The organism is Streptomyces sp. NPDC057474, from assembly GCF_042802555.1.
GTDB lineage: Bacteria > Actinomycetota > Actinomycetes > Streptomycetales > Streptomycetaceae > Streptomyces.
This window is the reverse complement of record NZ_JBHVDX010000027.1, coordinates 1-57,671: the sequence shown is the minus strand read 5'-3', so window position 1 is coordinate 57,671 and position 57,671 is coordinate 1. Positions and strand designations below refer to the sequence as shown.

The window sequence follows — 57,671 nt, the reverse complement described above, 5'->3', positions numbered from 1 at the left end:
GGAACGCCCCCGCCCACAGCCGGGCGCGCTGTTCGGCGTCCGGGAAGGGGAACGTCACGACGAACCTCATCCGGCGGACGAAGGCGGGGTCGATGGCCTCGCGGGTGTTCGTGGTCAGGATCGCGATGCCGCGGTACGTCTCCAGGCGTTGCAGCAGGTACGACACCTCCAGGTTGGCGTACCGGTCCCGGCTGTCCCGCACCTGGGTGCGCTTGGCGAACAGCGCGTCACCCTCGTCGAACAGGAGCACCGACCCGTTCTCGGCGGCGTCGAACAGTCGGGCCAGATGCTTCTCGGTCTCGCCGATGTACTTGCTGACCACCTGGCTGAGGTCCGCGGCGACCACGTCGAACCCCAGCTCGTGGGCGACGGCCTCGGCGGCCGTGGTCTTGCCGGTGCCGCTCGGTCCGGCGAACAGCGCGGTGACCGCGAGACCGCGGTCGCGCTCGCCGTACCCCCACTCGCCGTGCACCCGTCGGCGCCGGCGGACGTGTGCAAGGAGCGCGCGCAGGGATCGCGTCGCTTGATCGGGCAGCACCAGCTCACCGAGCCCACCCACCGGCCGACGCACGGTCGCGAGCCCGTGCAGGGGCCGCTCGGCGATCGCCCGGCAGGCGTCGGAGACATCGGAGCGCCCGGAACCGGGACGCGGAACAGCGGCCACCGGGCGGGCGGCTCCCGGGCCTCCCGGCCCGTCCGTTCCCGGCCCCGCCTCCGCCTGCCCCTTCCCCGCGGCCAGTCGGCCGGACCGTTGGACCGCCAGGGCGATGCCCGCCGGAGTCAGCGGATGACGGTCGGCGAGTTCGGCCGCGTCCTCCTCAAGACGGGCCTCGCGCAGGGCCCCGGAGAACAGGACCCGCCGTTCCGACGCCGTCGCGGCCGGCAGCCGCAGCACCGGAAGGTCGCTCCCGGCAGGAGCCTCATCGGCCGACAGCACGGCGGGTACGCCGAGCGGCGCACTGACCGTCAACAGCCGCAGACAGCGCGGCAGGGACGCGGCGGTGCCCTCGACGAGCAGCAGCCGCAGTCCGAGCCCCGCCTCGCGGGCAAGCAGCCGCGCCAGCGTGTCCGTCGCGGGCGCGGTGTCCGGCAGGTCGTCGCCGTCGACGGCGAGCACGGTCAGCCCGATCCGCTCGGCGGAGTCGACGACGGCCTGGCGCCGGGTGAGCCGGTCCTCGCCCGTGAGCAGGCAGCCCTCCGTGCCGGAGGCGGGCCGGACCAGCGCGGCCAGGGACGCCACGACTGCGTCCTGCCCGGGGGCCAGACGGCACACGGAGGACACCAGTCGGCCGCGTCCGGCGAGACGGTCGTCCATGGTGTCGGCTCCCAGCAGGGCGTGCAGGATGCGTTCGTCGACGGCGAGGGGCAGTTGCGAAAGGCCCCCGAACTCGGCGGGCGGCAGCTGGGCCGGTACATCGAGGAGGCGCCAGCCGCGCAGCGGGGCGTCGGGCAGCAGGGCGCTCCAGTGCGGGTCGGGCAGGCCGGCCAGGGCACGGGCGAAGGTGACGGGCCCCTTCGCCGCCGGCAGCCCGAGCTCCGGGGCGGCCACCGCGATGAGCACGTCCCGTTCGAACACGGTCAGGGCGAACAGCCCGCAGAGCCGGTCGAGGCCCGTCTGCCGCCCCGTCGTCTCCCGTACCTCGGCGGCGAGCAGTTCGGCGGCGCGGGCGGGTTCGTCGGTGTCCTCAGGGCGGCCGTCGAGGCGGGCCGCCGCGGCAGCGGCCGTGAGGGCGAGGTGGCGCTGGTTGTCGCGGGCCCAGACGCGGTCGCTGTCGGCCGCGTCGAGCGGGGGCTTGGTGTCGGAGAGGGTCACAGGGTCACCACCGGGAGCACGTACAGGCCGTTGGAGTCCAGGGGCGGGAGGCTGCGCGCGCCGTCCACCTCGAGCGTGACGCGGTACGGGCCCGCCGGGGCGTCCTTCACCTCGAAGTCGACCTGGGCGGCGGGCGGATCGCCGGCGTCGAGGTCGGCCGGGACGGCGAGCGACACCGCCGAGCCCGGTGTCGTGGCGTCGAGGAGCAGCCGTACGCGGTCGCCGGGCGCGACCGGCGGGATCACTGCGGCGGTGACGGTTCCCGTACGCAGCCCCGGCCGGCTGCCGGCGCTCGTGGTGGCGGAGACCGTGCCGAGGGTGGGGACCACCATCACCACGACGGGCGCGCTGACCTGCGCCAGGCGGGTCGTCGACAGGGCGGGGTCCGTCGGCGGGCCGCTTCTGCGGACGGCGAGGCGCCGCAGGCCCGGGCTGAGTGCCGGTGCCGTCAGCACCAGATGGGTGTCGTCGACGATCGTGACGCCGGAGGCGGGGACGCCGTCGACCAGGACCTCGCTGGTCTCGCCCTCGCGGGCGGCCAGGGCGTGACCGTGCAGATGGACGTCGGGCATCGGGGAGGCGGCCCGGACGGGAGCCCCTCGGCCCTCGGGTCCGGCGGCACCGTCCAGCCGGGGCCGGGCGAAGGGCGCGGCACCGGCGAGGAGGGTGCGGACCGGGAGTACGGCTCCGGGGTCCCCGTCGGCGTCGACGAGCACGGGGCCGGCGACCACGGCGAGTGTCACCGTGAAGGACCCGGGCGGGTAGAGGGCCCAGAGACGGGTCAGTTCGTCGGTCGACAGAGCCTCGGATGTGACGCGGACCGGCTCGTCGGCCTCCGCCAGGTCGTTGCCGTCGATCTCGGGGTGGTCCGTCAGTGCTTCGGCGAGGAGGACGGCGGTCAGCACCGGTACGCCGTGCAGGGCGGCCGCCGTCCTGGCCAGGAGCTGCTGGACCTCCCACTCGCTGTTCCCACGGAAGGTGAACAGATAGTGCAGGTCGAGCGCCGCCCTCGGCTTCTGCCGCAGATGCCCGGCGGAGGAGCGGGTGGGCAGATCGGCCAGCGACACGGTCGGGTTGCGGCTGACCCGGTACAGATGGACGCCGACGCGGGCGTTGTCCCCGGAGCCGTCGAGGGGGCCGGGGGCGACGACCGGCCCCGGGGTGATGTCGAGCCTCTCCACGGCCGTCTGAACGAGGGTCGTCAGGGCGGCGGTGACGGTCGGCACTGCCAGCGCGTTGCTCATCGGGGCCTCACACCAGCTTGCCGAGGTCGTCGAGGTCGCTGCGCCACTGATCGATGCCCTGCAGCAGCATCTCGGTGTACCGGGCGGCGTTCTCCTCGTCGTCGGAGAGCGAGCTCCGCAGGGATTCGAGCGTGTCCCTGAGCACGGTGTCGTGCTCGGCCGCGTTCTGGACGGCTTCCGCGTGGAATACGCCTTCGGTCAGCTCGCGCTCGGCACGGTCCGCGTTCAGGGCGGTGACGGCGTCCTCGGCGAGCCGGTCGAGGGAGTCCCTGAGCCCATCGACGACGTCGGCCAGCGCGTCCTCGATCACGTCCCCGACATCGGTGCGGATCTCCTCGAGCCGCGGCACGACCACCACCGTCCCGCGGCGCAGGTGGTCGAGGTCGAGGCCGGGATTGGCCGCGCGGATGGCGCGTACGGCCCGCTCGGTCGCCGCCTCGGACGTTCTGGCCTTCAGCAGCCGGGCCGCCAGGGCGGCGACGGTCTTGTCCTTGTCGACGACGATGATCGGCATCGGTGCGGGTCCTTCCAACGGTGGAGCGGTACGGGGGCGGAGCGGCTGATCCTTCGGAGGCGCACCCGGTAGGTGCGCACGCTCGCCGCGCACGCCCCGGGCTGACCGTCAGGGCACATTCGTCACGTTGAGCGGCACCCACTTCGGATCGAGGCCGCCGGGAGCGTCGATGACCCCGCTCGTCACGTTCCCCAGCACGGCGAGACGCGCGGGGTCGACGTCCAGGGTCATCGAGAGCCTGCCGCCCCTGACGCGGTTGGCGTTGACGGTCGCGGAGGAGGCGGTCACGCTGACGGCGGGTCCGTGCGATTCGGTGTGCTGACGGCACTGGTTGGCGGACAGCACCACGTCCCCGGCCACGGTGATCCTGGCCGCGGGCTCCCAGGAACCACCGGTCACCGTGTTCGTGGAGACGATCGCGCTGACGTCCGTCGCGGCGTTGACGAAAGCGGTGCCCGGGCCGATGAGGTACGAGACGCCCTGGCCGTCGACCGCGACGTACCGGCCGATGTGCGCCGCGCGGAACTGCCGGTCGTCCCCGTCTCGAGGCAGCTCGGGGTCGTCACCCACCAGCAGACCGGTCCAGCGGGAGAAGGAGCCGTCGTCGAGGTCCGCGGCGTCCCGGCGGCAGAAGCTGCCCTCGACGGTGGTGCGGGCGAAGACGGAGACATGGACACCGACGCACCGCTCGCTGCCGGTGAGATCCGCCAAACCCACCTGTTCCACGGTGTTGCCGAGGACCCGGGACTCCCGGCAGGCCAGCACCGCCACGCCCGTCTTGTAGCCGTCCACGTCGCCGTTGCCGTCGCCGTCGTCGTCGGGCGAGAGGTCCACGGTGCCGACGCCGACGACCGTGTTGGACCCGACCAGGGCGTGGGCGGCCCCGACGACACGGATGCCGTCCATGTACGTCGGGTCCGAGTGGAACTCCTCGGTGGCGAGGCCCCTGACGGTGTTGCCGACGACGACAGCGCCCGCGGCTCGGCCGCGTCCCGTGACCACGATGCCGTCGGCGGCCCGGTCGACGACGTTGTGCGACACGTCGAGGTCACCGACCGGCGCCCTGACGGCGATGCCCGCGCCGCCGACGCCACGCACCTGGTTCCCCGTCACACGGGTGGGTCCGCGCAGCACACCGGACTCCGCCGCCCGTACGACGATCCCGCCGGAGCCGCGGTCCATGGACAGCATGGTGCCCGTGACGGTGTTGTCCCGGACGGTGTATCCGCCCGGGGCGACGACGATGCCGTCCCCGTCGATGCGGAGGTGGTTGCCCGTGAGGTCCACGGACGCGCCCTTGGCCACGGCACCGAGCAGCCCCAGACCGATCTGCCGACCCCTCAGCACGGTGTTGTCCCGGACCGTGTTGCCGAGCAGATGGGCGGTGCCGTCGCCGAACCGGACGCCGGCCCTGCGGCACACCAGCAGGTTGCCGCTGATCTCCAGATCCGCCGTCAGCAGGCGGACGCCGTCGCCGTCGCGGTCGCGGTCGTCGTCCTCGTGCGCCGACGAGACACCGAGGTTGCCGACCACGTCGCAGTCCTGGACCCGTGTGCGCAGACTGACGCCGGACAGTTCGAAGGCGGGATACGGATTGCCGCTTCCGTTGTGGTGACCGCCGCCGGCCATCAGCACGGTCAGGCGGCGCGCGGTGACCTCGGCGGTGGTCCTGAGCCGGATCCCCGGGCGGGAGCCCGCGGAAACGAGCGCGAAGTCCTCCAGGGTGAGAAACGCCGAACGGCGCACGTCGAAGCCGCCGTTCGCGCCGATGACCACCGTGCCGGGGCCCTGCCCCCTGACCCGTACCGAGCGCGCGCCGTCGACACGTACGACGTCCTCCTGGCCGAGGTGGTAGACACCCGCCGCGAGACAGACCGTGCCGCCGGAGGAGGACACCGTGTCCACCGCCGCCTGGATCGTCATGGCGCCGTTGGCGTGCGACTCGGGTGTGACGCAGATCGTGCAGTCCCCGCAGTCCCCGTCGCACGACGGCCACAGCTCGCGACAGTCGTACCGGACGTCGGAGGGGAAGTCGACGACGGCGAGCCGCGCGTAGTGGTGGTGGATGCCCAAGGGCGGCGCGTCCACCAGCCGCTCCACCGTCGCGGAGCCCGTGCGGGCGGTGAAGATCCAGTGGTCGCCCGTACGAAACTCGCCATCGGGAGCGTCGAGGGTGACGGTGACGCCGTGCTCCAGGACGACGGCCACCTTCCCGGGAGGCACGGTGATGACTCCGGGGGAGTTCGCGTCGTCGAGGTTCTGCAGCTCGGTGCCGGCGGCGTTCTTGATCCGGCTCGCCTGGTCCCAGCGGCGGATGCGCAGGTTCCGCCGGACCGCCTCCTCGGTCGTGGTGGGCAGGCCGGGCGGCAGGGCGGGGCTGAAGGAGACCGTCCCGTCGCCGTGCACGGTGTCGATCCTGCGCATCTCGCCCGGCAGGCCGTCGAGTTCGAGATGGTCGTCGAGGATCTCCACCCAGTCGTTCTCGCGCAGTCCGAGTACCGTGTCGCGGCCCAGGTGCTCGGGGCGGAGCCGGTCCGGCGCCACGATCTCGACGACCCGCATGGCGACCGAGCCGTTGTCCCGGGACCACTTGAACGTGGCGGTGCCGCTGCTTCCCTCGCCGTGGATCTCGACCCGGTACGTCTGGTTCTCCAGACCCCGGTAGTCGCCGCTGGGCGGCAGCTCGCACGGGTTGTCGGCAGCGGCCACGGTCACCGTGCCGGTGGTGAGCCGTCCGGTGGACGGGGCGATCACCTGGGACCAGCCGGGGATGTCCTCGTCCCTGGTGGCGCAGCTGATGCCCGGCGTGTCCGGCTCGTGCACCCGGACCTGCCACACGGTCTGGGTGCGGGCCGTGGTGTCGACACCCACGGCCTCCTCGATCAGATCGGGCGCCTGAAGCGGTGTGACCTCGCGCTGCCACACGTCCAGATAGACCAGGTGGGTGCCGTCGCTCGGCAGCTGTCTCTGCGTCGGCAGATACGGCTGACGGTCGTACGGCGTGTCCTGCGGGCGTACGGGCCCGGCGAGCAGCGGGTCGAGTACCGTCCCGTCCCCCGTGCCGTGGTTCTCGGCGAGCAGCCCGTCGACGTACATCCGGCCGCGGCCGATGTTCAGTCCGTCCGCCTCGACCGGGGCCGTGATCTTGAAGGCGTCGGGTGTCGTCCGGGGTACCACGGCCACGCCGGAGAACCCCTCCACGACCCCGGGGGTGCCGAGGTCGGCGGCGGCTGCGCGCAGCCGACGGTCGACGATCGACACGAACTCGTTCCAGTCGGAGTCGAGCAGCAGCCGGCCCTGCTGCATGACGACGCCGGAGTGGTCGCGCAGCGCGTCGAACCGCACGCGGCTCAGATCGGCACCCATTGGGAGTCCTCCTTGCTCAGGTGGCGTAGAAGAAGCCCGCTTCGAGACCGAAGCGGAGGTACTCGTCGAGCCGCAGCAGGAGGTCGCTCTCCCGTCGCGGGGTGAACAGCAGATGCGTCGCGCCCATCTCGTTCTCGTCGTCGGCGCCGCGCCGGATCGTGTCCGGAGTGGCGGTGGTGAGCTGGGCGTAGGCGGGGTCGCCGAAGCGGAGGGAGGTGAAGCGCGGCCGGGTGGCGCGGCGGGTGCCGGGCGGGTCGGCGGGATCCGGGCGGCAGCGGTAGCGGCGGCCGGTGCGCGAGTCCTCCGGGACGTACGAGAAGCGCAGGCAGCCCTTCTGCCGGCGCCGTGCCCACACGGCCGCCTCGCGGGCGTCGCCCGGGGTGAGTTCGGCGACGAGCAGCGAGTTGGACGCGTCGAGCTCGACCGTGTGGATGCCGCCGATGACGGTGCACTCGCCCAGATGGAGGGCCCCGCCCGGCTCGGCGCCGTCACCCGTCTCCTGCGCGGCCGTGTCGGGGACCGTGCGCGGTCCGCCTCCGGGGGGCGCGGGCCGTCCGCAGTAGGCGACGGCCGTGGGGTCGGAGGCGTCGACCACGCAGTCGGTGAGGGTGATGTCGGCGCCCTCCACAGCGACGATCGGCCCGAGGACACAGCGGGTCAGCCGCACCGTGGCGAAGGGGTCGAGGATGAGCAGGGACGCGCGCTCGGGGTGGGCCGGCAGGCCGTCGGCGGTCCGGCTCTGGCCCGGTACGAGCGTGCAGTCGCGCAGCTCGATCGTGCGGGCGCCGCCGTCGCCGCTCTCCTCCAGGACGACGGGGCCCCCGGTGACCAGCAGCCCGTCGAGGATGACCGTGGTGCGCGCGCCCATCGCGAGGCGCAGTCCGTCCGGGGCGACGAGCGTGGGGCGGGTGCCGTCGTCCGCGTGGACCCACACCTCGGTGTCCGGCAGGCCGGGCCCGGCCGTGGTGGTGCGTACGGTGCGGAGGTCGCCGTAGCGGTCGGAGTCGGTGATGCGCAGCGTCCCTCCGCCGGCGAGCCCGTCCAGCAGCGCCTGCGGGGCCTCGCCGTCGGCGACCGCCTGGCGAGGAAGGGGGGTCACCGCCTCGTCGCGGGCCGATCCCCGGGCGCCCACCGGCACGGCGAGGCCGTAGTGGTGCGTGGCGACCGCCCTGGTGGACGCCGGGACGGCCGTGCCGAAGAACACCCGGCCCAGGACCGGGTCGACCGCCACCTTGCCCGTGGCGGGTTCGTGCGCCCAGCCGCCCCCGCCACCGGGCCGGTCGGACAGGTCGCACACGGTGATCTCGGAGGAGGGCACGGGCGTGAACCGCCACTCTCCCGTCGCTTCGCGCACACCCCGCTCGAGCAGCAGACTGCGACCGCTGCCGTAGCACGCGTCGAGGTGGTCGCCCAGCCTCCGCCGGTCCAGCGGCAGGGGAACGTCCTCGGGCTCGGCGAGGTGGGTGATCTCCTCCTCGGTGCGCGGCATGCCGAAGAGCGGGGAGTCGCTGCCCAGGGTGTCGAACCGGTAGCGGCGCCGGTCGCCCGATGCGTGGGGGGTGAGGGGCGTGCGGTGGAGGCGTACGGCCTCGGTGCGCCACAGGAAGATACCGACGTTCGGGATGTTGTACCGCCCGGCGCGGCGCGGCGGAGGTGTGCCGATGGCGCGTACGTCGGCGGTGTGGGCGAGGTCGTCGAAGGCGCCGTTCATGCGGGTGCTCCAGGACAGCGCCTCCCGGTCCCGCATGCTCGGCGTGGCGCGGGCGTGCGGCCGGGTGTGGTTCATGTACTGGGTGGTGACCAGGCGCTCGAAGAACTCGACGGTACGGGCCGGCCAGCCGGTGACGTCACGGGCGAGCTGCTCAAGGACGGCGGCCGTGCCCTTGCGGCGCCGGTAGGCGATCGTGTGGGCCACCTCGGCGCGCGGCGAGCGGACCTTGTCCGCCACCCCGTGCAGCATGCGGTAGCCGATGAGATCGCCGATGTACGGCGCCACCCAGGGGGCGCAGGTCTCGATGAACTGGTCGTCGTACAGCTGCTCCAGGTCCTCCTCCAGGACCTCGAGCCGGCCGGCGAGCACCTCGACGAACTCGCGCAGGACGCCGTCCCGCTCGGCGTCGCGCAGCCGGTACACCGCCGGCAGCAGGGCGTACAGCCGGTCCGCCGCGGAGGGTTGGGGCCGAGGTGTGGTCATGGCATCTCCTGCAGCCGGTCGAAGGGGCCCTCGGCGAGGGCGAGCAGCTCGGCGGCGAGCGGTCTGCCGTCGGGGCCCACGGCCGCCCCGGCCGCGGGCAGGTGGTCCTCGAGCCGCGCCTTGTCGCCGCGGTACAGCAGGTCCAGGTCCACGGCGACGACGCCCGGCACGCTCGCCGCGACGGACACCACCCGCGAACGGTGCACCGGCGCCGCCAGTCCGCGGGCGGCCGGCGCGTACGCCGTGCGCAGGGCGGTCTCGACGGCGGCGAGCACGGACTTCGCCTCGTGTGCGGGATCCACCCGCACCCGGAGCCCGAGACGGAATCGCGCCTGACGGGCCGCCAGGACCTCGACCCGGGCCCGCGGGTCGCCGTACCGGCGCAGGGCCGCCGTCAGGTGGGCGACGGTCGTCGCGGGGGCCGGCCCGCCGTCGGGGCCGCAGACGCTGACGACGATCGTCGGCCCGGTGCGCAGCCGCAGTACGTAGGCCTCGGCGAGGGAGACACCGGCGAAGGCGAGCGCGAAGTCGGCGTAGTCGCGCAGCGACACGGCCCGGCCCAGGGTACGGGTGGTGAGCGGCATCGAGGCCCGGGCGTGCCGTTCGTCCTCGGGGTCGACGCCGCCGGCTGCCGGGACCGGGTTGGTGGCCGCCTTGACGCCCAGGGGCCGGTCCATGAGCTGGGAGAGCCGGTCGTGGGGCAGGTTTCCGGCCAGGCCGGCGCCCTTGCGGTACGTGGCGCGGACGTTGTGCGAGCCCGAGAGGAGCCGGGCGCCGCGCACACCGTCCCCGAAGGCCACCACGACGGGCCCGTCGGGTTCCGTGCGCGTGGTGAAGACCCGGTCCCCGGCCCCCGCCCCGTACAGGGTGGGGAGTTCGCGCCAGGCGACCTCGTCGACCCGGACGGTGAGGGTGGAGGTGAAGCCCTGAGGGGTGTCCGCGCGGACGTGGGTGAGCGGGGCGTGCAGCAGCGGCATGGTCTGGAACGCGCGGCGGGCGTCACCACCGCCGAGGACCTGCTGCACCGTCTCGCCGTGGGTGGCCTTCACGACGTTCCCGAACAGCACTGCGGTGGCGCGTTCGTAGCGGTACCGGGGCGGCTCGGCCAGGGTGATCCGGGTCCTCCGGGCGCCCGAGGCGTCGGCGGCGCCGAGAACGACGAGCTCGGCCTGATCGCCGGTGCCGTCGGCGAGCCGCCCGGACATCACGAGTCGGCGTCCGGGGACCATGGCGGTGGCGTCACCGTCGACATGGAAGACCTGGCCGCTCAAAGGATCGGTGTCGGGTGCCTCGACGACCGTGAGCGGCTCGGACACGGCGAACACGGTCACGTTCCGCGGTGTCCCGAAGGAATGCCCGTCGTCCCGGTCCTTCCGGGTGGCCTGCTGCTCGCCGCGTAGCGTCAGCCGGGTGACGGTTCCCGACACGGCGTACTCCGAGCGGGACAGCTCCGAGTGATCCACCACCTTGTACAGCTCGCGGTAGAAGTCCTCGTTCTCCTGCGACAGCACGACCCACGAACCGGACACGACGTCCGGATGCGAACCGTCGAGGTCCACGACCACCAGATCGTCGTCGCTCGCCGCCACCGCGTGAAAGTTCGGCCACTCCAGATCCCCGACGCCGCCTCCGTGGACCAACACGTACCCGGCGCGGAACGCGCTGTTCATCGCCCGCCACACCGGCGCGTTGTGACCGAACACCGGAAGGCGCCTGCGCAGCACGAAGGCGTCGGGGTCGACCGCCGGGTCGTTGGGCGGGTCGTCCGAGCCCAGTTCTCGGTCCCAATGGACATGGGTGCGGTTCTCGGACGGCTCCGGTTCGACCCCCGTCACCAGGCGTACGTCCCACTTGTCGCGCTCCAGGTCCTCGCCCGCGAAGAGGATCGCCTCGCCTCGCCGGATGTTGAGCGCGCCCCCCGCGAACCACGCGTCGGTCCTGCGCCGGACCGGGGGACAGGGCTTGGTACGGGTGACGGGCAGCGCGTTCCACTCGGGGCGCGCGCCGATCTCCTCCACCGTCTCGAACATCTGCGGCAGTTCGCCCGGTCCCGGCACGCTCTGCACCCTCAGCCCCCGGGGCAGCTCGACGGCCGCCGGGGGCGTCGGGGGGATCAGACCGGGGTCGGGGGCAAGTCCCGTCGGCAGCGCGATCGCCGGCGGCTTCTCCAGGGAGAAGGCGAGATGGGTCTCCGCCGCGACACCGGGTGCCAGCCGGTACGCGACGAGCCGGCCGAGCTCCTGAAGCGAGACCCGCTCCGTCGCCGTACGCAGATACGACTCGTTGGCCAGGCGCTCGTTGTAGAAGGTCAGGACGTCGCAGGCCACCGCCCATGAGTCGATCAGGGCGATCGTCGGGTCACCGGAGTCCCGGGTGAGCAGCCGTGACAGTTCCTGCCGGTGCTTGTCCGAGAGGGCGGTCAGCATGCTCGACCGGAAGTCGCCGTGGACACCGCTGCGGTAGGCGATCTCGGGCAGTCCGGGCCGGTTGCCGACGGTGCCGGAGGTGCGCGCGGAGGTGCCCGAGCAGCAGCCGCACGTTCCGCCGTCCGCCGCGAGGGTCGTCTCGGTCACCGGCCGCCTCCCAGGGTGAGGTCGAGCATGCCGCGCTCGGGGAAGTTCGGGTCGTTGTCCAGGCGGGCGATCTCCAGCCGTCCCATCTCCAGGGCGCCGGTTTCCAGACCGCTGGTCTCCGGTCTGCGCTGCCGCTGGAAGGTGTGGACGTCCACCGACTCCACCCCGGGCACGGCGTGGACCTCGGCGAGGACCGTGGACAGGTGCAACGGCTGGCCGAAGGTGAGGCGGTCCGGGTGGAACAGTCCACGTCCGCCACCCGGCAGCGTGGAGTCGCCGAGTCGGGCGAGCACCGCAGCGCCGACGTCGGACCGCAGATGGGTGCGCTCCACACACACCCGCAGCCCGATCTCCAGCGGTACGAACACCGGACCGTCCACCTCCAGGTCGTACCCGGCCAGCCGATACCGCTCCAGGCGGACGCGCAGGTCGCGCTCGAACGCGGCGTCGACGGGCCTGCCGCCCGGCCGGTCCGCGGTGACGAAGACGGTGTGCCAGGAGCCGGTCCACCGGAAGGTGGACGCCGCGCGATGTACGGTGCCGACCCGCTCGGTGACCTCGGTCCAGTCGGCCTCGGTGACCGCCCGCTCCTGCACGGCGAACGCCTGGGGCGCGTCGCGGCGGATCTCCTCGGCGGACTCGGGGTCGGTGCCGCCGGCGGCGGGCAGCGGATTGGACACGGTCTTCACGAGGTCGACGTCCGTCACGGCGTGGGCGATCGACTCGGCGCCCACATTGCCCGCGCGTCCGTTGCCCACGCGGTACCGGGCGAAGAACTCCGTCTCCTGCTGGGGGCGCTTGCCGTGCTCGTCGTCCCCGAAGCGCAGCCGTACCGTGCCGTCGTGCTCGGCCTCGACGGTGAAGTCGGCGGCGGACGCGGGGCTGTTGAGCAGATCGGGGCGGACCTGCCAGTCCCTCTCGTCCGCGCCCAGCTTGCTGGAGACGGTGATCGCCGGGCGTGCCTCCCGGGGTCGCGCCGCGGAGACGGCCGACGCGGGCGGCGACTTTTCCGACACCAGCAGTTCGCCGTCGGCGAGGACGATACGCAGCACGGTCGTGCCGTCGCTGACCGACCACACGGGGTCGGCGCCCCGGACGGTGACGGTCGCGCCGACCAGCTGCCGTCCGTGGGCCCCGAGCATGGCCCGCAGCTCCTCGTCGTAGGTGAGCGAGGTGAGTTCGGCGAGCAGGGCCGGGGTCGCGGCCTGCCGGAAGACGACGGCCGCGGGGTGCGCGACGGCGTGCGTCAGCGGCCCTTGGGCGAGCGTGGGGCGGTAGCGCGCCGGTACGGGGCCGGCCGGGGTGCCGGTGCCCGGCCGGCCGACGCTGTCCAGGTGGGGCGGGGAAACTTTACCGAGCGGCTCGGGGTCCTTCCGCTTGTCGGGGACGGCCTGCCCGTGGTCCGCGAGGACGATGTTGCCCCAGGCCCGCGCGGTCTCCAAGGCGCCCTCGGTGACGCCGAGACACAGCGGGAACGGCAGGGCGTCCTCCTCGTGCCAGGCGATCTCGGTCACCGGAAGCGGGTTCGCCGTCGGGTGAGGCTCGAAGAGGCCCCCGGCCGGGTCCTCGGAGCTGCGGACATCGACGAGACGGACGGCCCAGCGCCGCGTCGGGTCGGCGTCGACGGGATCGCCCGTGGTGGGGGAGACGGTCTCGGCCAGCACGAGGACGTCACCGGCCCGCAGCTGCGGGTGGTCGCCGCGCAGGGTCGCCGATGTCGCCCCCTTGGGCAGGCAACAGCCGAGGTCTCCCCAGGTGTGGAAGCGCATCTCGGTCAGGTCGCGGTGCAGGATCGCGGACTGCACGGTCTCGAAGACGACGGGTTTCGCCGCCATCGCCGCACGGTGGCCCTGGGAGTCCGGCGCCAGCCGGGCTGCCACGCCCGGCACGGTGGTCAGCAGAGGGGTGCCCGCCGGCAGCGTCAGGGCGTTCTCCCCGTCGACGTCGATCTGCACCCAGACACGGGCGTTGCACCCCTCGTGCACCCGGTAGTCGACGAGCCTGGCGTGCCGGCGCAGGGAGATCCGGCTGCGGGCGGTGCCCAGGTACGCCTCGGTGGCCACGGCGTCCTGCCGGTACGACAGTTCGTCGGCCGCGTACGCCATGAGTTCCACGAGTGCCGTTCCGACATCGGCCGGGTTGCGTTCGGTCCAGGTGGGCGCGAGCAGCGACATCCGGTCCAGCATCAGTCGGCGGAAGCCCTGGTAGTCCTTGGCGAGGTAGTCGATCGCGGGGATGCTCGGCGGCTCCGGAGGGCACTCGTCGTCGCGGGCGCAGTCGAAGTCGCTCGGGCACTCCACCTTGAACGCAAACTCGGCCTCGGAGAGCAGCGGGTCGAAGCCGGCCGGCGGGAGGTCCGACTCCGGGCCGATGACGAAACGCAGCCGGTACGTGGAGAAGTCCCCGCGGTCCGCGGTGCGGACGACGAGCACATGGTCGGGTTCGTCGACCCCGTCGATCAGTTCGGGCGGCACCTGCGGGCTGTCGCCCCGCGCGGCCCACTCCACATCCACGGCGGGGATGCGTTCGCCGCCGTCGACGACGACGTTGTCCCCGTCGAGCCCGGCGGGAACGGGCCGTACCAGCCGGACGTGCAGCACGCGCTGGCGCAGTTCCTGGGAGGGCGCGGCGGTGTCGAGGACCTCGACGTACTCGATGCCGTTGAGGGAGCTGAGTGGACCGGCCTGCTGGAGGGCGAGCAGGCGTCGCGGCTTGGCGCAGGGGAAGCGGGTCATGGGCGGCCGCCGGGCGTGCGGAAGGAGGCGACATGTCGGGTGCGGGTGCGCAGTACCACGTACGCGACGGTGATCAGGAGGGCCGAGTCGACCGCCTCCACCTCGACCAGGTCGGCGGTCAGGACGTGGCCGAGGTGCCGCTCGAGCGCGCTCTGGACGAGGTACTGGGTGGTGGCCGCCGCCTCGGGGCCGCCCGGTTCGAACACCAACTGGAGGAGTCCGGCGCCGAAGTCGGGGCGCATCACGCGCTCCCCGGGCGCGGTGAGCAGCAGCTGCTCGATCATGTCGCGTACGTGCTCGTCCGGGTCGGTCGTCGCCGTGCGGCCACTGCCGTCGATGTCGTAGGGGTGATCGATGGTCATGCCGGCTCCCTCATGAGGCGATCGCCCGGGTCTGGGCGGTCAGGGGGGTGAGCGGGGTACCGGTCGGCGTGCACACCGACGTGCCGGACTGCAGCGCGACGGGCTGTCCGCCGGCGAGCACCCGCACGGCGCCGACGACCCACTGGGCGGTGACGCACGGCGGGGTGGGGGTGCCGGTGAGCCCGCAGGCGGCGACGACGTAGGGCGTGGAGAGGGTGACGACGGGCTGCCCGAGCACCGTCACACGAGGGAAGGGCGCGGTGGGCGTGGCCTGCCCGGCGTGGGCGCACAGCACGGTGGCGCCCAGGTGGAGGATCGGTCCGGGCATCGTCACATCACCGTCAGCGCGCCGAGGTTGATGTCCGTGGTCGGTCCGGTCATCGAGATCGTCGCGCCCTTGCCGTTGCTGATGACGATGCCGACGTCGCTGACCGAGATCATCGCGCCGGTCGCGGTGGTGATCAGGATGCCTCCCGTGGGTCCCGGCGCGTCGCTGATCACGAGGCCGTTCTTCAGCGTGGTCTGCAGGGTGATGCCGCCGACCCCGGGCGGCACCGTGTGGGACAGCAGGGGGACTTCGGCCGGGCTGCCCCAGTAGCCCCCGACCCACACGGGGTTGTCGGCGTCGCCCTGCTCGTACTCGATCCACACGCCGGAGCCGACCGGGGGCACGGTGAAGACGCCCGTGTTGATGCCGGCGAGCGGCAGACAAGGCAGGGCCCACGAGGACACGCTGGGCGACACGTCGGGCACCATGGCCTGGATCCGGCCCAGCCGCAGCGGGTCGACGTTGTTGACGACCGTGCCGCGGTACTTGCCGAGGTAGCCGGTGACGGTCGTGGTCTGCGTCTTGGTCATACCGGCACCGCCGGGACGGTCGAGACGACACCGTTGCGGGCGAGGGAGAACGCCTGCGTGTACGCGCCGCGCTTGATGTCGTGCGTGACGCGGGTGACGTAGTAGAGGCCGTCGAAGGCCATGCCTGCGCCCCGTACGCCCACCAGCCTGCGGGAGCGCAGCACATGGCCGTACTTCGCGACGTCGAGCGTGCCGGTGGCGAACACGGCGTCCGAGTGCTGGGCTGCGTACGCGATGCCCTTCATGACGGCGGCGAGCGGGCTGAGTTTGGCGGTGTCGTTCATGTGGTGCAGCTTCGGCGGGAGGGGCGGCACAAGGCCCAGCGGCGGCCTGATCGGGGCGATGTCGGGGATGGGCAGGTTCACCGGTGCCTTGCTCACACGTTCCTGGATCGCGACGATGGGTAGTTCCCTCTTCTCCTTGTCGAAGGTGAAGTTGAGGGTCGCGACGTTGTCGTGGGCGCCGTCGAGACCGATGTTCAGCGCGGGCTGAGGCGCTCCGAGGCGGACCTCCGGCCCCCAGTACGCCTTGCTCACCCCTGGCACCGGACCGGGATCGATGTAGAACACATGGCCGACCTCCTTGGCGAGGGCCGTGAGATAGGCGTAGTCGGTGCCCTGCTGGGTGGGGATCTGGTCGACGGGGATCGGAACGTCCTCCAGCAGGCTCGGGATCACGACGGGCGCGCAGCCCAGCGCCACGTACTTCGACAGCAGCGTGAGAGCGCGCACCGCCGGCGACATCGCCGGAAAGGGCAGTCCGTCGAAGGGCACCAGGTCCATGACGTACGTGAGGTCCTTGCCCTTCACGTGCAGCACGGACGTCGGACCGGCGGCGGTCATGTCCTGGTGGGTGATCACCCCGTCGACGAGGACTTCGGTGACGCCCCGGACCGTGACCGCGACGACACAGCGGAACACCGGTACGGAGATGGGGAAGAACGCCTGGACAGGGGAGTCCTTCGGGATCGAGAAGGTCAGCTCGAACCCGCTCTGCGCGTCACCCGAGCCGGACTCCACCTTGAGGCCGGTCAGGGAGTCGAGGACGAACTTCGGCGCGGCCACGGGCACGGCGGGGCCGAGGAAGAGCTGGAGCCGGACCGGGCCGGGAGGCAGGTCACGCATCGTCGGCTCCGGGCACGGCCTCGGGCAGCGTGATCCGCAGTCGGCGTCCCGGCGGCAGCGTCATCCGCGCCGGGTCGATCACCCCGTTGGCGTCGGCCAGCCGCCACCAGAGCTCCGCGTCGCCCAGCAGGCTCGAGGCGACCAGGTCCCGGCGGTCGCCCTCCACGGTCGCGTACTCGTGCAGCAGCGCGAAGCGTTCCACGGGCGGGCAGAGCCTGCGCCGGAAGTACGGGACGGGGGGCGCGGGTTCCTCGCCGGGGCTGGGTGGGCGGACGTGGGCCGTGACGCCGACGGCGGCGTAACGGCTGGTCGGCGGCAGGGAGACCGTGGGCACGGCCCCGGCCGCGAGGAGTGCCTGCAGCGGGTCGGGCACTCAGATCACCTCCAGTCCGAGCGCGGACAGGGCCGCCGAACCAGCCCGTGCGGCCAGGGCCTCCTTGTTGCGGAGATGGCCCATGAACAGCGCGCCGCCACGGTGGCCGAAGCCGACGTCGTCGACGGACAGCACACGCATGCCGAGGGTGACCTTGGCCCGGATCGGGTTGAGCGAGGTGTCGAAGGCCTCCTCGGCGATCGACAGCTCGGTGAGGCGGACGGGGACGACACGCTGTCTGCTCCACACGAACAGCGTCAGCGGGGTTTCCATCGGCAGGACCTCCAGCACGCCCCTGGCGGCCAGCGCGTCGTTGTCCACCAGCGCCCTCGCCCTGGGGTTGACGAGCAGCTCCAGGGCGGCGAGCTGCGGATGGATGCCGAACTCCACCGTGGCGGCGTTCTCGGCGGGGAACTCCAGCCGGTCCGTCGCGTCGATCTCGGCCTCGAGCCGCAGCGTCTCGACGGCGACACCCTTCAGCCGCAGCGCCTGCCCGATGTCACCGCCCGCTGCCTGCACGGCGACCGTACGGGTGAGGGCGTCCGGGTTGTACTGGAGCGCGATCGTCCGCAGGGCGCGGCCCGAGATGACATCGATCTCGACGATGCCGCCCTTGACGACACGGGGTGAGATCACCGGACACCTCCCACGGCCGACCAGACGGCCCGGGCGGCCTGCGCTCCCAGTGCGGTGGCACTCGGCGCCGGTGTACGGGAGGTACGGGGGCGCACCACGGGAACGGCGCCGCCGGTGAAACCGGCAGGATCGGCACCGGCGGCCAGGACGCCCAGGGTCCGCTCCAGCCCGGCCACCACGGACGCGGCCTGTCCCGGCGTCAGGCCCCGCAGGACGAGCTCGTCCACGACGATCCGCACCCGCAGCCGGCCGCCGGTCATCGCGCACCCCCCGTACCACGGAGGAACTCCCCGAGGGAGAGCGTCCGAGCCTCGGCCGCCCCCGCCCCGGAGGAACCGGCGGGCTCGCGCGCACCGGACGCCGGTCCGGCCGGGGGTACCGCGCGAATCTCGACCCTGCCGATGCTGATGGTGACGACCGGACCGGCGTCCTCCGCGACGGCGACGACCGAGGACTCGACGGCCCGGGAGACAAGGTTGAGGGGCACCGGCGCGGGGCCCGGCAGGGGGACCACGACGGGCACCTGAAGCGGCTCCCGGCGCCGGGTCGTCGGCTGCGCGGTCTCGCGCCGGGGCGGCACCCGCCGGCGGTCCGGGCGGGGGCGGGGCTCCACGGGCGCCGACGGCGTGCCTCCGACCGGCCCTGCGGAGGGCCGCGCGTCCGGCCCGCCCATGAGCGGGGCGGGGGCGGCCACGAGGGGAACGGCGGCGGGAGTGCCGGGGTGTCGTGTGGTGCTCCGCTCGAACGACGGGTCGATGTCGGGCCGTACCTCCCGCACGACGGCCCGGTCGGCGGTCGGTGGCGGGGCGGGCGCGGCAGTCGGGGCCGGCGCGGGCCGCAGGACAGGCGCCGACGCCGGGGTTACGGGCGCCACGGTCACGGCCCTCTCCTCCCGTCCGCTCTTTCCGGTCTCGCGGTCGTGGGCCCGGCCCTCCTCAGGCAAGGCCGCACCGTCGACCCGTACCGCCTCGTGCGCGTCCTCGTCGGCGGACGGACCGGGGCGATCCACGGGGAGCCGCTCCATCGCGAGACGGGGCGGAAGCAGCGGCCTCGTGGACGGGTGGCGGGTGTGTCCGGTCGCGCGGGCGGCGAGCCTGCGCAGCAGATCGGTCATGGCAGTTCCCCCGTGACGATGCGGAGATAGGCGGCTCGCCGTGGCTCGCTCAACGCCAGGACGTCGCGTTCGGACCAGCCGTACGAACGGGCCAGCGCGTCGACGTCGAGCAGCAGGTGCCGCGCCCGGGACTCGACCTCGGCCCATACGAACGCGGCAGCGTCGAAGCAGGCCGTGAACTGCACCCCGCAGTCGGGACAGCGGAGGTCGACGAGCACATCGGCCAGCGGGTCCGCGGCGGACATCGCATCGGACAGCGCCTCGCACACCGCTACAGGCAGATCGGCGGCCGCCACCGGAGCCGTGCCCTCCTCATGGCGTACGCGCTGCACGCACCGGTCGAGCAACAGAGCGGCGCCCCGGTCCGGGTCCTCCGCGCCGGACTGCTCGGCGACCGCAAGCAGATCCCCGTACGAAGGACAGCGCCAGGTCACCTCGTACCCGCCGTGCAGCAGGGGCTGCGGGGAGTCGACGACCTTGTCCTCCAGGGCCAGCAGCGGTCCGGTCGCCGTTTGGAACTCCACCGCCTGGCCGCAATCGGGGCAGGTGACCGTGGCGGACATCTCCGGGCCGGACAGCGCGGTCCGCAGCCGCAGCAGCAGCGCCGTGACCCGGCCGACGGGCCGGTCGGCGAGCCCGGCGAATCCGGTGCCCCCGTCCACTGCGGCCGCCAGGGCGAGGGCACGCCCGTCCGGGGACGCGTCCCGGCACTCGTCCCACAGCCGCAGCACCTCTCCCGCCGACAGTACGCGCACGTCCACTCCTACGGTTCGACGAAGGACGGCTCTTGCGGTTCGACCACGTCGAGGTCGCGCTCCCAGCCCTCGTTCTCGAGCTTCAGGGTCTGGATGGCCACGGCGTTGGCGTTGGCGTCGAGTTCGGGCAGGGACTGGAACTCGGAGACCCAGGCACGGAACACCTTGTAGGCGAGCACCAGCTGCCCCGCCTCGTTGTACAGCTCGATGATCAGGTCCTTGCGGAAGTCCTTGAGGGAGACCTCCGCGCCGAGCCCCGAGCCGAAGTTCCATACCTTGTTGGCCCACTGCTCGAACTCGACGTCGTGGGTGACACCGCGGGTGAGAGTGATCGCCTCGTACTTCGTGCGGCCCGGCGACTTGCGCGCGGTGGACGGGTCGGCGCCGTCGCGGTGCTCGACGACCTCGGTGGTGCGCTTGAGGGCGCTCACCTTGCTCACCCCGGCGACATAGCGGCCGTCCCACCTCAGCCGGAACTTGAAGTTCTTGTACGGGTCGAAGCGTTGGGCGTTGACGCTGAACTGTGCCATGGGGGTCGGCTCCTAGGCGGGGATCTGGCCGGCGATCTGCTGCAGCCGGAGGACGACGAACTCAGCGGGCTTGAGGGGCGCGAAACCGACGTGGATGTTGACGACGCCGAGGTTGATGTCGGTCTGCGTGGTCGTCGTCGCGTCGCACTTCACGAAGTACGCGTCCCGCTGGGTCTTGCCCTGGAACGCTCCCTGCCGGAAGAGGTTGTTGAGGAACGCTCCGATGTTCAAGCGGAGTTGGGCCCACAGCGGCTCGTCGTTCGGTTCGAACACCGCCCACTGGATGCCCCGGAAGAGGCTCTCCTCGATGAACAGGGCGGTGCGGCGCACCGGGAGGTACTTCCACTCCGAGGCGATCCGGTCCGCGCCGTTGCGCGTGCGGGCGCCCCAGACCACGTGCCCCGCGCCGGGTGCCACCCGGAGGCAGTTCACCGCGACCGGGTTGAGCTGCCCGATCTCGCCGTCGGTCAGCGGCAGCGCCAGCTCGGTGACACCCGCCAGGGTGGCGTCGAGACCCGCCGGGGCCTTCCACACCCCCCGGTTCGCGTCGGTCCGGGAGATGACCCCGGCGACCGCTCCGGACGGGGCGAAGCGCATGACCTGGTTGTCGCGGAGCGGATCCGGCTGCCGCACGCGGGGGAAATAGACGGCGGCGTTCTTGCTGCTGGTGAACGTGGAGCCCGCGTCGTCCTCCGCCTCTTCCACCGTCGTCCACGACTGGGGCGGGTCGAGGATCACGACGGCACGCCGATCCGTGGCGTACCGGATGGCCTCCGTGACGACCGCGGGCTCGACATCGCGCTCGCCCACGTCGCCGGTGCCCGTGTAGGGCGGGATGACGAGCAGGTTGAACAGGTCGGCGTGGTCCAGGGCGTAGAGGCCCTTCTTGTCCTTCTGGAAGTTGGCGCCGGTGGTGATGTCCGCCGCGGTGGTCGTCGGCGCGCCGTCGTTGCCCCCGGCGGGAGTGTTGTCCTCCATCGGGAAGGAGGACTGCGGCTGGGTGGGGAGCGTCCCATCGACCCGGACCAGCGTGGATTCCGCCGCGAGGACGATGTCGACGCGGCGGGCGGCGCCCGTGGCGAAGGAGACGTTGCGGAAGATCTCCACCGTCCCGGTCGCCGTGTCGGTGACCGTCAGGTTGAACAGCGTCGGGTCCTTCGTCCCGTCGGCGTTGAGTCGGACGTCGTTGTCGACCAGCGCCTTCAGCTTCGAGCCCCACGCGCCGGGCGAGGCCGCTTCGAGCCCCAGCCGGCGGTCGTCCGCGCCGAGCGCGAGGGTGGCGGTGTCGTTGGCGGCGTCGGCGTGGACCCGTACGACGAGGGCGGTGCCGCCGCCCTGCTGGAAGAAGTCGCGCACGGAGTAGCCGAGATGGCTCTCCTGCCAGAGACCGCCGAAGGCACGCTCGAAATCGGCGTACGAGTTCAGGGTCACGGGCTTGTGGAGCGGGCCGCGCAGGGCACGGCCGACGAAGGCGGTGACCGAGGTGGGGACACCGGTGATCGTGCGCACGCCGCTCGACAGCTCTTCCACGTACACGCCGGGGTAGGACAATTGCACCGGCATCTGCTTTCCCTCCGCCAGGTCATCTGTTGCCCAAGGCTTACCCGTCGCTGTCACCACGGCGTCACTGGTTCATCACGGGTGGTGCCGCGGGGCCGGGATGCCACCGCGGGCGAGCGCGGTCAGCTGGGCGGAGGGCGGCAGTCCCAGCTCGTCGGCGAGCAGTCTGCGGAACCATTCGTAGTGCCGGACGGCGTCGACGGCGTTTCCCTCGGAAAGGTGCACGGCGATGACCGCTCTGGTGGCGCTCTCCCGGAGAGGTTCGAGGCGTACGGCTTCGAAGGCCAGTTCCAGGGCCCCCGCGTGGCGGCCCTGCGCGGCCATCTGGTGGGCCCCCGCCTCCAAGGCGTGCAGCCGGAGCTGGCGTGTGCGCTCCTGTTCGAGCAGTACCCAGTCGTCGTACCACCCCGGCAGCAGGTCCCCGCTGAGCAGCCAGGCGTATCCGTCGTCGTCCGCGGGTGGCGGCTGGGGGGTGGCGGGCGGTCGCAGCATGCGCCTGATGCGATCGGTGAACTCCCGGTTGTCGACGACCGTGTCCTGTGCCAGGCCGACCCGCATTCCCTGGGCGACCACCAGGCCGGGAACGGCCCGGTTCACCCGCCACACGGCGGTCCGCAGACTGGCCTGCGACTTCCCTTCTGGGGCCTCCGGCCACAGAGCGGCCGCGGCCGCCGACCGATTGGCGCCGGTCCTCAGGGCGAGATAGGCGACGAGCCGCTGCCCGCTCGGCGGCAGCGCGACGGCACGGTCGCCGCGCTGCACAGCGAACCCGTCCAGCAGCCGGACTGCGACTTCGGACGTGGCGGCCCCGCTTGGTACGGACATGGACTTCCTTGCGCAGAGTGACGAGCGAGTGGTCCGATCGCAGAAGGTAGCCCAGAGGTGATGGCGACGATCGGGTATGGCGGCCTGGCAGAAGTCGCCGGGCACGGACACATGCGGGCATGGCGCGCCCTCGGGCGTTCAGGACCCCTTGTCTGCATGTCGACGTACCGAGTGAAGAACTTCGGTGGGCCTGGTTGACGTCCCCCGAACTGACCCGGGGCGACCCGTCAGACAAGGGCCTCCCCTCCCTTGCCGCCGGGTGGGACTGGCTTACCGCGGGGGCTCAGTTTCGTCCGGGGCACGGCGGGTCGTAGTCCCGTTGTGGGATGTACGTGTGCCAGAGCTTGGGCGTCAGTGAATTCCCGGTTGCCCGGCACACGTGGTCAACGGCGCTCTGGGTCGACAACGGCAGGATCCGTACCGTCGCCTCACCGACGCCGATGAAGAGGAAGCGCCCGTCGAAGCCACCGACATCGAACTGCCCGAGGGCAGCCTGCTGGCCCTCTACACCGTCGGACTGATCGAATCCAGCGAGCAGAACATCGACACCAGCCTGTCCCTGCTCTGCCAGACCCTCGCCCAATCCTCCGCCCCCTGGACGACCTGTGCGACGCCGTTCTTGCCGCCCTGCTGCCCGGCTGGCCCTCCGACAACATCGCCCTGCTCCTCGCCCGCACCAGGGCACTGGACACCGACCAGGTCGCCACCTGGCACGTACCCGCCGACCCGATCGCCGTCGCCCGGGCCCGCAAGCAGGCCACCGCCCAACTGCAGACCTGGGGACTGGACGACGCCGGCTTCGTCACCGAACTGGTCGTCAGTGAACTCGTCACCAACGCCATCCGCTACGCAGAGCCACCCATACGCCTGCGTCTGATTCACGACCAGAACTTCATCTGCGAGGTCTCCGACGCCAGTGGCACGCCCCCCACATGCGCCGCGCCCGCACTTAAGACGAAGGCGGCCGCGGCCTCTTCTGGTTGCCCAGATCACAACCGCCCGGGGCACCCGCCAAGCCACCCAGGGCAAAACCATCTGGGCGCAACAGACCCTCCCCGTAAGCCCATCGGCCAACCTCGACGCGTATCTACAGCAATCGATGGGACTGGATCTCGGGTGAGCGACTCTGCCGGGGATTTCCTCGTGCCGCTCGATCCTCGACGCCGGCCAGGGGTTGGCGGCCTGCGTGCCGATAGAGGATCTTGAGGTGAGTGGTAGCGGGAGACCGCTGAGAGTGCGTCCTGGCGATGGCCTGGGGGTCAAGGAAACGGCCCGAAGAGGAAACGGCCCTACGGGGCACACCGTCCTCTCGTCCTCACGGTTCGGTTGGCATGATCGGCCGGGAGTCGTCGTGGTCTGCCCGGCCGTTCACGAGCGGAGCCTGATGATGAGGCACTCTCTGGCGCGACGACATGGAGTGACCACCTTCGCGGCTCACCTACTGCCGGCGCGTCGGGCCCTTGCGGCCCCTTGTTGTCCCTCCTCCAGGCTGAGGAGGACGACAACGCCACCCATCGCAAGGTCCGTGCCCGGGCGGAACGCGTCATCGGCCGAATGAAGAACCACGAGATCCTCCGTGAGTGCCGCCAGCGCGGCGACGATCTTCTCACGCGGTCCAGGCCGTCGGCCCCATGCACAACGTTGCCCTCGCCGCATGAACAGACAACCCTACTCACCTGCTCTGGCCTGCCCTTACTCAGCCTTGTGAACACGCTTTAGGGAATGTCCCCCAGATCTTCCAGGAACCGCTCCAACTGCGCTCGGAGTTCTTCGAAAGGAATGCTTGAGGGCGGTCCGCCCGTGCCGTCGAGCCGGGGCAGGCTGAGGATGATCGTGCCGTCAGGTCGGCGTTCGAGTGCGTAGCCCTGGCTCGGTGGGGCTGTCTGCTGCTCTGGGCTCTGTCGTGTCTGGCGCGCTTGGAGCCATGCGGTGAGGGATTGGAGCACGGCACTTGTGAGGGTGACTACCGCGACGACGGTGCCCAGGTCTCCGTGCGTGCGACCGTCGTCCGCGTGGTGCGGCTGCTTCCGGATGGTGTCGGGCGGCAGCGCGTCGGACAGTTCGAGAAACTCGACGAGCCAGAGTCCCTCGATCTCCACGGCCGGGCCCTCGGCTGGGGGTCGGCCGTCATGCGAGGAATCGGTAGGCGTCATTCGCGGCCTTTCTGTAAATTCCCTGGCGGGCGCTGTCAGAGGGGGCAGAGCAACCGAGCAGCAGTTCGGGGCACCGGAGGCGGATAACCGTGTGTGTCCCAGACGGCGTCCAGTTGCTCGAGTGTCCATTTCAGGTCGAGTCCCCTGGCGGTGAACTCCTCGGTGACCCGCGCACGGTCGGTGTAGAGGCCGGTCGAGAGGCCGAGGAGGGCCAGCGAGGTGAGTAGTCTGGGCGAGCCGAGCAGGGGGAACAGGCCTTCCTCCGCCATCAGCCGCGCGCAGCCCTCCCGCACTGCCGAGTCACGGGCCGGCCATAGGGCCGTTTCGCGGTACAGGGAGTCTGTGACCGCGACGGTGTGTCGCATGATGTGGCTCAACAGCGCACTCAATCCTGCGGTGTGGTCGACCACGGCGTCTGTGAAGGCCGAAAGCCGCTTCCCGGCGTCCACGAGTGCCTCACGTTCCTGATGGAGATCGAGCATCTTCTGGCGTAGCTCGTCGGACGCATGCCGGTTCATGGTGCAGGAGAGCAGACGGCCCTGGGCGGTGACGAACGCGCCCCGGCACATCAGATCCTGACCCGCCATGGCTGTGGTGAGGATGACCTCCAAGCGCGCCTCGTACGTGCCGGGTGCGGCGTGCGGCGTCAGGTCAGAGGCATCCGCGTGGAACAGGAGTTCCTCCCGCCACACGACCTCTGCGCCCACGCCCCACCCGAGGACGCGCAGGGTCACTGGAACGGAGGAGACGGTGAGGTGGGACCTTCGGTCCCAGACACGCAGCAGCAGACGCTGCGTGGCGCGCGTGATGCTCTCCCCCAGCAGCTCTCGCCGTGGGCCCTCGTCCAAGGCGCGCACGGTCGCGATGAAGAGTGGGATCGCACGGTCGCGGCCGGCGTCGGCGAGGATGCCCTTGGTCGGCAGCCGTGTCCCGCTCTGCACATACTGCAGGACCGAGTCCTCGAACGCCGTCACGTCGTCAGCGGTCACCCGCTCGATGTCGGCGAGCCTGCGCGCCAGGTGGTCCGCGATACGGTTGGCGCTCACGACCGGATCGGGTTCGGGCGGTGCGAGTAGCAGGGCCACGAGGCCGGGGTCCTCATAGAAGTAGCTGCGCAGATAGGTGAGCACGAGATCGGTCTCGGTGGCGAGCCGGGCGTCCTGTCTGCTCAGCTGCCACCAGATGCTCTTGATCGTGAGATAGCCGGGTAGATATCCCTGAGCACCCGAACTCAGCGGTTGTGCCAGGAGACTGGCCTTGGACGCCAGCCCGTCCGCACTGAGCCTGCTGTCACGAAGGACACCGCCAGCTGCCGCGAGCGTGGCGAACGGCTCGATGACTACGTTCCCGGAGATCAGTCCGGTCACGCCCTCGAAGTAGAAGGCCAGATCCTTGGCGAGGTGGCTGCCGACCCGACTGTTCACCCGGGGAACAGCGTCGTGCTCCGCGAAGAGGGCCAGCCCCTCGGCGAGCGGCCTCAGTAGCCGGACGGTGACTTGGAGCCGTACGACGTCGTCGAGGACCAGCCAGGGGTCGACATCCCTCTCCTCGTCTGTCAGCGGGGCACCGTTGCATCCCAGCCCTCCCTGTTCCTCGACCACCGCGCCCAACGCCTCTCCTACTGCGTCGAGTTCCGGGGATTGATCCCGCTCCGGTGTGGCGGCGCGGCGCAGCAGGTACGCCTGAGCATTGCTTTCCGCCCGGGCCGCAAGGGCGAAAAGGGCGTTGCCCACGATGGAGTTGAAGCACCAGTGGTGAGTCGACTCGTGGACGTAGGCCGCCACATGGCGGGCCCCGCCGGGCAGTTCGCCCAGCCAGGGCCGAGGGTCGTCCCGCTCCTCTGTGGTGAGCATTGTTGCGTTGCTGATGAGATCCGTCCACGCACCGCTGTCCATCGAGCAATGGCGACTGGTGTGCATCGACCGAGCGTCCCATCGCGGCAGGGCGCGTGGGGAGGGCGCACGGGCGCATTCACGCGACGAGGTGGCGAACACGCGTGGTGCGCAATGCTTCTCGATGCCACGATGACGGGGGCCGCCGCGCCGGTCCGGGATTTCGGGGGTGTCCGTGGAATTGCTGGTCTTCGGCTTCGTCGTCTTCTGTATCTGGGCGATCGTCAGCGATGCCCAGAAGAAGAAGCGGGACAGGGAGGCAGCCGAGTCGGAAGCCGCTCGGGTGGCACAGCTCAGCGATCCCGCTCAGGTCGGTACCGAACTTGCGCGGACGACGCGGCAGGGCGACCCACAGAGGGTGCACGAAGTCGTCGGGCATCTGCCCGCCTGGCCGGTGCGCACTCCGTTGCTTCACACCGCCCAATGGCTGGCCGCACTGACCGACGGCGCCGGTGTGGCGGAGGCGGCGGGTGTGCACAAGGACATCACGGACCGAGTGCGGGCCACGGTAGAGGCCGCAATCGTGGAGCTCAGCGCGATAGCGGTCAAACAAGTCTCGCTCGTACGGCTCTTCGGACACGAGTGGAAGAAGGTGGACCCGGTGATCCGGGGGCGAATCGAAGCACAGACCAGACAACTGGACCTGATCTGTTCAGCGGCAGCCTCTTTGCATCACAGTCTGGGTGTCGCCGTAGTGGAGCACCGTGCGAACGGCCGCGGTGTGATGGTGGTGGAACAGGATCTGCACGCGTTGGCCGATGCGATACGCCAGATTTCCCAGGACGACAACCAGCAGTTCTGAGGGGCGAGGTGGATGACGGAGGAGCAGCGAGATCTCCCGGCGCGTGTGAGTGAGGTGTTGGGGGTTGTCGAGCGTCTGGTGCATTTCGTCCAGGCAGTGAGCCATGGGGATCCAGACAGCGCGTCGCAGGCGCAGGGGGTGATCGCTCAACTGGACGAAATGGACCGTGAGCTGAAGGGGAGTCTCGTAGAGGCCACCTTCGAGCGTAACCGCCTCAGCAGGCGCATCGCCGGCGCGTCGGCGTCCGAGCGGGAACTGTTGCACCTCGTGGCGCCCTTTGCCAGAACGAGCGGGGACGTGGCCGACCTGCCGCAGGGGGTTCGTGACGCCTTGCGTAAAGCCCGGCGTCTGCGCATGGACATGGCGGCGTGGAAGGTCGGGGTGGAGGAAGCGGAAGATGTCATTCGGGTGTGTCGGTCCTTTGAGGCTCTCCTGCAGGAATCACGCGCAGATCTGCAACGAACCCTGGACTCCCTCGAACGGCATTTCCGCGCCGCCGAGACCAAGCATGCGCTGGCCGGCCTTGCCGACCGGCTCCATATCATGGGCAGCACGGTATGGGGGCCCCTGACCGAGCATGTGCAAGACGCTGAGGCCCGGGCCGACGCCGAGTACGAGGTAGCCCTGGACCACGAGGAGCTGAGGATCCGGGATCTGTCCCGGCGCAGTGAGGATGACGCGATAGCGGAGGACTTTCGGCGGCTCCGGGAGGAACTGTCGTGACCCCGCAGGTCCCGGCGTCTCTCTGACAAAGGGCGTCTCTTCCAGGCGTGGCTGCCACTTTTCCTTCGGGGACGGACCGGATTCGGCGTCGCACGCATGACCACCACCAGCCATGCCCTCGGCTTCTGCGTGTAGGACCAATCGGCGTCCGGCCCGCGGGCTTTGAAGAGTAATTGCCGAACGCTCTTTCGGTTCACTGGCCGCACCGGGATGGATCATGGATAAACCGTAGCTCTCGCTTCTTGAGCAGTGATTTTCGCAAGAATCGGAGTTTTCCTGCGAATCCCCGGGGAGGGGTGGCAGGATGGCCGAAACCGCACAGGGGGGGCATGAGTGGCGAGCATTGCGCACGACTTCATACGGCAACTGAAGCAAGCCGTCGAACGATCCAGCGATTTGTCCAGGGAGGACCGCGAAAGGATCGCCCGGGGCGTATCGGAGGCGCACGAGAACGAACCGCCTCCCACCCTCGTACTGATCGGTGAGACCGGCGTCGGGAAGTCGACCACCATCAACGCTCTATTCAACGCCGGACAGAAGATCGGCCACACGCGGGCCACCACCGACCACGCCTATGCAATCCCCGTGCCGCTCCAGGCGAGCCAAGGGGAACTGATCGTCGTCGACATGCCGGGTCTAGGTGACGACCTGAGCAATTACAAGGCGTATCGGGATCTGTACCTTCGAGTGCTGCCACTGGCCGACGCGATCGTCTGGGTTCACGCGGTAGACGATCGCATGGTCCAGCTCATCCAGTACGCACTGGCCGACCTTTTCGGCAACCACGCCGGTTTGATCAACCGGCTGGTCTTCGGTCTGAACAAAGCCGATGAGATGCATCCCCGAGACTGGAATCCCCGGGCCAATCTGCCGTCTGCAGCCCAGTACGAGGCATTGCGCGAGCGGGAAGCCGACTTCTCCGACAAGATCCGGGCAGCGATACCCGGTTGGAAAGGCAAGGCGGTCTCGTACTCCGCCCTGATGCGCTTCAACCTCACGGGGCTGTTCAGGGAGATGATGCACGCGGTACCCGAGGAGCGCCGGTGGGTACTGGAGCAGCGGATGCACCTGGCGGACTTCACGCAGCTCGTGGACCGCAAGCTGCTCAAGGCGGCAAAGGCCAGCATCCTGGCCGAAGTCAGGCAACCGCCTCCGGAACAACCGCCGACCAGCGCCCTCTCGGACCTGCACGCCGTGCCCGCCGGGTCCGCGCCGGGCCGACAGGACAGCGGCGACCTCACACGACTGGAAAAGGTGATCGAGGGACTGTCCGAGGCCGAACTGCGGGGCGTGACCGCCAGCCGTACACGACTGCTCGATTTCATCAAGCGCACGGGCGGGGGCGGTGTCTCGTGACCGCGGAGCCGGGTGACGTCGGGAGCTTCGATGACATCATGGAACGCCTGAGAGCGACTCTGAAGGAGAATGACGAAAACCTCACCGACATTGTCCGCCTTTCCGACGTCTCCTTCCGACAGTGGCTGGACTCGGCGGCACGCCGAGTGGCCGAGTCCCTAGGAATATCGCTGGCCAAGGTCGAGGCCTTTCTCGAAGACGTCAGAACCATCGCACTCAACGCGAAGGAAAGCTTTCGCAACGCGTATAAAAGAGAGAAGGAAAGAGCCCGCAAGGTCAAGCGTCTCGGGCCGGAGTAGGGGCTGTGATGGCCTGGGTGGAATTTCCTTTTCCCGAGTGTCCTGACTGCAACCGGTCCTGGTCCACCAGTCGCCACCGGAAGTGTTCCGTCGGCGGGGACCTGGACGTCGCCCCGGACACGTCCATGGTGCGCTGCACGGGATGCCAGGTGATCTGGAGCGTATGGAAAACCAACTTTTACTGCGCCTGCGGGCGCCAATTTGAGTCCTCCGAGGTGAAATCGGCACTCGAGGAGATCATTCGCGTCGCTGCGATGCTCCTTGAAGCACTCCGGCGTCAGGCGGAGGATCTGCTGGAAATACGCCGATCCGGCGATGCGTCGTTTCGGTCCTGGCTGAGCAATTTCACGCAGAACCTGGCAGCCTCCCTGGGGGGTGCTGCGGGGCGATTCGTGGGCAGCCTGCTGCGGAGCCTGGGTTTCGACCAGTAGCTCGATAAACCCAGCAGTGAGCTTTCCGCGCGCGGTGCGTCGAACCGGCGGACCAGGCGCATGGCCGCCACGGTCGGGACCAGCAGCCCACTGTCGGCCAGGGCAATGACCATGGGCGGTCACATTCCCACGGCGCGCCACTGATCGCGGCCGTGCGACGAAAGAGCACTGCCGCTCCCGTCCTTTCCGGCCTTCGGGCTTCCGGTGCGGGCCCGTTCCGCCGTCATGAGCGCGGTCGCGGTCATCGGCGGGCCGGTGTCCGCACTCGCGGCGTCCATCAGCCGGGCGGCCGAGGGGGCGCCGGTCTCCGGGGGAATCACGAGGAGGCCCCAGGGCCCCGCGGTGTAGGACAGCAGCAGGATCACGTGCGGATCCAGCTCCGAGGTGAACCAACCGGCCTTCACCACATGGCCGTTGACGAAGATCCTGCGCGGGAGGATCGGCCAGTGGCGGGGGTTGACCGCGATACGGGTGATCCGTCCCCACAGCGGATCCAGCATGTCCGCCAGGGCGGAGAGCTCGCTCGGCAGGTCACGTGAACGGGGCCACCAGGCGCCGTCCAACTCGGCGGGCCCTGCGAAAGGTCCCTCGGATTTCAGCGAGAGGCGCGCGGACGGGGCTCTGAGGGGAACAGGCCGTAGAGGGAGATGAGAGGTGGTCGCGGACATCGCGCAAACCCGTCTCTGGACGCCCGCGCAAAGGCAGCCGTCCAGTGCCGTCGCTCACCCGGAACGACACCGGCATCGAAGTCGGTGTGCGAAGTGCTCCCGGTGGGTTCACGCTACTCCCCGAAGGGGCCGGGCGGACCGTTCCCGGACGCCGTCTCACTTCCGCCGTCGGCCGTTCTCCGCGGACCGGCCGTTCTCCGCGGATCGGCTGTCCTCCGCGGATCGGCTGGTCTCCAGCCACGACCGGGCGGGTTCTGCCGCGTGGGTGGTGTCCACGGTGAGGTCGAGGCGAGTTCCACCGTCGGGGCCCGCGGGATAGCTGCGCTGCTCGGTGGCGTCGAAGCAACGGCGGAGAACCTCCGCGATCCGACGGGCGACCTCGGGCGAGGCGGCGACGACGCGGACCTCGGCGTGCCCGTCCGAGGGTGTTTCCATGGACTGCATCGCGACCTCGGAGTTCGATGTCCCCGTATGAGACGGGCCGGATCTCTCACTCTACTGCGGCAGCCCCGAGCCCCCGCGGGTGACCGGCGGGCTTCCCTGCCGCTGTCGGCCGGGGAGTACCGTGAGAACGAGGAACCCACTCGGTCTCCTCATTTCCGGCAGGCAGGCGAGTGCGATGGTCGACTCCGACTCCCCGCGTGTGACCAGGATCTTGCCGGACGCCGTCCACCCATACGTGCGGCCCGGGACGGCTGTCGTACGACTGGAGACGACACATGACCGGCAGAGCGTGCTCGACGGGGTGTGGTGGCCTCGTTCCCGCGACATCGCCGCCGAACTCCCCAGCCTGATCACCGCACTGACCGAGTACCTCGGCCCCATCACACGTGTCGGCCTGGACACCGGCGCCTGGAAAGAGCTGCCGACGCGGATGACCATCGACGACCGCGTCGTCCGCATCGATTCCTTCCCGGTCGGCGACGACACCGTCCTCATCACCCGGGGCGAGCAGGATCTCTTCTCCCTCCTCGTGATCCCGCCGCACGCGACACCCGACGCCGCGCGAGCCGCCATGGCCGAGGCAGTCCGCGCCGGCAGCGGGAGGCGGGCCGAACAGATCCTCATCGACACCGGCACCGAGCGAACGGACCCCAGCGAACGGACCCGAGCGAGCGCCACGGAAGACCCGCGGGCCCGCAGTGAGTAGCGCGGGAAGCGTCGCCGGTCACCCGTGGCGGTCCTCGGGCCGGATCATCGCCGGCGCCGGGTCGGCCGTGGTGTCGAAACTACCGGGGAAGGAGGGAGGCGAGAGCCCTTTGGGGCTCGTGTGCCTGGCTCAAATGCCTTGATTGTTGCCCCAGGGACGACGGTTCCAGGAGGGGCATGACACCGTTCCTCTGTTGGCGGGACGGTCCATCGGGCCTGTCCGAGGAGTACGCTCGAGTTACCGAGGACACTTCGCGCACCGGCTTCCAGGCTTGTGTCGTTTTCGGCGATTGAATATGCCGGGCCGGTCGTGGCCGGCCCGGGGCAGGGTTCGCGTGATGACCGCGACCATTCCCCTCCCGCCGACAGCCGAAGCCGATGACCGGTCCTCCTCGCCCTCTCTCCGCCTGACGCTGGCTCCCGTCGGTCCGGCACCGGCCCGGCTGGACGGCGCATGGTGGCCCCGCTCCCGTGATCTCGGGGCGCAACTCCCCACCCTGACCGCCGTACTGGACCCGCTGTGGGGGCGGATCACCCGGGTCACGGTGAATCCCGTCCACTGGCCGGTCGTTCCGCGCCACGTGGCCGTCGCCGGGCACGTGGTGAAGGTGGGCTGGTTCTTGCCCGAGCAGGACCCGCACGAACTGCTGCTGCTCTCGTACCGCACGGGCCGCTGGAACCTCCTGGTGGTCCCGCCGCAGACACCTGCCGTCTCGGCCGCCTGGCTGATGGCCGCCGCGTGCGACCCTCTGGGCACATCGACCGCGAGCCGGTTGATGGAGGAGGCGGGGCGCCTGAGGACGGTGCACGAGGCCGACCGGGCCGTGGAAGCGGTCTGGGACTCCGAAGGAGGACACGAGGCCCGCGATCCGGTCGTACGTCCGCGGATCCCGACCGTGACCGCCGCGATGCCGCATCAGCCGAGGGGAAGGTGAGGAACGTGGAGACGTTCGTGACTGTGATCGTGATCATCGCGGTGATCGCCTTCGGGGTGCTCCTCATCCACCTGCTCAACTCACAGCACAGCGACCGCATCGCCGTTTTCCACTACGGCCACTCCGGGATGCCTGTCGCAGGACCCACTCCGTCGGCTCCGCCGAAGGCCCGCGGCCGGGCGCGGACGACCGGCACCGGCCGCCGCCGCGACCACCGCGACGGCGGACGCGGGCGGCTCCGCCTCCGGCGCCGCACCCATAGGGGGCCGGAGTGAGCCCCCATCGTTCCGCCAGGCCTTTCCGGCCTGTCACCGAACGGGCCGAACCGAACGGACCGACAGAACCCACAGAACCCACAGAACGGCCCCCAAGCCCGGGACCCTGGCCGTAGCACCGCACATGACAGGCCGGGGTCTTCCCGGGTGCTGTGCCCCCCGGAGCCCGGGCCATGGTGAGCCGTCGGCCAGCAGCGGATCGCCGACAGGTCGGCCGATCTCCGACCCGATCCGGCCCTGGTCGGCCCGGTCCGCCGTCCGGGCCTAGAGGGGCACCCCTCCAAGACACCATGCCGCCGGTCTCCAGGACACCATGCCGCCGGACGCGAACCTTCCGTCCGCCGCAGTCCCAGGCGGCGAGCTGTGGACGGCCACGCCGAGGCCGGTGTCGTCCGGCAGGGCCGGGCTGTCGTCTCCTGGCCGAGCTTGCGCCTGGGCGAGCTGACCGCGGGCGTCGCGGGCACGGGGATCAGGCCACCGTGAATCCGTCGAACGTGGCGATGCCCCGCGCGCCGTTCCAGCCGTTGGCCGCGGTCATGAAGACTCCGACGTCCTGTGCGGCGCCCGCACCTGCCGGCATGGCCGTGCCCACCGTCGTCCAGGTGACGCCGTCCGTGCTGACCTCCCCGGTGTACGAGGCGCCGGACCTGGTCAGCCGCAGCCGCACCGGCGCGGTGAAGGAGCCCGACAGCGCGATCGAGTCGAAGTGGCCGTCGCTGTCGGCGTCCCAGCTCAGCGCGCAGCCGTTGGACGGTGTGACCGCCAGGTTCACATAGCCCACGCTCCCCTGAGTGCCCAGGTCGTTGCGGACGACTAGGCCCGCCCGTGCCCAGCCCCCGGTCGCGTCCTGGGACGTGACCGTGACCTCGGCCATGGCTGCGTCGCTGTACGCGCCCGCCCGGTACACCGCTCCGAACTCGTTGGTGGCGCCCCACAGGTCGGCCCCGGCGCCCTCGACGGCGATCTCGTCGCCGGCCTGGCCGAACACGGCGTCGTTGTAGGAGACCGTGCGGTACGGGTCGCCGACCCCGGCCGCGGCCACCAGCCGTACCGGCGCGACGGCCTTTCCGCCGCCCGCGTACGCCCCCGCCGCGATGACCTGGCCGACCAGGTTTGTCGGCTCACCCGTTAGAGAGACCTCGAAGCGAGCAGTGAACGCCTCGCCGGACGCCACCGACGCCGCGCGCACCGGATCGAGCGGCCTCACCGACATGCCTTCGGGGGCGGTGACGGAGAGGGTCACGCCGCGTACCGCCGCGAACCCGTTCCTGTTGGTGAAGGTGACCCTCACCGTCGCGGGCGTGCCCTCGGCCACCGCTCCTCGGTCGGCCCCCGCGGTGAGGGCCGCCTGGTGGGGAGTGGCGGCGAGCAGGTCGCGTACGCAGCGGGCCAGGGCGTACGGGGAGCCGTGGGGCTGGGTCGGGTGCGTCTCGTGCGCGTGCGCCCAGCGGTCCTCCAGGGCGAACCAGTCGATCGTCGCCGCGTCCTTTCCCGTGGCGAGACCCGTGGCGAGACCCGTGGCGAGTGCGTCGAAGTACGTCTTCCAACGGGTGCGGTACAGGCCGCCGACCAGCCCGGACCACTCCCGGTTCGCGTAGTCGTGCAGGCCCTCGTCGCTGCTGGCGCGTTCGCCCCAGGTGGTGAGGAGAGAACGGACGTCGTACTCCAGGCGGTCCTTCTCAGCCCGGTCGGCGCCCCAGGAGCGTGCGTCGGCAAGCCACCGCCCGAGCAGGTGCGGGCCGGAGGACGCCAGCAGGTCGTCGAGGAGGTCCATCCAGTCCAGCCAGGCCCTGGTCAACTTGCCGAACAGGGCCTTCTCCCCGGCCTCGTACGCGGCCTTGATCTGCGGCAGCAGGACCCGGCTGCGGTTGGACAGGACCTGCCGGGCCACGTCGACGACGTCGTAGCGGTAGGCCGTGCTGTTCCTCAACTCCGCTCGCACGGCGAGGAGTTCGGTGAGTGCGGCGTCGAAGACCGTGGTGTCGTAGCGGTCCTTCTCGGGGCCCCAGGCGGCGGCCTTGTTCGCCGTCAGGCTCGGACGGGCGCCGAACAGGCCGTCGGGTGCCTCGCTCCAGGAGTCCGCGCGGGACATGTCGTACGCGGTGTCGCGGATCGTCTTCCAGGCCGCGGCGGCGTGCCGGTCGGGTCCGCCGTAGCGGGAGAGGGCGTACGCCGCGAACCAGTCGTCCAGGTCGATGACGCCGGGCGTCCAGGCCAGGTCGGTGAGGAGGGCGAGGGCGGGTGCGTTGTTGTCGGCGGCCTCCGGCATCGCCGCGATACCCGCGAGCGAACTGCCTTCCCTGTCACGCCACTTGGGGTACTGCTCCACCCAGTCCGGGGCGTTGGCGCCCATCGGGGTGTGGCCGCCGAAGTTCCAGATGCTGCCGAAGGCGTACGGGGTGCCGTCCCAGTCGCTCTCCCGGTCGGTGACGGTGGTGTAGCGGTCGGACAGGCCGTCCACGATCAGCATCCGGCTCTTGTCGACGCCGTCGAGCAGCGCTTTGGACGGGTTGGTCTGCCAGCCGAGGATTGCCCAGAAGGCCCCCGGATGGGCCTTCTGCAGCGCCGCCTCGACGGCCCGCGCGGCCTCGCGCACGGGCACGTCACCGGGGTTGCCGCCCTCGTGCAGCAGGTCCATCTTGTACATCGTGCTCTCGCCGAACCGCTCCGTCTGGGCCCGGTAGAAGGAGGCTGCCACATCGTCGAATGCCGTGGTACGCGGGTCGAGCCAGTCGGGGCGTTTGAACGCGCCCCAGCTGCCCTGTGCGACCACCGCCGCGTCCTCGCCGTGCTTGGCGGGGAAGTCGTCCGGGACGCTGCCGTAGTAGCCCGGCAGGACCGGCGTCATGCCCAGGTCGCGTATCCGGTCGACGATCTTCTCGGCGAGCGCGGCACGTCTCTCGATGAGCTGCCGGGAGACCGGCCCGCCGAAGCCCGACATGTTCTGCAGCAGCCACCAGGGCTGGTGGGCGGGGGCCGGGATCCAGGCGCGCAGAGCGGCGTCGGAGTAGCCGAAGCGGCGGAAGGTGTCGTAATACACCGCGTCGCCGCCGATGTAGACGAGGACCCGGTTGACTCCGTGCGCGGCCAGCACGTCCAGCTCGTGCTGCCAGGCGTCCCACCCGCGGTAGGCGCCCGTGTAGCCCTCGTTGGTGTCGTTGAAGGCGAAGCGGTGCGGCACGTCGGCCGTTCCCGTGATCTCCTCGGCGGGCGCGGGCAGGGTGCGCGGCAGGTTCAGCTGCTCGCCGGTCCAGGAGACGGAGGCGTGCGCGGTCCGCCGTAAGTAGGTGTGCAGGCCTGTGAGCAGCACGGCGGGGCTGGTGCCCTCCACCGTGATGTGCCCGGCCCGGCCGGTGACCCGGAAGCGGTCGGAGTCGTCGTCGACGGCCCGCAGAGTGACCTGCCGGTGGTGGCCGGGAAGCAGACGCCTCAGCGCCGCTGCGGCGGGAGCGGTGTCGAACGGGGCGCCACCGGCCGCGTACGCGCCCTGCGGGCGGGACAGCAGCGCCCCGCCGCCCAGCGCGACCGCACCCGTGAGGACACGTCTGCGGGTGACACCTGTGATGCCGATGATGTCGAGGTCGCCTCGGTTGTCGTTCATGACCGTCCTTCCGGCAGAGCTCAGTTGATCGTCGTGATCGTCATGGCGAAGAGGTGCAGGGCGGGGACGCCCGACTGGAGGCCGTCGCTGACCTTGGGCAGGACCAGGGAGCGCAGCTCCTTGCCGGCCGCCAGATCGACGCCGAAGGTGAACAGGCTGACGGGGGTGTCGTCCCGGCCGGTGGTGATGTGGCGGTAGGGCACCACCACCGCGGCGGAGGCGCTCGCCCCGTACCAGTCGGGGACGGCGACCGAGAACGCCTGCTCGGTGCCGTCCGCGTAGACGACCTTGCCGTCGCCCCTGCCCTCGCCCCAGGTGCTGGTGCCGAGGAAGGCGAGCCGGGAACCGGAGCCGGACAGCAGCACGGTCTGACCGGAGGAGACGACGTTGTCCTTGCTCCCGGGCCGAGTGTCCGGCCAGGTGAAGGGCACCCCGCCGTACGTGACCGCGGCCCCCGGAGTCAGCCCCACCGACGCCAGCGCCTCGGCGGACAGACTGGAGTTCGAGCCGTCGATGTTGGCGACGGTGAGGGCGTCGTCGGAGGCGATCCCCGCGTTGTCGAAGGCTCCGGGCAGTGAGCGGTACGGCAGTAGGACGGAAGAACTGGCGCGGGTGCAGTCGGAGCCGTGGCGGTGCACGTCGAAGAGGGCGTGCGCGGTGAACACGATCCGGCCCTCGGCGTCGTCGGCGAGCCGGGTCCGCCAGGTGCGGGTCACCGACCGTCCGGGCGCGAGGCTGCCCAGGCTGTCCCGTTCCCCGGTGCCGTCCACGGCGAGATGGAGCACGGTCCCGCGCAGCGCGATCCGGGTGGTGTTGGTGAGGGTGGCCGTCAAGGTCACGGGCTTGCCGGGCTCGGGTGCGGGCGGGGTGACGGTGAGCGAGACGGGCGGCGGGAGGAAGTCCTCCTCGGGGCGGTGGGCGTTCACGGAGCGGTAGGCGGTCAAGACTCCTCCACGGTGAAGTGGTCGAACACGGCTCGAACCGTCGTGCCGGGGTAGTTGAGGTTCACGGCGCTCGCCACGACGCCGGCGTCCAGGGCGCCGTTCGCGGAGGGCACGGTCACGCTCGCGATCTCGTTCCAGGCGAGGCCGGTTGTGGTGGAGTACGCGGTGTAGGTGGTGCCGGAGCGGACCAGGCGCAGCCAGGCGGGGTGGGTGGAAGCGCCGCCGCCGGCCCAGGTGTCGAGGTGTCCGTCGCCGTCGCTGTCGGTCATGAACTCCATGCCGTACGACTTCGACATGGTGAGCACGGCGTAGCCGCCCTTCTCCGGCGCGGTCAGGTCGTTCGCGACGGCGATCCCGTACTTGGCGGTGGGGTTGTCGCTCCCGGTGAGGCCGACCGTCTTGACCTGCAGCACACTCGATGCGGCGGCGGAGCCGGGTAGGAGGATGCCGCCCTTCTCGTCACGGCCGCCGGACAGGTCACCGCCGCCGGCCCAGATCACCAACTGGCTGCCGTACTGGCCGAATTGGGCGTCGTCGGTGGTGGTGAACGTCTTGTACGGGTCGCGCACCCCGTTCGGTTCGTAGGGCACGCTGACGGTCTTCGCGGCCCGCGCGCAGTCGGCGCTGTGTCCGTCCACGTCGAAGAGGACGTGCGCGGTGAACGCGACGTCCCCGGCGACGTCGGCCGGCATCGACGTGCGCCAACTGCGGGTGACCTTCGCGCCGCGGCGCAGATCACCGAGCGGGATGGCGCGTGCGGCGGTCGTCGCGCCCGGGCCCACCAGGTACAGGACGGCGCCGCGCAGCGGGAACGGGCAGTCGTTGACGAGGACCGCGGTGGCGGTCACGGCGTCACCGCCCGCCGGTTCGGCGGGTTCGGTGGTGACCGTGAGGGTGGGGCCGAGGGTGTCCGTACGGGTGCTCACGTTGTTCACCCTCGCTCCCAGTCGACGGTGAAGGTGTTGGCGAGTTCGCTGGGCAGCGTCTTGGGGACGCTGATGTGGACCTTGCCGTCGGAACGGGTCCATTTCAGCGGCCCGTTGTGGCCGAGCAGCCGGATCCGCGAGGTCGCCGAGAGGGGGATGTCGGCAGGCACGGAGAGGGTGCCGCTGGGGGCGCCCAGCACGATGATGTTGAACTTGCCCGGGGTGACGGTGTACCGGATGCCGAGCGGGCTGCCGTCTTCCTCGGCCCGTACCCAGGGCGTCGAGCCGTAGATCGCGGGCCCGTTGACCTTCAGCCAGGCGCCGATGTCCCGCAGCCGCTGCTGCATGACGTCCGGGATGGTGCCGTCCGGCTTCGGCCCGATGTTCAGCAGCAGGTTGCCGTTCTTGCTGGTGACGTCGGCGAGCAGGTGGACGAGGAAGTCCGAGGTCTTGTAGTCCTCCTCGACCTCGAACCTGTTGTAGCCCCAGGAGTAGCCCATCGTGATGCAGCACTCCCACTTCTGGGGATCCATGGTGGGATTGGTGCGCTGTTCGTAGGTGGCGAAGTCGAAGTGCGTGTCGAAGCGGTCGTTGACCACGACACCCTTGGGGCGGCTGCGGTTCTTGGCCTTGTTGTAGTAGTGGGAGAGGGGCTCCTCGCTGCGCCACGGCGGTTCGCCGGTCGGCCGGAACCACTGGCCGTCCGCCCACAGCAGTTCCGGGTCGTAGCGGTCGATGATCTCGTACAGCTGCTTCAGCTCGTAGTCGCCGATGTAGTCGTCGACCGGCCTGTAACCGGTCATCGGGACCTCTTCACCGGTGTAGAAGTTCTTCATCGGTCGGCCGATCGACGGGTTGAAGAACTCGCCGAGCGAGTAGTACAGGCCGGGCCGCACGGTGCCGCGCCTGCGGGCGGCCGTCATCAGCTCGCCGACCAGGTCGCGCTTCGGCCCGTAGTTACCGGCGTGCCGGTCCGTCACCTTGCTGGGCCACAGGGCGAATCCGTCGTGGTGCTTGCTGGTCAGCGCGAAGTACTCGGCACCCGCCTGCTCGAACAGCCGCACCCAGGCGTCCGGGTCGTAGTTCTCGGCCGTGAACTGCGGGATGAAGTCGTCATAGAGGAAGTCCTGGCCGTAGGTGTCACGGTGGTACTTGTGGGTGGGTTCGGTATTGAAGCTCTGGTACCAGAGGTACCACTCGGCGGCCATCTGCCGGGCGGAGCCGGCGGGGACCGAGTAGACCCCCCAGTGGATGAAAATGCCGAACTTGGCGTCCTTGTACCAGCGAGGTACGGGGTGGGTGCCGAGGGATTCCCTCGTGGGCTGGTAGTCGGGGATGCCGCCGCTGATCGCGTGGGCGGCACCGGGTGGGGCCAGGAGCACTGCTGAGCCGAGAGCAGTGGCCGTGGTCAGGAAGCGTCTACGGCTGACGTTCACGGGAGGCCTCTCAGTCGGTGGTCGAGAAGGAGTCGAAGACGGCTGTGGTGCTCTGGCCGGGGTGGTCGAGGTTGACGGCGCTCGCGACCATCCCGGCGTCGAGGCCGCCCGCGTCGTCGGTGGACGGCACGGTCGCGGTCCCGATCCGCTGCCAGGCGGTGCCGTCGGTACTGGTGTACGCGGTGTAGGCGGTGCCGTCGCGGGTGAGTCTGAGCCAGGCCGGGTGGTACGAGGAGCCGCCGCCCGCCCAGGTGTCGAGCCGGCCGTCGCCGTCGCTGTCGGTCATGAATTCCACGCCGTAGCTCTTCGACATGGTCAGCACCGCGTAGCCGCCGCTCTCCGGGGTGGTCAGGTCGTTCGCGACGGCGATCCCGGCCTTGGCGGAGGGCCCGCTGCCGGTCTGGCCGACGAGGCGGGCGGTGAGGCTGCCCGAGGCGGGGACGGCGTCCGGCACATGGATGGCGGCCTTCTCGTCCTTCCAGCCGGCCAGGTCCTGACCGCCTGCCCAGATCGCGAACTGGCCGTCGTTCTGGGCGTATCGGGCATCGTCGGTGGTGGCGAACGTCCGGTACGGGGGCCGGACCGCGGACGGGACGGGGGTGACGTCGGCGGTCACGCTGTCGGTGTCGTGGCGCGTCAGGCCGCCCTGCCGGAAGGAGGTGCGTACGCCGATGTCATACAGCCCCCATGCCGCGTCGGTGGGCGGGGTGACGCGCCAGGTGACGGCGTAACTCCCACCGGGGGCAAGGGAATCGGATCCCGTCTTCGCTTCTGCTTCGGCGGTCCAGCCGTCCGGCAGGTGCAGCCCGGTGGTGATCCGGGTGACCGCCTTGGTGCCGGTGTTGGTGACGGTCGCGGTGATCTCCGTGGCACGATCCGTCGGGAGGCTCGGGCGGTACGGAGTGAGCCGTACGCGGGCCGAGGGGCAGTCGCGGGCGGGCCCGAGGCCGGAGAGGTCGACCGCGTCGGCGAACGCCTTCATCCCGGTGTCGTTGGGGTGCAGATGGTCACCGGAGTCGAACGCGGCGGCGTAGCGGGTGGGGTCGTCCGGATCCCGTACGGCCTTGTCGAAGTCGGCGTAGCCGTCGAAGACGCCGCCGGAGCGCACGAAGGTGTTGACCTTCTGCCGGTCGGCCTCCTTGGCCTCGGTCCAGTAGTCGCCCCAGCCCCGGTACGGAACCACGGTCGCGCCGATCACCCGCAGCCCGCGCGCGTGGGCCCGCCGCGCGATCTCCTTCATGCCGGCGATCACCTGGTCGCCGCTGGCGCCGCCCCAGCTGAGGTCGTTGACGCCTTCGAAGAGGATCACCGTCCGGGCGTCCGGCTGGGACAGCACATCGCGCTCCAGCCGCTCCAGTGCCGAGGGGTTGCCGTCGGTCCCGGTCGTGATGCGGTTTCCGCTGATGCCCTCGTTGAGGACCCCGGCAGGTGTGGTGCAGCCGGACAGGCGGGCGGCGAGGTAGTCGGGCCAGCGCCGGTCGGCGTCCGAGGTGGAGGCGGCCCCGTCGGTGATGGAGTCGCCGAGTGCGACCACGGAGCCCCCACGCCGTTCCAGGTGACGTTCCGTACTCCGGGCGGGGCGAAGACCTCCAACGGACCCGCCCTCTTCGCATCGCCGGTGAGCACGAGCGTCGTCCCACGACCGGTGACGGACGCCGCGCGGACAAGTTCCGTGCCGCGTTCCAGGACCGGACCGGCTGCCGTGTCCTGCCGCCAGAAGCCGGCGGCCTCGGCGTCCGTGCCGATGAGCAGCAGCAGATCGGGGTGGCCGCCGCCCTGGACGAGGACTCGGGTGAGACCGGAGTGGGTGTAGTCCAGCTTCAGGTTGCCGCGCTCGGCGTCCCAGGTCGCGTCCGCCTTGCCGTCCAGCACGGTGACCTCGGGCTCGGCGGAGTAGCGAAGCATCGTCTGCCCGGGGTCGCCTTCGCCGCCGTACAGCACGGCTTGTGTGCGGTCACCGGTCTGCGCGCTGGTCAGCAGCTCGCTGGTGGAGTAGACGAGCCGCCGGCCGCCGCCGAGGTCGTGACCGGCGACGAGGATCTTGCCGGTCTTGCCGTTCAGCCGTGCGGTGACCGGATACGAGCCGTCCGGGGTTCTCCAGTCGAAGGTGGTGGTGGCGTCGGCGGCGGCCATCGGATCGCCGTGCCGGAGGTAGAGGAACTGGGTGTCGGTGTCCGGGTTGGCGCGGGCCTCGATGTGCACGGCGTCGTTGGACGAGGCGGGGGCGTCGGCCGGATCGGTGGCGGTGAGCGGTCCCGTGGTGGTGTAGAAGAGGCCCTGCCGCTTCATCTCGTCGTAGTCGGCGCCGGTCTGGCGGGGCTCGCTGATCGGCGCCCCGTAGTCGTACGAGGTGTAGACCTGGCGCGGGTCGGCGAGCCAGCCCCAGTTGGTGCCGCCGTAGGTCATGTACAGGTTCTCGATGGTCGTGCCCTGCATGACCTCGTGCTTGTTGACGATCTTCTGGTAGGCGGGGCCCATCTTCTCCGGGCACTTCTCGTAGCCGGTGTCGCCCCAGGTCTGGAACCAGCCGGTGCCCGCCTCGAAGATCGCCAGCGGGGCGTCGTCCTGTTGCCGTTCGAGGGTGGGCAGCCACCACTCGCCCTTGCAGAAGGAGTTGTACTGGTCCAGCTCCCCGACGAAGGCCAGGCCCTCGCCGCCCGCGTACTGCGGCATCGGCTCGTTGCCCACCAGGGGCACGGTGATGCCGTCGGCCCGTACCTGCTTGGAGAGTTCGACGATGTAGTCGCGGCCTTCGGGGTCGTACAGCTCGTTCTCGACCTGGTAGAGCAGCACCGGTCCGGTGCCGTCGGTGACCTGGCGGCGGGCCAGGATCCTGTCGATCTCCTTGAGCCACTCGCGGGCGGCGTCCAGGTATTCGGGGTCGGTGGAGCGGGCCCGTCCCTTCTGCGTCATCAGCCAGCCGGGGAAGCCGCCGCCGTCCGTCTCGGCGTTGATGTACGGTCCCGGCCGGGCGATGACATAGAGCCCGGCCTCCTCGGCCATGTCGAGGAGCTTGTCGACGTCACGAATGCCGGTGAAGTCGTAACGGCCCTTCGCGGGGGAGTGGAAGCCCCAGTCGAAGTAGATCGAGACGGTGTTCATGCCACTTGCCTTGATCTTCTGGAGCACGTCGCGCCACAGGCCGGGGCTGGGGAGCCGCCAGTAGTGGAACTCGCCGGACCAGACGAAGAGCCGCTCGCCGTCGACCTTGACGGAGTACTTGTCGTAACTGACCGTGTGCGGCGTGGATTTGGCGGCTGCGGCTGCGGCTGCGGCTGCGGCTGCGGCCTCGGCCGGGGCCGTGGCCGTGGCGTGGGCGGGTACCGCCGTCGTCAGGACTGCGAGCAGTACGGCGGCCAACGCCGCAGCCAGTGCGGTACGCGGTTGTCGAACTCGCGCGAGGTTCACGAAGTCCCTCCCGAGCAGGTCAGCCTGGCGTCGGCCCAGTCGGCGTGGTCCGTGGAGACATCGCCGTCCCCGTCGACCAGCAGGTCGAGCCAGCGGGCGTCGGTCACGTCCACGTCGATGCCGGTGCCACCGTCGGAGCCCCGCACCACCGGGGTCGCTGTGAGGGAGCGGCCGTCGGCGATCACCTGGAAGGAGACGCTGCCGCTGTCACCGACCTCGTCGTCCAGCCCGGCGGTGGCGGTGAAGCGCGTACAGCCGCCGCCGAGATAGACCCGGATCCGGCTGTTGGCGTGCACGCCGAGGCCCTTGTCGTAGCGGGTGCCGCCGATGCTCAGGGGGCGTCCGTCGCCGGCCGCCGACTCCCCGTTGGAGGTGTCCTTCTCCACCGGCCCCCAGCCGTTGACCGCCTTGACCAGGGTCAGGTCGCTGACGTAGGAGTCGGCGGTCAGCCCCGGCGGCGGCACCTGCACGGCCCGTACACCGGTCACGGTGCCCGGACGACCGGGCTGGGTGAGCTTGGCGGTCGCGGACAGGACGGCGTAGTGGATCGGGTCGCCGGGTGGGGTGACGGTGTAGTCGGCGGTCACCGTGTCGCCCGGCCGGACCCGGGCGAAACGGGTGGTGTCGTCGGTGGTCGCGGTCCAGCCGTTCGGGACCTTCAACGCCAGCTCGACGTTCCGCGCGGTTGGCGCGTCCTTCGGCACGCCGAGGGTGACGGGGACCTTGGCGGCGGTGCCGGTGCCCAGGAACGGGTCGGCATCGATCGTGACGTGAGCGCCCGCGGCCGGCATGGCGTAGGTCGTGGCGTCGTACGAGGGAGCGGCCACCGTACCGACCTTGATCCCGCCCGCCGAGGCGCCGAGGTCGACGAGTTGCACCGAACCCGGGCCCGCACCGGCCTCGGTGGACCACACGGCCAGGGCGACGGTGTTGTTGCCCTGCTCCCGCAGGATGCCCTTGGGGATGACGAACCGTGTCTGGGGTCCGGTGTCCGGCAGGTAGCGGCCGATCAGCCAGCCGTTGACGAAGATCTGGGCGCGGTATCCGGTGTTGCCTCCGTCTGCTTCTGCTTCTGCTTCTGTTTCTGCTTCGGCGAGATCGAGTGCGATCGCGTTGTCCTGGCCCTGTGGCAGGTCGAGCCGGGCGGAGGCGCGGTACCAGCGCACTCCGGGCCCGGTCGTTCCGCTCTGCCGAGAGAGCGTGGTGCTCTTCCAGCCGCCGTCGGGGTAGCCCGGCAGCGACCAGCCGGCCCGTTCCCCGTACAGCCCGCCGTTGTTGTACGGGCCCCGGGCGGTGTCGACCGGGTTCTCGCCACCCCGGTTGCCCTGGATCTTCCAGGTGAGGGTGGAGGCGCCGCCGATCACCTCGGCGCCGAGCAGACCGCGCGGCTCCTTGGAGTAGTCGTGGCCCCATTCCTCGTTGTGGCCCGCGTTCTCCACGAGGACGGACAGGACGTTGTCCCCGCCGGACCCGTCGGCCTTCAGCGTGTCCGCCGGGATGTCGAAGGCGTGCGCGCCGTCGCCGGAGCTGCCGAGGTAGCGGCCGTTGAGCCAGACCGCGTACCGGCCTGTCGGGCCGGTGTTGGCGTCCAGTGCGAGCGCGGTCGCTCGGCCGGTCGTCCTGAACCGGCCGCGGTACCAGACGTTGCCGTGGTGATAGCCGTACTCGTCCATCGCCAGCACGGGTAGCGACCCTGCCAGCTCCGGGTTGTGGGCGGTGAGGTGGCCGGCGTCGGTCCAGACGGAGTCGTCGAAGCCCGGGTCGGATTCCGGCGCCTCCTCCTTGTACTTCCATGTCGTCAGCGCGGGCAGCTCGACCGGGCGCGGGGCCTGGGTGACGGCGACCTTGCGGCCGTTCCAGGTCACCTTTCTGGCGTCCGCGATGACCTCGATCTTCGCGGCCTTGGTGGAGTCACCGGTCAATCGCAGGGTGCTGCTCGCAAGTTCGGCTGTACGGACGAGGGACGGGCCGCGTACGAGAACCGGGCCCGCGGCGGTGTCCTGGCGCCACCACTGGGCGGTCTCGACGGTGTCGGCGATCAGCAGCTCCAGGCCGTTCACCAGCACGCGGGCCAGGCCCTTGTGCGGGTAGTTCAGACGCAGGTCGCCGCGTTCGGCGTCCCAGGTGGTGGTGACATCGCCGTCGAGGACGGTGACCTCGGGCCGCTCGGCGTACCGCAGCACGGTCTCGCCGGCCTCGCCCTCACGCCCGTACAGCAGCGCCACGTCCCGGTCGCCGATCCGGGCGTGCGTCATGATCTCCGAGGTGGAGTAGACGAGCCGCTGGCTCTCGCTCAAGTCGTAGCCGGCTACGAGAAGTTTGGCGTCCCGGCCGTCGACGGTGATCGTTCCCTGCTGCGGTACGCGTGGGTAGTCGCCGTCCGGGCCCTTCAGCGACAGGGTGGTCTCGTCCTTGTCCTTCACCCTGGTGTCGGCGTGGCGGACGGTGAAGAACTGGGTACCGTCGTCGGGATTGACGCGCCGGTCGATGCGCAGGGCGTCGTCGGACGGGGCGGGGGCCTCGGCCTTGTCGGTGCGCGCCAGCGAGGTGACGGAGTTGACCATGTATCCGAGTCGCTTGAACTCCTGGTATTTGTCGGTCAGTTGGCGGGACTCGTTGATCGGGGCGCCGTAGTCGTACGACGTGTAGACCGCGTTGGGGTCGGCGAGCCAGCCCCAGTTGGTGCCGCCGTAGGTCATGTAGAAGGACTGGCCGCTCACCCCGGCGGCGATGTTCATCTTGCTGAACACCCGGGTGAAGTCGGTGCCGGTGAGCTTCGCGCAGTCCTGGTATCCGGTGCCGCCCCAGGGGTCGAAGGCGCCGCCCTGTGCCTCCGGGATGATCAGCGGGGACTCGGGCTTCCACTCGTTGACGTACGAATAGTCGGGCAGGTTCTTCCAGGTGTCGGGGTCCTTGCAGTCGAAGCCCTGTGGGTAGGCGTCGAAGCCGTAGATGTCCGGGGCGCCCTTGCCGCTGACCCAGTTCCGGTTGGCGCCGCCGTCGTTGACGAAGGTCGGGACGTCGATGCCGTCCGCACGCGCCCAGTCGATGAGGGTCTGCATGTAGTCGGCGTCCTGCCGGCCGCCCTGGTACTCGTTCTCGACCTGATAGAGAATCACCGACCCTGTGCCACGCGTGAGTTGGTGGCGAGCAATGATCGGGTTGATCCGGCTCATCCACTCCCGGGCCGCCTTCGTGTACTCCGGCTCGGAGGTGCGGTTCACGCCGGCCTGCGTCTTCCGCCACGCGGGCATACCGCCGCCGGAGACCTCCGCGTTGATGTACGGGCCCGGGCGGGCGATCACATACAGGCCCACGCGCTCGGCCTCGTCGAGCAGCCGCTCCACATCGCGGATGCCGGTGAAGTCGTACGAGCCCGGCTTGGGGGAGTGGTAGCCCCAGTCGAAGTAGAGCGAGACCGCGTTGAATCCGCCCGCCTTGATTTTCTGCAGGACGTCGCGCCACGCGTCGGGGCTGGGCAGCCGGAAGTAGTGGAACTCGGCGCCCCAGAGGTACAGGGGCTTGCCGTCGACCTGTACGGAGTACTGGTCGTAGGTGACGGTGTGCGGGGCCTGAGCCTGTTGCCCCGCCTGGGCCTGGTCCGCGATACCAACGCTGGTCAGGGGCATGGCAGTAAGTACTCCGGCGAGCAGCAGAGAACTCCACTTGACTTTCATGACGTCAGCTCCTTCACGACTGCCGCCCGCGCGGTCTCGATGTCGCCCACGTCCTTCGTCCGGCCGTCGAGGTTCCGCGTCGCCGTGGTGAGGGCCCCGGTCAGTGCGCCGCTGTCGGCGCCGCCGTCCTTCTTCCGCAGCTGCGCGATGAGTTCGTAGTCCTCGATGCCCTCCTTCAGCTGCTCCCAGCGGATGCTGGACATCGGGCCGTCCTTGCCCGGGTAGACCAGGTACTCGTCGCCCTGGGTGAAGATGTGCACCGGCTGCTTGAAGGGGTCGCTGGTCCAGCTGTTGTACGACCAGCGCAGGAAACCGTCCAGATGCCGCTGGGCGGAGATCCACGGCAGCATCCGCGACTCGACGGCGGGTGAGAACGACAGCGTGTTGGGGTGGGCCGGCGCGCCGTACACGTAGAAGGTCGTGATCTTGCCGGCCTTGCGCCGCTCCGCCGCCTTCTCCTTCGTCATCGCGTCGATGCCGCCCCAGTCGACGGACAGGTTGGAGGCGACGCCCTCGGTGCTGATCGAACCGGCCACGGAGATACGGTCGTCGAAGGCCGGCGCGACCTCGTGGACGAAGTTCTTGACGACCGTCATGGTGTCGATGGGCCGCTCGTCGAAGGACAGCCAGGTGTCCTCCAGCCAGCCTTTCGCTTGCAGGTGCCTCTCGAAGGCGGGAAGGAACGCTCCCCACGCCTCCCGCCAGCGGTCGCCGCCCAGATCGACGTTCTCGTAGACGGTTCTGCCGGTGGTGGTGTCGGTGTAGGTGAGGTGCTCCTGGTCCTGGAACGCCAGCATGGAGAAGGCGCCGATGCCGGGACCGAGACCGGCGCGTCCGGCGGTCTGGACGTACTTGTCCCAGCGGCCGAAGTCGAAGGAGAACGTCTTTCCGTTCCACTTCCAGCCCACCATGCTGGTGTACGGCGTGGCGGTCTGCGCCTGGCGGGTGCCGAGCGACCACTGGTGGTGCCACGGGTTGTCGACGATGGTGGTGTTGATGACCTTCTGGCCGCGCGAAACCAGGTCGCGGTTGTACTTCTCGATCAGCTTCCAGTGCTGGTCGGACCAGAGCTTGACGCTGTGGTTCTTGGCGATCGTCTCCGGCTGGGCCCACACGTCGAGGAAGAAGTCGTAGTCCTTCGGGTCGGGCACGCTCGCGTCCGCGACCTCGATCGTCAGCGGATAGCTGGCCTGGGTACGGCCGTCGGCGTTGACCTTGACCGTGCCTGTGTAGGTGCCGGGCCTGGCTTTCTCCGGGATGCGGAAGGTGAACCACAGGGGCTGCGCCGCGTACGCGGGCACGTCCACGGAGTCCCGCTCCTCGAGCGCGTCGCCGACCACGTCGGGGTTACGGTCGCCGGACACCTCCTTGGCGGAGCTGACCTGGTCGATGGTGGCGGACCAGTCGACCTCGCTCTTGGAGCGCTGCACGGGCACGTACTTGACGAACCGGACCTGGGTGTCGGCACCGGACAGCTTCGCGCCGCCGGGCCCGGCGAGGTCACCGACCACGGCCTTGACGTCGTCGAGTTGGTGGCCGGAGGCGATCGCCAACTGCGCCGAGACCTGCTCGTTGCGCACGGCGGAGAGCCTCAGCTCCTTGGTGTCCTTGCCCTGGATGGCGGTCATCGGGTAGCGCGGGACCCGCTCCTCCGCGGAGCCGGCGAAGGAGCCGGTGGGAACCCAGGTGAGGGTGTCCCTGGTGCCCATGGCGTCGGCGACCTTGACGGTCAGCCAGGTGGTGGTGGCCTTGGAGTTGAGGTCGGTGCCGGTGGTCGTCGTACCGGTGACGGCGATCGCGGTGGTGCCGGCGGCCACGACCACGCCCGCGACGAAGCCGGCGACAGCTGAGGACGTACGTGCCATGGGGATGGGTTCCCTCTCTCACGGACGTGCGGGGAGTGGTCCCCGGCAGGCCCCCACGGGGTGGGAGGCATGCCGGGGAACGGGGGTGTTGCCAGTGGCGCCGGCCGGGAATCAGTGGCGCCTGTGGTGTCAGGAGGTGACGGAGAATCCGCTGAAGACGGCTTCGATGTTCTCGCCGGGATAGTTGACGTTGGCCGCGCTGGCGACCATCCCGGCGTCGCCGGTGCCGCTGGCCGACGGCACCTGGGCGGTGCCGACCTGCGACCAGGTCTCGCCGTCCTTACTGGCGTACGCGGTGTAGGTGGCGCCGTCCCGGGTCAGCCTGAGATACGCGGGGTGGTAGGTGGAGCCACCCCCGGCCCAGGTGTCGAGCTTCCCGTCCCCGTCGCTGTCGGTCATGAACTCCAGGCCGTACTGATCGGTCATGACCAGCACCGCGTAACCACCCTTTTCCGGCGCGGTCAGGTCGTTGGCGAAAGCGACGCCGGCCTTGCCGACCGGTGAGACGCTGTCCTGGGAGACCAACCGGGCCTGCACGGTGGCCTTCTCACCGGCCGCGTCGTCGCGGTAGATGACGCCCTTCTCGTCCTTCCAGCCGGACAGGTCCTGGCCGCCCGCCCAGATGGCGAACTGATCGCCGCCCTGGGCGTATTGCGCGCTCCCGGAGGTCGTGTCGGCCGTCAGGTACGGCTCCTGCACGCTGCCCGGGGCGGCCTTCACCTGCGCCTGCACGGTGTCGGACACCTTCTGCGAGCCGCTGTGTCCTGTGTAGGCGGCGGTGCCGGTGAGGTCGTGGCCACCCCATCGGGCGTCGTCGACCGGGGTCACCATCCAGGTGGTGGTGAGTGTGGCTCCGTTCTTGAGGGACTTGGCGGTGGTCGGGCCGGTCGCCTTGGCCGTCCATCCCTCGGGCAGGTCCAGTGCCGCCTTGGCGTTCTTGAGGGTCCGGGTGCCCCAGTTGGTCACCTCGGTGGTCACCTCGAACGGCGTACCGGAGTCGGTGGACGGGGCCTCCGGGGTGATCAGGACGGAGGCGGCCGGAGCGTCGTCGCGCTTGAGCGCCTTGACGGCCTTGGCGGCGCCCTTGGCCTTGAGGTCGACGAAGGCCGGGGTGACGCCGAGCGGCGCCGCGTACCCCTTGAGGGTCTTGGGGCCGCGGATCACGGTGCCCTGGTTCACGTCGTACCACGTGCCCGGGGGCAGATGGACGGAGCGGGTGGCGCCGGTGCTCAGCTTGGGCGCGGCCAGCACGGCCGGGCCGAGCATCCACTCGTCGGTGACCGTGTAACTCGCTTCGTCCTTCGGGAAGTCGAAGAACAGCGGCCGCATGATCGGATCGCCGGTCTTCAGGGTGCTCTGCACCTGGTCCCAGATGTAGGGGGCGAGCTTCTCGTGGGTCTCGATCGCCTCCCGGTAGAGGTCGACCGTCTCCTGGTCGTAGTCGACCTTCTGCCCGGTGGTGGTGTCGTTGGTGTCCACCGGGGAGGTCGAGGCGTACATCAGCGGCATCAGGGAGGCGGATTGCGCCCACCGCACCAGCACGTCCTTCGATGGTGCCGGCTGGCCGCCGGAGCCGCCGATCATGTCGGACTCGACGAACGGGTAGCCGATGGTGGAGATGGCGAGGTTCTGGGTGGCGGAGGCGCGCAGGGAGTCCCAGCCGGTGCCCTTGTCGACCTGGCGGGTGACGAAGCCCGCCTCGTGGGCCGTCTGGTTCCAGTGCACCCGGATGCCCGCGCCCTGGAGGTCGAACTCATCGGCGAGCTGCGTGCCGAGCTTCTGGTAGTCCGTGGCCTGGTGACCCTCGCGCGGCGCGCACTTCTCGTCGAAGAAGCGGGTGTCGAACTTCAGCCCGTCGATGTCGTACGTGTCCATCAGGGTCTTGAGGTTGCCCTCGTACCAGGCCTTGGCGTCGGGGTTGGCCAGGTCGATGATCCCGGCCTGGCCGTTCCACCAGGTCACCTCGCACGGCTTGCTGGTGTCCTTGGCGTCCTTGAGCAGATAGCCGTGGTCGACCGCGTACTGGTAGTTGTCGGAGTCCAGGTTGATCCACAGGGTGACCCAGATGCCGAAGTCGAAGCCCAAGTCGTGGATCTTCTTTGAGAGGCCCTTGGGATCGGGGAAGGTCTGGGGATCCCAGGTCAGATTGCCGTAGTTCGACTCCCACTTGTCGTCGAGCTGGATGGTGTGCCCGTCCAGACCGTTGTCGTGGAGGTCGGTGGCGTAGTCGAGCAGTTTCTTCTGGTCGACCTTGGTGTAGAACTGCGCCCAGGAATTCCACAGCGGCTTGGCGTACTGCTCGTACGGGGCATCGGACTTGGCCGGCTTGCCGACGATGCCGATGTAGTCGCGGTAGACGTCCAGCGGGGTCGACTCGACGAACACGGTGGCCTTGTAGGTGTCGGGCGACTCGACGGTGAAGGTGCCGAGTCCGTCCTTGCCCTTGTTGAGTGCCACGTCCATGACGTCCCCGGTGTCGACGCGCAGACCGGTCGACCTGGAGGTGTACCAGAACGGGTCGATCATGTTGTACGACGCCGGGCCGAAGGTTTCGTGGTCGACCTCGCCGGCGTCGAGCGGCCAGGGCTGGTTGACGCCGGGACCGCCCTGCGGGGTCTCCGCCTCGCCGTGGCCGTACCAGTGGCCCGCCGATGACAGGTCGTAGGCGAGGCCCAGCTGCTTCGGTGCGCCGCCGTGGACGTCCCAGTCGAGCTGGTAGCGGTCGGCGCCCGGGGTGATCCGGGCCTCCACCGTGGCGCCGTCGAGGGTGCTGTCGGCGGTGACGGTCAGGACGCCGTCCTTCCACGTCCAGTCGGTGACGCCGGTCGCGTGCTGCCATGTGCCGTCGGCCGCGGTGAAGCGCAGGGCGCCGGTGTCGCCGGAGGCGGTGGCGAGCACGGTCTCGCTGGCGCGGCGTGTGGTCAGGGCGAGTTCGTCGGTGGCCACGTCGAGGGTGTAGCCGGGGGCGCCGAAGGTGGCCGGCACGGAGACCGTGACGGCTTGCGCGGTGCGGGCCACCTTCGGCCCGCCGGTGGCGGTGGTGGGACGGGCGGCGGCCATTGCCGCGGCAGAGCCGGTGACGGGCGCCATCAGCATGGCGCCGGTCAGGGCGGCAGCGAGTAACAGGCCGCCGGGACTGCTCAGTCGGGCGTGCACTCGTGTCCTCCTGTCGGACAGGACGGTGACGGTGACTCAGGAGCTGCGATGCGGGGTGCCGCTGGCATGCGGGCTGCTTGATTCTGCGTGCAGATGCAAGATTCAAGCGATTTCGCTCATGTTCTTGCGGTAGCCGCCACCTGTCAACAGGCGGGACACTCGGCCTCTTGAGGGGCAGGGGGGTTCTCGTGGAGCAGCTCTTGTACCTGGTGGCGGTCGGTCCCGGGTCCCGCTGACAGGCCTCGACGGGCCCGGAAACCGTTCGTAACGGACGGGTAAATTTCCTCAGGCCAGGATCACGGAACGGGTCAGATGGCGCGGATTGTCCGGGTCGAGGCCGCGTGCCGAGGCGAGGGTGGCGGCCAGCCGTTGCACCACGACGAGGTCGGACAAAGGGTCCCGGCCGAGTGCCACCAACTGCCCACCGGTGCGGGCGATCTCGTCGGCGAGACCGGACGGCAGGGCTGCCGGGTCTCCGAACCACCACGCCACACGGCCGGGTCCGGTGACGCTGATCGGGCCGTGCCGGTACTCCATCACCGGATAGGCCTCCGCCCAGGCGCCCGCCGCCTCGCGCATCTTCAGCGCCGCCTCCTGGGCGATCCCGTATCCCCAGCCCTGCCCCAGGAAGGTGAACTGCTCGGCCTCGAGCACCCCGGCCGGCAGCGGTTCGTCCAGCGCCGAGTGCCCCTGCTGCGGGAGACGACCGAGGTCCTCGCCCAAATGCGCCCGGAGAAGCACCAGTTCCGTGCTGGCGAACCGGGTCTGGACGACCGAAATCTCGTCGGCGAAGTCGAGCAGGACGACGGCGTCCGCCAGCCCCGTCACCGGTGACCGGGGTGCCGCGGTCACCGCTGTCGTGGGGGTGCGCCCACGCAGTCGGCGGAGCAGCTCCAACACCTCGGTCGTGGTGCCGGACCGGGTCAGCGCGACCACCCCGTCGTAGGTACGCCCGACCGGCATCTCGGAGGCGGGGAAGGCGTCGGTCTCGCCGTGGCCGCCCGACTCCCGCAGCGCCGCGTACGCCTGGGCGATGAACCAGGACGTGCCGCAGCCGACGACGGCCACCCGTTCGCCGGGCCGGGGCAGCGAGGCGGAGACGGGGCCGTCGGGCTGCCGGGCCAGTGCCAGCGCCTGCCGCCAGAGGTCGGGTTGGGTGGCGATCTCGATCTCGGTCCGACTCATCGGGAGTCTCCCCTCTCGGGCGCACGGCGTGACCGATACGTGATGCGGCGGCCCTTGACGCCGTGCGCGTTTCATTGAGCATCATGTCGTTCGATGATTGATAGCACTATGAATCGAGCATAAACAAGCAAGCGAGCGCGCAATCAAGCGAGCACGCGCTTGACGAAGCACGCCATGCGTGCGGAGAGGTACTCCGTGAAACGGCACCTGGTCGCTCACCGACCCGCGCGTCGCGGACGCGCTGCTGTTCTCGCTGTACGTCGCCGGGGCGGCGACGCTGCTCGCCCTGGCCGTCGGGCTGCCCGCCGCGTACTACACCGCCCGGCACCGCTTCCGCGGGCGCGGCGCCTTCCTGTTGCTCGTACTCGTCACGCAGATGTTCGCGCCGACCGCGCTGCTGGTCGGCATCTACCGGGAGATGGTCACCCTCGACCTGACCGACACCGCCGAGGGACTCATCCTGGTGAACGCGGCGTTCAACCTGCCGTTCTGCGTGTGGATCCGCAACGCGTACTTCGCCGGCATCCCCCGGGAGCTGGAGGAGGCGGCCTGGCTCGACGGCACCGGCCGGTTCGGCGCCCTCACCCGTGTCGTACTTCCGCTCGCGATGCCCGGTGTGGTGACCGCGCTCGTCTACACCTTCATCAGTGCGTGGAACGAGTACGTCGTGGCGCTCACCATCACCTCGTCCGGCAACCGGATGACCCTGACCAGGGCGATTCCCGGCTTCGTCACCTCATACCACGAGCAGTGGCAGTACCTGTTCGCCACTTCGCTCGTCGCGATCGTGCCCGTGGTGGTGCTGTTCGTCTTCGTGGAGCGTCACCTGGTCTCCGGCCTGACCGCGGGCGGCGTCCGGGGATGAGGCCGGGATGCGCGACGCGGCCGGGGCCGGTACGGGAGCGGCCTGCGGTGTCAGGCGCGGATGACCTCCACGCCGGCTGCCGTGAACGACTTGGTCAGCTCGTCCGAGGCGGCCTTGTCGGTCACCAGGACGTCGATGTCCTCCACCGGGCAGATGCGGGCGAAGGCCCGCCGGTCCAGCTTGGTGGAGTCGGCGACAGCGACGACCTGCTGCGCGCGGCGGGCCAGCGCCCGGTTGATGCTGGCCTCACCCTCGTGGTGGGCGGTCGCCCCGTTGGCCACGTCGATGGCATCGACCCCTATGAAGACCTGGTCCAGTGCGATCTCCGCGAGCAGTTCGGTGGCCAGCGGCCCGATCAGCTCATAGGACGCCGGCCGGGCCACTCCACCGGTCACCACGAGCTTGACGTGGCGCCGCACGACCAGCTCGTTGGCGATGTTCAGCGCGTTGGTCACCACGGTGACCGCCGTCTCCGCGCCACCGGAACCCAGGTCGGCGCGGGTGGCCAGGGCTCGCGCCACCTCGGTGGTCGTGGTGCCACCGTTCAGCCCCACCACGGCGCCGGCCTTCACCAGTCCTGCGGCAGCGTGCGCGATCCGCTCCTTCTCCGGAGCATTGCGCGCGGCCTTGTAGCGCAGTGGCAGGTCGTAGGCGATCGCGTTGAGCGCGGCTCCGCCGTGCGTGCGGGTGACCATCTGCTGGCGGGCCAGCTCGTCGAGGTCGCGCCTGATCGTCGCGGCGGAGACCCCCAACTCCTCGGCAGCCGCCTCGACTTCGATCCGCCCGTCGCGCGTCAGCATCTCCAGCAGTGCGCTCCACCGGGCCTGTGGTGCCGCCATGTCTCACAACTCTCTGTCGATGGTGTGCGCCACAAGGTGCGCATCTCCATGAAACCACAACGCTTGATTGGGTGTTTTATGGTCGCGAAACGAGCAAAACCCTGCACTGCCCGCAAGTCCTTGCCGCTGTCCCGGCTCTCGTACGCCGCGATCGGAGGCCGTCCATGCCGCTGACACCCACCGCCGACGTGGTGAGCTCCGGACAGCGCGACGGACGGGCCGTCGGCGCGTTCAACGTGATCACCCTGGAGCACGCCGAGGCCGTGGTCACCGGGGCGGAAGCCGCGGGCTGCCCGGTCATCTGCCAGATCAGCGAGAACGTCGTGCGGTTCCACGGCGGCCGGCTCGCCCCGATAGCGCGCGCCACCGCCGCGCTCGCCGAGGCGGCCGCCGTCCCCGTGGCCCTGCACCTCGACCACGTCACCGACGAAGCGCTGCTGCGCCGCGCCGCGGACTACGGCTTCGGATCCGTCATGTTCGACGCGTCCGCGCTGCCGCACGCCGAGAACGTCGCCGCCACGCGCGCCGCGGCGCGGTGGGCGCACACCCAGGGGCTGTGGGTGGAGGCGGAACTCGGCGAGATCGGCGGCAAGGACGGAGTGCACGCACCCTCGGCACGTACGGACCCCGATCAGGCGCGCGACTTCGTGTCCGCCACCGGTGTCGACGCACTGGCCGTCGCGGTCGGCAGCTCCCACGCGATGACCACGCGCACCGCCCGGCTGGACCACGGCCTCATCGCCCGCCTCGCCAAGGCGGTCCCGGTGCCGCTGGTCCTGCACGGCTCGACGGGCGTGCCCGACCTTGAGCTCCGGCAGGCGGTGGCGGCCGGCATGCTCAAGGTCAACATCGGCACGGCACTGAATGCCGCTTTTACCGGCGCGGTGCGCGACGCACTCGCCGCGGCGCCCACAGCCGTCGACCCCCGGCCGGCCCTCACCGCGGCGCGCCGAGCGATGGCCGATGCCGTGACCTCGGCCCTGCGGACCCTGTCGGGCGGTGGGTAGTGGAGGGGAGTACCGGTTGGATCATGATGCGCCGCCGACTCGCTCGCGACTACGGGACCCTTGCCGCCGGCTCCGAAGCCATGATCCACGTCGTGTCGATCGACAACCTCGCCAAGCGTCTGCGTAAGCCGAACACCCAACAGTTGAAGACCTCCGCGATGCTCGGCACCCCCGGATCCGTCTGACCGAGGAAACAGGCACGGGCCCACACTGCTGGCGATGGGTCCCGCCGCAGTGGTTGCTCAGTGGTCGGAATAGCTGAAGTCGCCCATGGTCCAGGCGCTGACGTCCTCGATCGCAACACGGTACATCCCGCCCGTCTCCGGGATGCCCACCGTGCCCTGCAGGATACGGGCGACATGGAAGTGCAGATGCGTAGGCGGCCCGTTCTTCGCGGGGGCGTCGAAGACGGCGGAGAACTCGCCCAAGCGGTCCGAATCCATAAGCACATCCGACACCCTCTGCCTCCACACTGCTTCGGGAGCCAGCCGACCGGTGATGACAGCACCACCGGTGACCACGGTCAGGGACATCTGATTGCTCTGCACGGACTCCACCAGGGCGGCGACGTCAACCAGCAGCTCGTCAGGCTTCGACATGAGGCAGATTATATTCACTGGCCCTCTCGCTGGTTCAGCGGTGGCGCTATCGGCAAGGCGGGCGCTCATGGTCTTGCCCCGGAGGCCCGCAGGGACCCGCGGTGGCGCGGGCGAGGCGGGTGACCATGAGCCGGCCGAAGCCCCCGGTGCCGCCGTTCAGGTCAGGGGTGCGCATGCGCGGCGCTTGACGCGGCAGCAGGAGCGCCAGTCTGCGGATTGCGGCACCGGCACCGGCGTGCCTGGCTTCCACGAACTGCTGCTCGGTCGTCGGGCCGGGATCGTCAAGGCGGGCGCGGGCCCTCGTGCTGCGCCCGTCATCGGCCGGCCAGTCGGGGCGTTACGGCCGGACACGTGAGGTGCCCAGCGGTGGCTGGTACCAGTCGACGGTAGCCGCGTCGCAGTCGGCGGCGTCACGGGAAGCCCGACGGGCTGCGCGGCCTGGGTCACTCCGCGCGCCAGACCTGAGCTTCGGGGCTGCTCTGCCCGGCCATGGGCCAGCTGCGGCGGTTACCTCACTCTCAAGCGCACGGAAATCTATACCGACGGGAGTAGACATTGGATGGCGGCATGGTTATGGTTTCTCTCGTAGCCCAGAGAGACAGCAGGGCCTGGCAGACACGAACTGCCGGGCGGCAGTACGCAGTTGCAGTTCGCAGGACGGTGCGGTGGTGGAGTTCCGAAGCCAGGGTTGTCGCAGGACGGCGACGGGGCTGACGACCGGACCGGGTGGCCCGCAGTGATCAGGGGCCGCCATGCGCAGGACCGCGGTTGACGCGGTGGCAGTACCCGTAGGTGCGGTTCGCAGTACCCAGCAGTGAAGTCAGTGGGCAGTACCTCGGTGAAGGCGTCGGCTGCGGGCGCGCGCACCGGGAGGTTCGGCAGTGGGGTTCCAAGCCAGAGCAGA

Annotated in this window: 43 protein-coding genes and 4 pseudogenes (1 of these 47 running past the window's edge); 12 read left to right on the top strand and 35 right to left on the bottom strand. The window is 70.4% G+C overall.

Annotated features, from left to right (window positions below):
• The 19 genes from ACFU53_RS10875 to ACFU53_RS10785 all read right to left on the bottom strand — a co-directional run.
• On the bottom strand, window positions 1-1,813 hold the 5' portion of the coding sequence (locus ACFU53_RS10875; RefSeq protein ID WP_383988961.1) for an ATP-binding protein. The gene continues 221 nt to the left of window position 1, outside the view; 1,813 of the gene's 2,034 nt are visible here — the first part of the coding sequence; its start codon is at window positions 1,811-1,813; its stop codon lies off the left edge, out of view.
• Window positions 1,810-3,057 carry a DUF4255 domain-containing protein gene (locus ACFU53_RS10870; RefSeq protein WP_383988958.1) on the bottom strand — a complete coding sequence of 416 codons (1,248 nt, stop codon included), beginning with the start codon at window positions 3,055-3,057 and terminating at the stop codon, window positions 1,810-1,812. Before ACFU53_RS10870 ends, ACFU53_RS10875 begins: the two co-directional genes overlap by 4 nt.
• 7 nt (window positions 3,058-3,064) lie before the next feature.
• Complete coding sequence (locus ACFU53_RS10865) at window positions 3,065-3,571, bottom strand: hypothetical protein (protein ID WP_383988955.1); 507 nt, start codon at window positions 3,569-3,571, stop codon at window positions 3,065-3,067.
• Window positions 3,572-3,679: 108 nt separating this feature from the next.
• Window positions 3,680-6,937 (bottom strand): DUF6519 domain-containing protein, encoded by a 3,258-nt coding sequence (locus tag ACFU53_RS10860; protein ID WP_383988952.1) that lies wholly within the window; start codon window positions 6,935-6,937, stop codon window positions 3,680-3,682.
• A gap of 16 nt (window positions 6,938-6,953) precedes the next feature.
• On the bottom strand, window positions 6,954-9,131 hold the full coding sequence (locus ACFU53_RS10855) for a hypothetical protein (protein ID WP_383988949.1): 2,178 nt from the start codon (window positions 9,129-9,131) through the stop codon (window positions 6,954-6,956).
• On the bottom strand, window positions 9,128-11,704 hold the full coding sequence (locus ACFU53_RS10850) for a baseplate J/gp47 family protein (protein WP_383988946.1): 2,577 nt from the start codon (window positions 11,702-11,704) through the stop codon (window positions 9,128-9,130). The genes ACFU53_RS10855 and ACFU53_RS10850 overlap by 4 nt, the downstream gene beginning before the upstream one ends.
• Window positions 11,701-14,439, bottom strand: a complete 2,739-nt coding sequence (locus ACFU53_RS10845) for a putative baseplate assembly protein (protein ID WP_383988943.1) — start codon at window positions 14,437-14,439, stop codon at window positions 11,701-11,703. Before ACFU53_RS10845 ends, ACFU53_RS10850 begins: the two co-directional genes overlap by 4 nt.
• Window positions 14,436-14,801 carry a GPW/gp25 family protein gene (locus ACFU53_RS10840; protein ID WP_383988940.1) on the bottom strand — a complete coding sequence of 122 codons (366 nt, stop codon included), beginning with the start codon at window positions 14,799-14,801 and terminating at the stop codon, window positions 14,436-14,438. Before ACFU53_RS10840 ends, ACFU53_RS10845 begins: the two co-directional genes overlap by 4 nt.
• Window positions 14,802-14,811: 10 nt before the next feature.
• On the bottom strand, window positions 14,812-15,129 hold the full coding sequence (locus ACFU53_RS10835; RefSeq protein WP_383988937.1) for a hypothetical protein: 318 nt from the start codon (window positions 15,127-15,129) through the stop codon (window positions 14,812-14,814).
• A gap of 2 nt (window positions 15,130-15,131) precedes the next feature.
• Window positions 15,132-15,659 carry a phage baseplate assembly protein V gene (locus ACFU53_RS10830; RefSeq protein ID WP_383988934.1) on the bottom strand — a complete coding sequence of 176 codons (528 nt, stop codon included), beginning with the start codon at window positions 15,657-15,659 and terminating at the stop codon, window positions 15,132-15,134.
• Complete coding sequence (locus ACFU53_RS10825) at window positions 15,656-16,783, bottom strand: hypothetical protein (RefSeq protein ID WP_383988931.1); 1,128 nt, start codon at window positions 16,781-16,783, stop codon at window positions 15,656-15,658. Before ACFU53_RS10825 ends, ACFU53_RS10830 begins: the two co-directional genes overlap by 4 nt.
• Window positions 16,776-17,156, bottom strand: coding sequence for a LysM domain-containing protein (locus tag ACFU53_RS10820; RefSeq protein ID WP_383988928.1), 381 nt, complete (start codon window positions 17,154-17,156; stop codon window positions 16,776-16,778). Before ACFU53_RS10820 ends, ACFU53_RS10825 begins: the two co-directional genes overlap by 8 nt.
• Entirely contained in the window at window positions 17,157-17,792 is a 636-nt protein-coding gene (locus ACFU53_RS10815) for a hypothetical protein (protein ID WP_383988925.1), read from the bottom strand.
• Window positions 17,789-18,052: a hypothetical protein gene (locus ACFU53_RS10810; protein WP_383988923.1), complete on the bottom strand. Its 264-nt coding sequence runs from the start codon at window positions 18,050-18,052 to the stop codon at window positions 17,789-17,791. Before ACFU53_RS10810 ends, ACFU53_RS10815 begins: the two co-directional genes overlap by 4 nt.
• Window positions 18,049-18,906 (bottom strand): hypothetical protein, encoded by an 858-nt coding sequence (locus ACFU53_RS10805; RefSeq protein ID WP_383988920.1) that lies wholly within the window; start codon window positions 18,904-18,906, stop codon window positions 18,049-18,051. The genes ACFU53_RS10810 and ACFU53_RS10805 overlap by 4 nt, the downstream gene beginning before the upstream one ends.
• Window positions 18,903-19,661, bottom strand: a complete 759-nt coding sequence (locus ACFU53_RS10800; RefSeq protein WP_383988917.1) for a hypothetical protein — start codon at window positions 19,659-19,661, stop codon at window positions 18,903-18,905. The genes ACFU53_RS10805 and ACFU53_RS10800 overlap by 4 nt, the downstream gene beginning before the upstream one ends.
• Before the next feature lie 8 nt (window positions 19,662-19,669).
• Complete coding sequence (locus ACFU53_RS10795) at window positions 19,670-20,191, bottom strand: phage tail protein (protein ID WP_383988916.1); 522 nt, start codon at window positions 20,189-20,191, stop codon at window positions 19,670-19,672.
• Window positions 20,192-20,203: 12 nt separating this feature from the next.
• Entirely contained in the window at window positions 20,204-21,754 is a 1,551-nt protein-coding gene (locus tag ACFU53_RS10790; protein ID WP_383988913.1) for a phage tail sheath family protein, read from the bottom strand.
• Between the two features lie 72 nt (window positions 21,755-21,826).
• Window positions 21,827-22,576 (bottom strand): BTAD domain-containing putative transcriptional regulator, encoded by a 750-nt coding sequence (locus ACFU53_RS10785; RefSeq protein ID WP_383988910.1) that lies wholly within the window; start codon window positions 22,574-22,576, stop codon window positions 21,827-21,829.
• Between the two features lie 454 nt (window positions 22,577-23,030).
• On the opposite strand from ACFU53_RS10785, the pseudogene ACFU53_RS10780 reads away from it, so the two are divergent.
• A pseudogene (locus ACFU53_RS10780) lies at window positions 23,031-23,696 on the top strand (ATP-binding protein); the annotation flags it as partial.
• 595 nt (window positions 23,697-24,291) lie between these two features.
• Here the strand turns inward: ACFU53_RS10780 and ACFU53_RS10775 are convergent.
• Window positions 24,292-24,729 (bottom strand): hypothetical protein, encoded by a 438-nt coding sequence (locus ACFU53_RS10775; RefSeq protein ID WP_383988907.1) that lies wholly within the window; start codon window positions 24,727-24,729, stop codon window positions 24,292-24,294.
• A gap of 35 nt (window positions 24,730-24,764) precedes the next feature.
• On the bottom strand, window positions 24,765-26,648 hold the full coding sequence (locus tag ACFU53_RS10770) for a hypothetical protein (RefSeq protein WP_383988904.1): 1,884 nt from the start codon (window positions 26,646-26,648) through the stop codon (window positions 24,765-24,767).
• A gap of 148 nt (window positions 26,649-26,796) precedes the next feature.
• Between ACFU53_RS10770 and ACFU53_RS10765 the strand changes: the two genes are divergently transcribed.
• From ACFU53_RS10765 to ACFU53_RS10745, 5 genes are all read left to right on the top strand, one after another.
• Window positions 26,797-27,423: a hypothetical protein gene (locus ACFU53_RS10765; protein WP_383988901.1), complete on the top strand. Its 627-nt coding sequence runs from the start codon at window positions 26,797-26,799 to the stop codon at window positions 27,421-27,423.
• A 12-nt stretch (window positions 27,424-27,435) separates the two neighbouring features.
• Window positions 27,436-28,146, top strand: coding sequence for a hypothetical protein (locus ACFU53_RS10760; RefSeq protein ID WP_383988898.1), 711 nt, complete (start codon window positions 27,436-27,438; stop codon window positions 28,144-28,146).
• Window positions 28,147-28,479: 333 nt separating this feature from the next.
• Entirely contained in the window at window positions 28,480-29,502 is a 1,023-nt protein-coding gene (locus tag ACFU53_RS10755) for a GTPase family protein (RefSeq protein ID WP_383988895.1), read from the top strand.
• A gap of 38 nt (window positions 29,503-29,540) precedes the next feature.
• Window positions 29,541-29,801, top strand: a complete 261-nt coding sequence (locus ACFU53_RS10750) for a hypothetical protein (RefSeq protein WP_383988892.1) — start codon at window positions 29,541-29,543, stop codon at window positions 29,799-29,801.
• Window positions 29,802-29,809: 8 nt separating this feature from the next.
• Window positions 29,810-30,232, top strand: a complete 423-nt coding sequence (locus ACFU53_RS10745; RefSeq protein WP_383988889.1) for a hypothetical protein — start codon at window positions 29,810-29,812, stop codon at window positions 30,230-30,232.
• A 119-nt stretch (window positions 30,233-30,351) separates the two neighbouring features.
• Here ACFU53_RS10745 and ACFU53_RS10740 read toward each other — a convergent pair whose 3' ends face one another.
• Complete coding sequence (locus tag ACFU53_RS10740; RefSeq protein ID WP_383988886.1) at window positions 30,352-30,900, bottom strand: DUF5994 family protein; 549 nt, start codon at window positions 30,898-30,900, stop codon at window positions 30,352-30,354.
• A gap of 156 nt (window positions 30,901-31,056) precedes the next feature.
• The gene (locus ACFU53_RS10735; protein WP_383988883.1) at window positions 31,057-31,344 is read right to left on the bottom strand and encodes a hypothetical protein; all 288 of its coding nucleotides are present in this window, start codon (window positions 31,342-31,344) and stop codon (window positions 31,057-31,059) included.
• Window positions 31,345-31,519: 175 nt separating this feature from the next.
• On the opposite strand from ACFU53_RS10735, the gene ACFU53_RS10730 reads away from it, so the two are divergent.
• The 3 genes from ACFU53_RS10730 to ACFU53_RS10720 all read left to right on the top strand — a co-directional run bounded on the left by ACFU53_RS10730 (window position 31,520) and on the right by ACFU53_RS10720 (window position 33,259).
• Window positions 31,520-32,050, top strand: coding sequence for a DUF5994 family protein (locus tag ACFU53_RS10730; protein WP_383988881.1), 531 nt, complete (start codon window positions 31,520-31,522; stop codon window positions 32,048-32,050).
• Between the two features lie 337 nt (window positions 32,051-32,387).
• Window positions 32,388-32,984 carry a DUF5994 family protein gene (locus tag ACFU53_RS10725; RefSeq protein ID WP_383988878.1) on the top strand — a complete coding sequence of 199 codons (597 nt, stop codon included), beginning with the start codon at window positions 32,388-32,390 and terminating at the stop codon, window positions 32,982-32,984.
• 5 nt (window positions 32,985-32,989) lie between these two features.
• Window positions 32,990-33,259, top strand: a complete 270-nt coding sequence (locus tag ACFU53_RS10720; protein ID WP_383988875.1) for a hypothetical protein — start codon at window positions 32,990-32,992, stop codon at window positions 33,257-33,259.
• A 469-nt stretch (window positions 33,260-33,728) separates the two neighbouring features.
• Here ACFU53_RS10720 and ACFU53_RS10715 read toward each other — a convergent pair whose 3' ends face one another.
• The 10 genes and pseudogenes from ACFU53_RS10715 to ACFU53_RS10670 form a co-directional block, all read right to left on the bottom strand.
• A complete protein-coding gene (locus ACFU53_RS10715; RefSeq protein WP_383988872.1) occupies window positions 33,729-36,860 on the bottom strand; it encodes an alpha-N-acetylglucosaminidase TIM-barrel domain-containing protein in 3,132 nt (1,043 codons plus the stop codon).
• A gap of 20 nt (window positions 36,861-36,880) precedes the next feature.
• A complete protein-coding gene (locus ACFU53_RS10710; protein ID WP_383988869.1) occupies window positions 36,881-37,804 on the bottom strand; it encodes a beta-glucosidase in 924 nt (307 codons plus the stop codon).
• Window positions 37,801-38,730 carry a hypothetical protein gene (locus ACFU53_RS10705; protein WP_383988866.1) on the bottom strand — a complete coding sequence of 310 codons (930 nt, stop codon included), beginning with the start codon at window positions 38,728-38,730 and terminating at the stop codon, window positions 37,801-37,803. The genes ACFU53_RS10710 and ACFU53_RS10705 overlap by 4 nt, the downstream gene beginning before the upstream one ends.
• Before the next feature lie 5 nt (window positions 38,731-38,735).
• The gene (locus tag ACFU53_RS10700) at window positions 38,736-40,166 is read right to left on the bottom strand and encodes an alpha-L-fucosidase (protein ID WP_383988863.1); all 1,431 of its coding nucleotides are present in this window, start codon (window positions 40,164-40,166) and stop codon (window positions 38,736-38,738) included.
• Window positions 40,167-40,176: 10 nt separating this feature from the next.
• Window positions 40,177-41,700, bottom strand: a complete 1,524-nt coding sequence (locus ACFU53_RS10695) for a GDSL-type esterase/lipase family protein (protein ID WP_383988860.1) — start codon at window positions 41,698-41,700, stop codon at window positions 40,177-40,179.
• A 59-nt stretch (window positions 41,701-41,759) separates the two neighbouring features.
• Window positions 41,760-43,574: pseudogene (locus ACFU53_RS10690) on the bottom strand (beta-galactosidase); the annotation flags it as partial.
• On the bottom strand, window positions 43,571-47,251 hold the full coding sequence (locus ACFU53_RS10685) for a beta-galactosidase (RefSeq protein WP_383988857.1): 3,681 nt from the start codon (window positions 47,249-47,251) through the stop codon (window positions 43,571-43,573). The pseudogene ACFU53_RS10690 and the gene ACFU53_RS10685, both read right to left, overlap by 4 nt.
• A complete protein-coding gene (locus ACFU53_RS10680) occupies window positions 47,248-49,116 on the bottom strand; it encodes a glycoside hydrolase domain-containing protein (RefSeq protein WP_383988854.1) in 1,869 nt (622 codons plus the stop codon). Before ACFU53_RS10680 ends, ACFU53_RS10685 begins: the two co-directional genes overlap by 4 nt.
• A gap of 129 nt (window positions 49,117-49,245) precedes the next feature.
• Window positions 49,246-52,212 (bottom strand): TIM-barrel domain-containing protein, encoded by a 2,967-nt coding sequence (locus tag ACFU53_RS10675; protein ID WP_383988978.1) that lies wholly within the window; start codon window positions 52,210-52,212, stop codon window positions 49,246-49,248.
• 345 nt (window positions 52,213-52,557) lie between these two features.
• Window positions 52,558-53,457: an SIS domain-containing protein gene (locus ACFU53_RS10670; protein WP_383988851.1), complete on the bottom strand. Its 900-nt coding sequence runs from the start codon at window positions 53,455-53,457 to the stop codon at window positions 52,558-52,560.
• Between the two features lie 229 nt (window positions 53,458-53,686).
• Between ACFU53_RS10670 and ACFU53_RS10665 the strand changes: the two are divergent.
• Window positions 53,687-54,322 (top strand): annotated as a pseudogene (locus tag ACFU53_RS10665) (carbohydrate ABC transporter permease); the annotation flags it as partial.
• A 50-nt stretch (window positions 54,323-54,372) separates the two neighbouring features.
• Here the strand turns inward: ACFU53_RS10665 and ACFU53_RS10660 are convergent.
• Window positions 54,373-55,161 carry a DeoR/GlpR family DNA-binding transcription regulator gene (locus tag ACFU53_RS10660; protein WP_383988848.1) on the bottom strand — a complete coding sequence of 263 codons (789 nt, stop codon included), beginning with the start codon at window positions 55,159-55,161 and terminating at the stop codon, window positions 54,373-54,375.
• 164 nt (window positions 55,162-55,325) lie between these two features.
• Between ACFU53_RS10660 and ACFU53_RS10655 the strand changes: the two genes are divergently transcribed.
• Both ACFU53_RS10655 and ACFU53_RS10650 read left to right on the top strand, forming a co-directional pair.
• Window positions 55,326-56,168, top strand: a complete 843-nt coding sequence (locus tag ACFU53_RS10655; RefSeq protein ID WP_383988845.1) for a ketose-bisphosphate aldolase — start codon at window positions 55,326-55,328, stop codon at window positions 56,166-56,168.
• Window positions 56,159-56,353 (top strand): annotated as a pseudogene (locus ACFU53_RS10650) (IS5/IS1182 family transposase); the annotation flags it as partial. The gene ACFU53_RS10655 and the pseudogene ACFU53_RS10650, both read left to right, overlap by 10 nt.
• Before the next feature lie 57 nt (window positions 56,354-56,410).
• Here the strand turns inward: ACFU53_RS10650 and ACFU53_RS10645 are convergent.
• On the bottom strand, window positions 56,411-56,767 hold the full coding sequence (locus ACFU53_RS10645; RefSeq protein ID WP_383988842.1) for a hypothetical protein: 357 nt from the start codon (window positions 56,765-56,767) through the stop codon (window positions 56,411-56,413).
• Between the last annotated feature and the right edge of the window lie 904 nt (window positions 56,768-57,671).

Bases quoted from the DNA above. Each gene is read 5' to 3' on its own strand.
- ACFU53_RS10810 (WP_383988923.1), bottom strand. From the start codon at position 18,052: ATGACCGGCGGCCGGCTGCGGGTGCGGATCGTCGTGGACGAGCTCGTC.
- ACFU53_RS10715 (WP_383988872.1), bottom strand. From the start codon at position 36,860: ATGAACGACAACCGAGGCGACCTCGACATCATCGGCATCACAGGTGTC.
- ACFU53_RS10840 (WP_383988940.1), bottom strand. From the start codon at position 14,801: ATGACCATCGATCACCCCTACGACATCGACGGCAGTGGCCGCACGGCG.
- ACFU53_RS10785 (WP_383988910.1), bottom strand. From the start codon at position 22,576: ATGTCCGTACCAAGCGGGGCCGCCACGTCCGAAGTCGCAGTCCGGCTG.
- ACFU53_RS10745 (WP_383988889.1), top strand. From the start codon at position 29,810: ATGGCCTGGGTGGAATTTCCTTTTCCCGAGTGTCCTGACTGCAACCGG.
- ACFU53_RS10730 (WP_383988881.1), top strand. From the start codon at position 31,520: ATGGTCGACTCCGACTCCCCGCGTGTGACCAGGATCTTGCCGGACGCC.
- ACFU53_RS10670 (WP_383988851.1), bottom strand. From the start codon at position 53,457: ATGAGTCGGACCGAGATCGAGATCGCCACCCAACCCGACCTCTGGCGG.
- ACFU53_RS10790 (WP_383988913.1), bottom strand. From the start codon at position 21,754: ATGCCGGTGCAATTGTCCTACCCCGGCGTGTACGTGGAAGAGCTGTCG.
- ACFU53_RS10865 (WP_383988955.1), bottom strand. From the start codon at position 3,571: ATGCCGATCATCGTCGTCGACAAGGACAAGACCGTCGCCGCCCTGGCG.
- ACFU53_RS10855 (WP_383988949.1), bottom strand. From the start codon at position 9,131: ATGACCACACCTCGGCCCCAACCCTCCGCGGCGGACCGGCTGTACGCC.
- ACFU53_RS10725 (WP_383988878.1), top strand. From the start codon at position 32,388: ATGACCGCGACCATTCCCCTCCCGCCGACAGCCGAAGCCGATGACCGG.
- ACFU53_RS10775 (WP_383988907.1), bottom strand. From the start codon at position 24,729: ATGACGCCTACCGATTCCTCGCATGACGGCCGACCCCCAGCCGAGGGC.
- ACFU53_RS10740 (WP_383988886.1), bottom strand. From the start codon at position 30,900: ATGTCCGCGACCACCTCTCATCTCCCTCTACGGCCTGTTCCCCTCAGA.
- ACFU53_RS10845 (WP_383988943.1), bottom strand. From the start codon at position 14,439: ATGACCCGCTTCCCCTGCGCCAAGCCGCGACGCCTGCTCGCCCTCCAG.
- ACFU53_RS10680 (WP_383988854.1), bottom strand. From the start codon at position 49,116: ATGGCACGTACGTCCTCAGCTGTCGCCGGCTTCGTCGCGGGCGTGGTC.
- ACFU53_RS10795 (WP_383988916.1), bottom strand. From the start codon at position 20,191: ATGGCACAGTTCAGCGTCAACGCCCAACGCTTCGACCCGTACAAGAAC.
- ACFU53_RS10760 (WP_383988898.1), top strand. From the start codon at position 27,436: ATGACGGAGGAGCAGCGAGATCTCCCGGCGCGTGTGAGTGAGGTGTTG.
- ACFU53_RS10860 (WP_383988952.1), bottom strand. From the start codon at position 6,937: ATGGGTGCCGATCTGAGCCGCGTGCGGTTCGACGCGCTGCGCGACCAC.
- ACFU53_RS10835 (WP_383988937.1), bottom strand. From the start codon at position 15,129: ATGCCCGGACCGATCCTCCACCTGGGCGCCACCGTGCTGTGCGCCCAC.
- ACFU53_RS10660 (WP_383988848.1), bottom strand. From the start codon at position 55,161: ATGGCGGCACCACAGGCCCGGTGGAGCGCACTGCTGGAGATGCTGACG.
- ACFU53_RS10685 (WP_383988857.1), bottom strand. From the start codon at position 47,251: ATGAAAGTCAAGTGGAGTTCTCTGCTGCTCGCCGGAGTACTTACTGCC.
- ACFU53_RS10750 (WP_383988892.1), top strand. From the start codon at position 29,541: ATGGAACGCCTGAGAGCGACTCTGAAGGAGAATGACGAAAACCTCACC.
- ACFU53_RS10805 (WP_383988920.1), bottom strand. From the start codon at position 18,906: ATGACCGATCTGCTGCGCAGGCTCGCCGCCCGCGCGACCGGACACACC.
- ACFU53_RS10870 (WP_383988958.1), bottom strand. From the start codon at position 3,057: ATGAGCAACGCGCTGGCAGTGCCGACCGTCACCGCCGCCCTGACGACC.
- ACFU53_RS10770 (WP_383988904.1), bottom strand. From the start codon at position 26,648: ATGCACACCAGTCGCCATTGCTCGATGGACAGCGGTGCGTGGACGGAT.
- ACFU53_RS10655 (WP_383988845.1), top strand. From the start codon at position 55,326: ATGCCGCTGACACCCACCGCCGACGTGGTGAGCTCCGGACAGCGCGAC.
- ACFU53_RS10830 (WP_383988934.1), bottom strand. From the start codon at position 15,659: ATGACCAAGACGCAGACCACGACCGTCACCGGCTACCTCGGCAAGTAC.
- ACFU53_RS10735 (WP_383988883.1), bottom strand. From the start codon at position 31,344: ATGCAGTCCATGGAAACACCCTCGGACGGGCACGCCGAGGTCCGCGTC.
- ACFU53_RS10675 (WP_383988978.1), bottom strand. From the start codon at position 52,212: ATGCTGATGGCGCCCGTCACCGGCTCTGCCGCGGCAATGGCCGCCGCC.
- ACFU53_RS10825 (WP_383988931.1), bottom strand. From the start codon at position 16,783: ATGCGTGACCTGCCTCCCGGCCCGGTCCGGCTCCAGCTCTTCCTCGGC.
- ACFU53_RS10645 (WP_383988842.1), bottom strand. From the start codon at position 56,767: ATGTCGAAGCCTGACGAGCTGCTGGTTGACGTCGCCGCCCTGGTGGAG.